The sequence below is a fragment of the Maritimibacter alexandrii genome, assembly GCF_005871115.1.
GTDB lineage: Bacteria > Pseudomonadota > Alphaproteobacteria > Rhodobacterales > Rhodobacteraceae > Maritimibacter > Maritimibacter alkaliphilus.
In genome coordinates, this window is the sequence record NZ_SWKQ01000014.1 from 83,254 (window position 1) to 140,322 (window position 57,069).

General features: G+C 65.4%; 49 protein-coding genes and 2 tRNA genes (1 of these 51 only partly in view). 29 read left to right on the forward strand and 22 right to left on the reverse strand.

What is annotated here, in order from left to right; genetic code table 11:
• Positions 1-51: 51 nt before the first annotated feature.
• On the forward strand, positions 52-783 hold the full coding sequence (locus FCT00_RS17080; protein ID WP_138423986.1) for a hypothetical protein: 732 nt from the start codon (positions 52-54) through the stop codon (positions 781-783).
• 146 nt (positions 784-929) lie between these two features.
• On the opposite strand, the gene FCT00_RS17085 is transcribed toward FCT00_RS17080, so the two are convergent.
• The gene (locus FCT00_RS17085) at positions 930-1,328 is read right to left on the reverse strand and encodes an NUDIX hydrolase (RefSeq protein ID WP_138423987.1); all 399 of its coding nucleotides are present in this window, start codon (positions 1,326-1,328) and stop codon (positions 930-932) included.
• Positions 1,325-4,183 (reverse strand): excinuclease ABC subunit UvrA, encoded by a 2,859-nt coding sequence (gene uvrA, locus FCT00_RS17090; protein ID WP_138423988.1) that lies wholly within the window; start codon positions 4,181-4,183, stop codon positions 1,325-1,327. Before uvrA ends, FCT00_RS17085 begins: the two co-directional genes overlap by 4 nt.
• Before the next feature lie 165 nt (positions 4,184-4,348).
• Between uvrA and FCT00_RS17095 the strand changes: the two genes are divergently transcribed.
• The 3 genes from FCT00_RS17095 (at position 4,349) to FCT00_RS17105 (ending at position 9,029) form a co-directional block, all read left to right on the forward strand.
• Positions 4,349-6,847, forward strand: coding sequence for a vWA domain-containing protein (locus FCT00_RS17095; protein ID WP_138423989.1), 2,499 nt, complete (start codon positions 4,349-4,351; stop codon positions 6,845-6,847).
• A 76-nt stretch (positions 6,848-6,923) separates the two neighbouring features.
• Positions 6,924-7,286, forward strand: coding sequence for a rhodanese-like domain-containing protein (locus FCT00_RS17100; RefSeq protein WP_008329202.1), 363 nt, complete (start codon positions 6,924-6,926; stop codon positions 7,284-7,286).
• 117 nt (positions 7,287-7,403) lie between these two features.
• Positions 7,404-9,029: a hypothetical protein gene (locus FCT00_RS17105; RefSeq protein WP_138423990.1), complete on the forward strand. Its 1,626-nt coding sequence runs from the start codon at positions 7,404-7,406 to the stop codon at positions 9,027-9,029.
• A 52-nt stretch (positions 9,030-9,081) separates the two neighbouring features.
• Here the strand turns inward: FCT00_RS17105 and lpdA are convergent, their stop codons facing one another.
• The 4 genes from lpdA to FCT00_RS17125 form a co-directional block, all read right to left on the reverse strand.
• Entirely contained in the window at positions 9,082-10,476 is a 1,395-nt protein-coding gene (gene lpdA / locus FCT00_RS17110; protein WP_138423991.1) for a dihydrolipoyl dehydrogenase, read from the reverse strand.
• A 140-nt stretch (positions 10,477-10,616) separates the two neighbouring features.
• Positions 10,617-11,189, reverse strand: a complete 573-nt coding sequence (locus tag FCT00_RS17115) for a DUF924 family protein (protein ID WP_138423992.1) — start codon at positions 11,187-11,189, stop codon at positions 10,617-10,619.
• A 74-nt stretch (positions 11,190-11,263) separates the two neighbouring features.
• Positions 11,264-12,550 carry an MFS transporter gene (locus FCT00_RS17120; protein WP_040884420.1) on the reverse strand — a complete coding sequence of 429 codons (1,287 nt, stop codon included), beginning with the start codon at positions 12,548-12,550 and terminating at the stop codon, positions 11,264-11,266.
• Between the two features lie 87 nt (positions 12,551-12,637).
• Positions 12,638-13,267, reverse strand: a complete 630-nt coding sequence (locus FCT00_RS17125) for a helix-turn-helix domain-containing protein (RefSeq protein ID WP_138423993.1) — start codon at positions 13,265-13,267, stop codon at positions 12,638-12,640.
• Positions 13,268-13,331: 64 nt separating this feature from the next.
• On the opposite strand from FCT00_RS17125, the gene FCT00_RS17130 reads away from it, so the two are divergent.
• The 3 genes from FCT00_RS17130 (at position 13,332) to FCT00_RS17140 (ending at position 16,919) form a co-directional block, all read left to right on the forward strand.
• Positions 13,332-14,879: a class I adenylate-forming enzyme family protein gene (locus FCT00_RS17130; RefSeq protein WP_138423994.1), complete on the forward strand. Its 1,548-nt coding sequence runs from the start codon at positions 13,332-13,334 to the stop codon at positions 14,877-14,879.
• A gap of 80 nt (positions 14,880-14,959) precedes the next feature.
• On the forward strand, positions 14,960-15,604 hold the full coding sequence (locus FCT00_RS17135) for a DsbA family oxidoreductase (protein WP_138423995.1): 645 nt from the start codon (positions 14,960-14,962) through the stop codon (positions 15,602-15,604).
• Between the two features lie 82 nt (positions 15,605-15,686).
• Entirely contained in the window at positions 15,687-16,919 is a 1,233-nt protein-coding gene (locus tag FCT00_RS17140; RefSeq protein ID WP_171043029.1) for a multidrug effflux MFS transporter, read from the forward strand.
• Positions 16,920-16,931: 12 nt separating this feature from the next.
• Here the strand turns inward: FCT00_RS17140 and mfd are convergent, their stop codons facing one another.
• Both mfd and FCT00_RS17150 read right to left on the reverse strand, forming a co-directional pair.
• Entirely contained in the window at positions 16,932-20,393 is a 3,462-nt protein-coding gene (mfd, locus tag FCT00_RS17145) for a transcription-repair coupling factor (RefSeq protein ID WP_138423997.1), read from the reverse strand.
• A gap of 50 nt (positions 20,394-20,443) precedes the next feature.
• Positions 20,444-21,013, reverse strand: a complete 570-nt coding sequence (locus tag FCT00_RS17150) for a hypothetical protein (protein ID WP_008329215.1) — start codon at positions 21,011-21,013, stop codon at positions 20,444-20,446.
• A gap of 81 nt (positions 21,014-21,094) precedes the next feature.
• On the opposite strand from FCT00_RS17150, the gene hemB reads away from it, so the two are divergent.
• Positions 21,095-22,093, forward strand: a complete 999-nt coding sequence (hemB, locus tag FCT00_RS17155; protein WP_138423998.1) for a porphobilinogen synthase — start codon at positions 21,095-21,097, stop codon at positions 22,091-22,093.
• Positions 22,094-22,185: 92 nt separating this feature from the next.
• Here the strand turns inward: hemB and FCT00_RS17160 are convergent, their stop codons facing one another.
• Genes FCT00_RS17160 through FCT00_RS17170 form a run of 3 tightly spaced genes read right to left on the reverse strand, consistent with a single transcriptional unit; the run spans position 22,186 to position 25,241 of the window.
• Positions 22,186-24,000 carry an ABC-F family ATP-binding cassette domain-containing protein gene (locus FCT00_RS17160; RefSeq protein ID WP_138423999.1) on the reverse strand — a complete coding sequence of 605 codons (1,815 nt, stop codon included), beginning with the start codon at positions 23,998-24,000 and terminating at the stop codon, positions 22,186-22,188.
• Positions 24,001-24,031: 31 nt separating this feature from the next.
• On the reverse strand, positions 24,032-24,760 hold the full coding sequence (locus FCT00_RS17165; RefSeq protein WP_138424000.1) for a GNAT family N-acetyltransferase: 729 nt from the start codon (positions 24,758-24,760) through the stop codon (positions 24,032-24,034).
• A gap of 13 nt (positions 24,761-24,773) precedes the next feature.
• Positions 24,774-25,241, reverse strand: a complete 468-nt coding sequence (locus tag FCT00_RS17170) for an outer membrane protein assembly factor BamE (RefSeq protein WP_040884422.1) — start codon at positions 25,239-25,241, stop codon at positions 24,774-24,776.
• A gap of 129 nt (positions 25,242-25,370) precedes the next feature.
• Between FCT00_RS17170 and FCT00_RS17175 the strand changes: the two genes are divergently transcribed.
• The 8 genes from FCT00_RS17175 (at position 25,371) to FCT00_RS17210 (ending at position 31,633) form a co-directional block, all read left to right on the forward strand.
• Positions 25,371-25,892: a YceD family protein gene (locus FCT00_RS17175; protein ID WP_235889151.1), complete on the forward strand. Its 522-nt coding sequence runs from the start codon at positions 25,371-25,373 to the stop codon at positions 25,890-25,892.
• Positions 25,893-26,165: 273 nt separating this feature from the next.
• On the forward strand, positions 26,166-26,375 hold the full coding sequence (gene rpmF, locus FCT00_RS17180; RefSeq protein WP_008329231.1) for a 50S ribosomal protein L32: 210 nt from the start codon (positions 26,166-26,168) through the stop codon (positions 26,373-26,375).
• 21 nt (positions 26,376-26,396) lie between these two features.
• Positions 26,397-27,524, forward strand: coding sequence for a phosphate acyltransferase PlsX (plsX, locus tag FCT00_RS17185; protein ID WP_008329232.1), 1,128 nt, complete (start codon positions 26,397-26,399; stop codon positions 27,522-27,524).
• Complete coding sequence (locus tag FCT00_RS17190; protein WP_138424002.1) at positions 27,521-28,495, forward strand: beta-ketoacyl-ACP synthase III; 975 nt, start codon at positions 27,521-27,523, stop codon at positions 28,493-28,495. Before plsX ends, FCT00_RS17190 begins: the two co-directional genes overlap by 4 nt.
• 106 nt (positions 28,496-28,601) lie before the next feature.
• The gene (gene ihfA / locus FCT00_RS17195; RefSeq protein ID WP_040885460.1) at positions 28,602-28,904 is read left to right on the forward strand and encodes an integration host factor subunit alpha; all 303 of its coding nucleotides are present in this window, start codon (positions 28,602-28,604) and stop codon (positions 28,902-28,904) included.
• Between the two features lie 35 nt (positions 28,905-28,939).
• Positions 28,940-30,340: a MerR family transcriptional regulator gene (locus FCT00_RS21695; RefSeq protein WP_235889153.1), complete on the forward strand. Its 1,401-nt coding sequence runs from the start codon at positions 28,940-28,942 to the stop codon at positions 30,338-30,340.
• Positions 30,341-30,403: 63 nt separating this feature from the next.
• Positions 30,404-30,480 (forward strand) — tRNA-Pro (locus tag FCT00_RS17205).
• Between the two features lie 58 nt (positions 30,481-30,538).
• The gene (locus tag FCT00_RS17210) at positions 30,539-31,633 is read left to right on the forward strand and encodes a 2'-deoxycytidine 5'-triphosphate deaminase (RefSeq protein ID WP_138424003.1); all 1,095 of its coding nucleotides are present in this window, start codon (positions 30,539-30,541) and stop codon (positions 31,631-31,633) included.
• Positions 31,634-31,792: 159 nt separating this feature from the next.
• Here FCT00_RS17210 and FCT00_RS17215 read toward each other — a convergent pair whose 3' ends face one another.
• The 7 genes from FCT00_RS17215 to FCT00_RS17245 all read right to left on the reverse strand — a co-directional run bounded on the left by FCT00_RS17215 (position 31,793) and on the right by FCT00_RS17245 (position 39,416).
• Entirely contained in the window at positions 31,793-32,002 is a 210-nt protein-coding gene (locus tag FCT00_RS17215; RefSeq protein WP_138424004.1) for a hypothetical protein, read from the reverse strand.
• A 54-nt stretch (positions 32,003-32,056) separates the two neighbouring features.
• Entirely contained in the window at positions 32,057-32,707 is a 651-nt protein-coding gene (gene scpB, locus FCT00_RS17220; RefSeq protein ID WP_138424005.1) for an SMC-Scp complex subunit ScpB, read from the reverse strand.
• A complete protein-coding gene (locus FCT00_RS17225; RefSeq protein ID WP_008329240.1) occupies positions 32,700-33,491 on the reverse strand; it encodes a segregation and condensation protein A in 792 nt (263 codons plus the stop codon). Before FCT00_RS17225 ends, scpB begins: the two co-directional genes overlap by 8 nt.
• A 10-nt stretch (positions 33,492-33,501) precedes the next feature.
• The gene (gene nagZ, locus FCT00_RS17230) at positions 33,502-34,506 is read right to left on the reverse strand and encodes a beta-N-acetylhexosaminidase (RefSeq protein ID WP_138424006.1); all 1,005 of its coding nucleotides are present in this window, start codon (positions 34,504-34,506) and stop codon (positions 33,502-33,504) included.
• 4 nt (positions 34,507-34,510) lie between these two features.
• Entirely contained in the window at positions 34,511-35,845 is a 1,335-nt protein-coding gene (locus FCT00_RS17235; protein WP_212748024.1) for an SPOR domain-containing protein, read from the reverse strand.
• A 376-nt stretch (positions 35,846-36,221) separates the two neighbouring features.
• Positions 36,222-37,940: an arginine--tRNA ligase gene (argS, locus tag FCT00_RS17240; protein ID WP_138424008.1), complete on the reverse strand. Its 1,719-nt coding sequence runs from the start codon at positions 37,938-37,940 to the stop codon at positions 36,222-36,224.
• A gap of 306 nt (positions 37,941-38,246) precedes the next feature.
• Positions 38,247-39,416 (reverse strand): deoxyguanosinetriphosphate triphosphohydrolase, encoded by a 1,170-nt coding sequence (locus FCT00_RS17245; protein WP_138424009.1) that lies wholly within the window; start codon positions 39,414-39,416, stop codon positions 38,247-38,249.
• Positions 39,417-39,504: 88 nt separating this feature from the next.
• Between FCT00_RS17245 and FCT00_RS17250 the strand changes: the two genes are divergently transcribed.
• The 4 genes from FCT00_RS17250 to FCT00_RS17265 all read left to right on the forward strand — a co-directional run bounded on the left by FCT00_RS17250 (position 39,505) and on the right by FCT00_RS17265 (position 42,653).
• Positions 39,505-39,834: a HesB/IscA family protein gene (locus tag FCT00_RS17250; RefSeq protein ID WP_008329247.1), complete on the forward strand. Its 330-nt coding sequence runs from the start codon at positions 39,505-39,507 to the stop codon at positions 39,832-39,834.
• A gap of 136 nt (positions 39,835-39,970) precedes the next feature.
• On the forward strand, positions 39,971-41,992 hold the full coding sequence (locus tag FCT00_RS17255; RefSeq protein ID WP_138424010.1) for an ASKHA domain-containing protein: 2,022 nt from the start codon (positions 39,971-39,973) through the stop codon (positions 41,990-41,992).
• Positions 41,993-42,052: 60 nt separating this feature from the next.
• Entirely contained in the window at positions 42,053-42,529 is a 477-nt protein-coding gene (locus tag FCT00_RS17260) for a pentapeptide repeat-containing protein (RefSeq protein WP_138424011.1), read from the forward strand.
• 50 nt (positions 42,530-42,579) lie between these two features.
• Positions 42,580-42,653: transfer RNA gene (locus FCT00_RS17265), tRNA-Gly, on the forward strand.
• Positions 42,654-42,723: 70 nt separating this feature from the next.
• On the opposite strand, the gene FCT00_RS17270 is transcribed toward FCT00_RS17265, so the two are convergent.
• The 3 genes from FCT00_RS17270 to FCT00_RS17280 all read right to left on the reverse strand — a co-directional run bounded on the left by FCT00_RS17270 (position 42,724) and on the right by FCT00_RS17280 (position 46,718).
• Positions 42,724-44,256: a catalase gene (locus FCT00_RS17270; protein ID WP_138424012.1), complete on the reverse strand. Its 1,533-nt coding sequence runs from the start codon at positions 44,254-44,256 to the stop codon at positions 42,724-42,726.
• A gap of 137 nt (positions 44,257-44,393) precedes the next feature.
• Positions 44,394-45,650 (reverse strand): vWA domain-containing protein, encoded by a 1,257-nt coding sequence (locus FCT00_RS17275; RefSeq protein ID WP_138424013.1) that lies wholly within the window; start codon positions 45,648-45,650, stop codon positions 44,394-44,396.
• A 156-nt stretch (positions 45,651-45,806) separates the two neighbouring features.
• On the reverse strand, positions 45,807-46,718 hold the full coding sequence (locus FCT00_RS17280; RefSeq protein ID WP_138424014.1) for an AAA family ATPase: 912 nt from the start codon (positions 46,716-46,718) through the stop codon (positions 45,807-45,809).
• A 265-nt stretch (positions 46,719-46,983) separates the two neighbouring features.
• Between FCT00_RS17280 and FCT00_RS17285 the strand changes: the two genes are divergently transcribed.
• The 9 genes from FCT00_RS17285 (at position 46,984) to FCT00_RS17325 (ending at position 57,026) form a co-directional block, all read left to right on the forward strand.
• Entirely contained in the window at positions 46,984-48,006 is a 1,023-nt protein-coding gene (locus tag FCT00_RS17285; RefSeq protein WP_138424015.1) for a glycosyltransferase family 2 protein, read from the forward strand.
• Complete coding sequence (locus tag FCT00_RS17290) at positions 48,003-48,668, forward strand: sulfotransferase (protein WP_138424016.1); 666 nt, start codon at positions 48,003-48,005, stop codon at positions 48,666-48,668. The genes FCT00_RS17285 and FCT00_RS17290 overlap by 4 nt, the downstream gene beginning before the upstream one ends.
• A complete protein-coding gene (locus tag FCT00_RS17295; protein WP_138424017.1) occupies positions 48,665-51,007 on the forward strand; it encodes a glycosyltransferase family 2 protein in 2,343 nt (780 codons plus the stop codon). Before FCT00_RS17290 ends, FCT00_RS17295 begins: the two co-directional genes overlap by 4 nt.
• A gap of 63 nt (positions 51,008-51,070) precedes the next feature.
• Positions 51,071-51,832 (forward strand): FkbM family methyltransferase, encoded by a 762-nt coding sequence (locus tag FCT00_RS17300; protein WP_235889155.1) that lies wholly within the window; start codon positions 51,071-51,073, stop codon positions 51,830-51,832.
• Complete coding sequence (locus FCT00_RS17305) at positions 51,832-52,881, forward strand: glycosyltransferase family 2 protein (RefSeq protein ID WP_138424018.1); 1,050 nt, start codon at positions 51,832-51,834, stop codon at positions 52,879-52,881. The genes FCT00_RS17300 and FCT00_RS17305 overlap by 1 nt, the downstream gene beginning before the upstream one ends.
• Positions 52,882-53,091: 210 nt before the next feature.
• Positions 53,092-54,129: a dihydroorotase gene (gene pyrC, locus FCT00_RS17310; protein ID WP_138424019.1), complete on the forward strand. Its 1,038-nt coding sequence runs from the start codon at positions 53,092-53,094 to the stop codon at positions 54,127-54,129.
• Positions 54,130-54,141: 12 nt separating this feature from the next.
• Positions 54,142-54,822, forward strand: coding sequence for an orotate phosphoribosyltransferase (locus FCT00_RS17315; protein ID WP_138424020.1), 681 nt, complete (start codon positions 54,142-54,144; stop codon positions 54,820-54,822).
• Positions 54,823-55,045: 223 nt separating this feature from the next.
• A complete protein-coding gene (locus tag FCT00_RS17320; RefSeq protein ID WP_138424021.1) occupies positions 55,046-56,548 on the forward strand; it encodes a replicative DNA helicase in 1,503 nt (500 codons plus the stop codon).
• Between the two features lie 4 nt (positions 56,549-56,552).
• Entirely contained in the window at positions 56,553-57,026 is a 474-nt protein-coding gene (locus tag FCT00_RS17325) for an NYN domain-containing protein (RefSeq protein ID WP_138424022.1), read from the forward strand.
• A 10-nt stretch (positions 57,027-57,036) separates the two neighbouring features.
• On the opposite strand, the gene FCT00_RS17330 is transcribed toward FCT00_RS17325, so the two are convergent.
• Positions 57,037-57,069, reverse strand: partial view of a DUF6314 family protein gene (locus tag FCT00_RS17330; RefSeq protein ID WP_138424023.1) — the 3' portion only. The gene runs 384 nt beyond the window's last position; 33 of the gene's 417 nt are visible here — the last part of the coding sequence; its start codon lies beyond the right edge, outside the window — the gene reads right to left on this strand; it ends in the stop codon at positions 57,037-57,039.

A 57,069-nucleotide genomic window follows, 5' to 3' on the forward strand; every position in this document is an offset into this window, starting at 1 on the left:
TGAACCGGAGAGCTGTCCGGCACGTTACCTCGACAAAACGAGGTGTCAGCCATGCGTGCCAAATCCATCCTTCTCTTCGTCGCGGCCGTCGCCTTTGCGCTCGGCCCCTTCCTCGTCCCGGGATTCGGCGGGTTCGATCCGAACCTCTACCCCAATCCGCAGGTCGATCCGCCGGTCCAGCCCGCCGGATATGCCTTCGCGATCTGGGGGCCGATCTACCTGTGGCTCGTGGCCTCGACCGGGTTCGGACTGCTCAAACGGCATGACGTTGCGGATTGGGATCCGATGCGCCTGCCCCTGCTCGTCTCGCTGGTGATCGGGGCGATCTGGCTGCCTGTCGCGATGGTGTCCCCGATCTGGGCGACGATCCTGATTTTCACCATGCTGATCTCCGCCGCCATTGCGATGCACCGCGCGCCGGATCGCGACCGCTGGTGGGCTGCCGCTCCGGTCGCGTTCTACACCGGCTGGCTTACGGCGGCTTCGTTCGCCTCGCTCGGGCTGACCGGCGCGGGGTTCGGGATCGTACTGGGCGAGGTCGGCTGGGCGCTGATCTGTATCGCGATGGCATTGGGCGTAGCCCTTTTCATCCATGCAGGCCGCCGCCACGAATGGGTGTATTTCCTGAGCGTGATCTGGGCGATCTTCGCCATCGCGGTCAAGAACTGGGGCGATGTCTGGATCGTGGTCGGGGCCGCGGCCGTGGGCGTCGTGGTGCTGGCCGTCGCCCTCGTCCGGTCCATCGTCGGGCGCGGGCGGCACGGGGTCGACGCCGCCGCTTGACGTGGCGGGCCAGTTCCGGTGGGGCGCGGCGGATACGGCATCCCGCCGGTACGGCACCAGTATTCTAGGATACTAGAATCCTAGTATTCTGGTAGCCTCAAGCCACTGACGCGAAAAGCATAAATTCTCGATTGTTAAGAAAGAGGTTAACCGAGCCGGTTCAGAGCCATCTCCAGAACCCGGCCCACATCCCGGCTCATCGGCCGCACACCCGCCTGAACATCGGGGAAAGAGACCCAGTCCGCATCGGTGACATCGTCGGCCGCACAGGGCCGCCCTGACAAATAACGGCAAGCGACCGCGTGCAGCGCGTAGTGGAACCCCTCACCCCTGGCCTCCAGCGTGACGAGCACCGCGCCGGCCTCCGCCCGCACGCCGGTTTCCTCGCGCAGTTCCCGCACCGCCGCCTGCTCCACGGTTTCGCCCGGCTCGACCTTGCCGCCCGGATAGCCCCAGAGGCCCGCGTCCGGCGGATTGGCCCGGCGCACCAGCAGCACGCGCTCTTCCCGCAGGACCACGGCAAGCGCAGCCTGCGTGGCCGTCATTCCGCTGCCGTGCGTTTCGGGTTCAGCATGTCCTTGAGGTAATGCCCGGTGTGCGACGCTTCGACCGCCGCCACGTCTTCGGGCGTGCCGGTCGCCACCAGAGTGCCGCCGCCGTCGCCGCCCTCCGGCCCGATGTCGAGAATCCAGTCCGCCGTTTTCACGACGTCGAGGTTGTGCTCGATCACGACCACGCTGTTTCCCTGATCGACCAGTTCGTGGAGCACTTCGAGCAGCTTCTTCACGTCCTCGAAATGCAGGCCCGTCGTCGGTTCGTCGAGGATGTAAAGCGTGCGCCCAGTGGACCGTTTCGAAAGCTCTTTCGACAGCTTCACCCGCTGCGCTTCGCCCCCCGAAAGCGTCGTCGCCTGTTGACCGACCTTGATATAACCAAGACCGACGCGCATCAGCGCGTCCATCTTTTCGCGGATGGTTGGTACGGCCTTGAAGAACTCCTGCCCTTCCTCGACCGTCATATCAAGAACGTCGGCTATGCTCTTGCCCTTGAACTGAATTTCCAGCGTCTCGCGGTTGTATCGCTTGCCCTTGCAGGTCTCGCACTCGACATAGACATCGGGGAGGAAGTGCATCTCGATCTTGATGACACCGTCGCCCTGACAGGCCTCGCAGCGCCCGCCTTTGACGTTGAACGAAAACCGCCCGGGCTTGTAGCCGCGCGCCTTGGCCTCCGGCAGCCCGGCGAACCAGTCGCGGATCGGGGTGAAGGCGCCCGTGTAGGTCGCGGGGTTCGAGCGTGGGGTGCGCCCGATGGGACGCTGGTCGATGTCGATCACCTTGTCGAGGTGCTCTAGCCCCTTGATCGTCTCGCAGGGCGCGGGCGTCTGGCGCGCGCCGTTCAGGCGCATCGAGGCGGTCTTGAAAAGCGTTTCGATGGTCAGGGTCGACTTGCCGCCGCCCGACACGCCGGTCACGCAGACGAACTTACCCAGCGGAAATTCCGCCGTCACCTTTTGCAGGTTGTTGCCCGTGGCCTTGACCACGGTCACAGACTTGCCGTTCCCCTTTCGCCGTTCCGCCGGGACACCGATTTCGCGCGTTCCGGCGAGGTATTGACCGGTGAGCGAGGCGGAGTCGGCGGCGATCTGGCCGGGCGTCCCCTTGGACACGACCTGACCGCCATGCACGCCCGCGCCGGGGCCGATGTCGAAGACGTAATCCGCCTCGCGGATCGCTTCCTCGTCATGCTCCACGACGATCACGGTATTCCCCTGATCGCGCAGGTTCTTCAGCGTGGTCAGAAGCCGCCCGTTGTCGCGCTGGTGCAGGCCGATGGACGGCTCGTCGAGCACGTAGAGCACCCCCGTCAGACCCGAGCCGATCTGACTGGCCAACCGGATGCGCTGGCTCTCGCCGCCCGACAGCGTGCCGGAGTTGCGGCTGAGGGTCAGGTATTCGAGGCCCACGTTGTTCAGAAAGCCCAGCCGCTCGCGGATTTCCTTCAGGATGGCGCGCGCGATCTCGTTCTTCTGCTTGGTCAGGTGCTCGGGCACCGTCTGGCACCAGTCGTAGGCTTCCTTGATCGACATCTCGACCACCTGCCCCACGTGAAGCTCGGCGATCTTGACCGCCAGTGCCTCTTCCCGCAGACGATAGCCGCCGCAGTCGCCGCAGGGGCGGTTGTTCTGATAGCGCTCGAATTCCTCGCGCACCCAGTTCGAATCCGTCTCGCGGTAGCGCCGCTCCATGTTCGGGATCACGCCTTCGAAGGGACGCGTAACCTCATAGACCCGGCCGCCCTCGTCGAAGCGAAACTTGATCTCTTCCTCGCCCGAGCCGTGCAGGAACACCTGCTGGACATGGGCCGGAAGGTCTTTCCACGGCGTCGCCATGTCGAATTCATAGTGGCGTGCGATGGATTCGATGGTTTGGCGGAAATAGGGCGACTTGCCCTTGCGCCACGGAGCGATGGCCCCGTCATAGACCTTGAGCGCGGCATCCGGCACGACGAGGCGTTCGTCGAAGAACAGCTCCTGGCCCAGACCGTCGCAGGTCGGACAGGCCCCGAAGGGCGCGTTGAAGGAAAACAGGCGCGGCTCGATTTCCGGGATGGTGAAACCCGAAACCGGACAGGCGAAGTTTTCCGAAAACGTCTGACGCTCAGGTTCGCCTTCTTTCGGCGCGGTCTCCAGAATGGCGATGCCGTCGGCGAGGTCGAGCGCGGTGCGCAAGCTATCCGCCAGCCGCGTTTCCAGCCCCTCGCGCACAACGATCCGGTCGACCACCACGTCGATGTTGTGGCGGAACTTCTTGTCCAGAACCGGGGGTTCCTCCAACTCGTAGAACGCGCCGTTTACCTTGACGCGCTGGAAACCCTGCTTGCGAAGCTCTTGAAATTCCTTGCGATATTCGCCCTTGCGGTCGCGCACGATGGGGGCCAGCAGATAGGCGCGCGTGCCCTCTTCCATCTCCATGATCCGGTCGACCATGTCCTGCACCTGCTGCGCCTCGATGGGCAGTCCGGTCGCGGGCGAAAACGGCGTCCCGGCACGCGCATAAAGCAGGCGCATGTAGTCGTAGATCTCGGTCACCGTGCCCACCGTGGAGCGCGGGTTCTTCGACGTCGTCTTCTGCTCGATGGAAATCGCGGGGCTGAGGCCCGAGATATGATCGACGTCCGGCTTTTCCATCATGTCGAGGAACTGGCGCGCATAGGCGGACAGCGACTCCACATAGCGGCGCTGCCCTTCGGCATAGATCGTATCGAAGGCGAGCGACGACTTGCCGGACCCCGACAGGCCGGTGATGACCACCAGCTCGTCGCGCGGAATATCCACGTCGATGGACTTGAGATTGTGCTCGCGCGCACCGCGCACTTCGATGAACTTCTGTTCGGGCATTTCACACCTCGGGAGGGACAGGCCCATTAGATAAGGCAATCAGACACAGGCGCAAACGGAAAATGAGAACGAAGTGTGAACTTTCGCTCTCAAATCCATTCTTCGCAAACACCCGCCTATGGGCTACGCTTCCTGTAATTCAAAAGATCATTTCCGGGGGACGTCATGTTGCGCGCCATTTTCACCGCTTTGCTTTTTCTCGCCACGACGGTCGCGGCCACGGCTCAGGACCGTCCGTCGGCCATCCTGGTGCTCGACGCGTCGGGGTCCATGTGGGGCCAGATCGAAGGGGTGAACAAGATCGTCATCGCGCGGGAGGTCGTGGGCGACCTTCTCGGCACGCTTCCCGAAGATCAGGCGCTGGGGCTTGTCGCCTATGGGCACCGGACCAAGGGCGACTGCGGCGACATCGAATTGCTATATGAACCCGGCACCGATCGCCAAGCCATTGCGGATGCGGTCAACGGGTTGAATCCAAAAGGCAAAACGCCGCTCTCCGCCGCCGTTCTGCAAGCCGCGGAAACCCTGAAATATACCGAGGAAGCCGCGACCGTGATCCTCGTCTCCGACGGGATCGAGACCTGCGATTTCGACCCCTGCGCGCTCGGTCGGCAGCTTGAGGAAACCGGCGTCGGCTTCACCGCCCATGTCATCGGTTTCGACGTGACCGAACCGGAGGCGCAGGCCCAGCTTCAGTGTCTGGCCGAAGAGACGGGCGGCATGTATCGCGCGGCCTCGAACGCGAGCGAATTGTCCGGTGCGCTGGAAGAGGTCGCCATCGCGGAACCCGAGCCGGAGCCGGAACCCGCCATCCACACGATCACCTTCCGCGCGACCGATGGCGAGAACGGGCCGATCATTCCCGAAGGTCTGGTCTGGACCATCGAAGGGGGCGAGCAGGTTTATGCCAACAAGGTCGAGGACGACAGCCTGAGCTATGGCATGGCGGCCGGAACGGCGGGCACCGCCGAGGTGCTGCGCCTGTCGGACGAAGCCACCGGAACCGCCAGCTTCACCATCGGGGGCGGCGACATGGTCATCACCATCGCCCTGCCCGCGTATGTTGAACCCCTGCCGGACGCGACCGTCGAAGCCCCCGCCTCGGCACCCGCCGGGTCGCTCGTGCCGGTGAGCTTCACCGGGCCGGACGCCGAGGGCGATTACATCGCCTCGGCCACCGCCGACAAGGACGACGGATATTACGACGCCTACGACTACACCCGGAATGCCGAGGATGGTGTCGTCATGGTGCGGATGCCGCCCGTCGCCGGCCCCGCCGAAATCCGCTACATGCTTGGCAGGGGCGGCGATGTGCTTGCCCGGACGGCCATCGAAGTGACGCCGCTCGACATCCAGATCACCGCGCCGGACGAGGCGGCGGTGGGGATGCGACCCGAGATCGAATGGGTCGGCCCGGATTACAGGGGCGACTACCTGACCGTCGCCGCGCTGGATCAGGGCGACGGGTATTACGAGACCTATGCCTACACCCGCGACGGTAATCCGCTTGCGGTTCCGATGCCGACCGAACCCGGCACGTACGAACTTCGCTATGTTCTGTCGGCCTCGCGTCACGTCGCGGGCCGGTCGGAACCATTCGAGGTGAACGAGACGATGGTCACGCTCGACGGCCCGGACGAAGCGGTCGCGGGCGCGGATGTCGAGATCGGCTGGACCGGGCCGGACGCCAAGAACGACTATATCGGGATCGGGCGTGTGGGGCGCGATGAACGGCCCTACCTGACCTATACCTACACCAACGCGGGCAACCCGCTGGTGGTGAAGGCACCGATCGAGCCGGGCGACTACGAGATCCGGTATTTCCTTGGGCAGGACCAGTCGGTGCTGCATTCCGAACCGATCACCCTGACCGCCGTCGGCGCGTCGATCACCGCCCCGCCCTCGGCTCTCGGCGGCTCGGAAGTGTCGGTGGAGTGGACCGGCCCTGACTACAAGTCGGACTACCTTGCCGTGGCCAAGGTCGGCGCGGATGGGGGCGATTACGTCACCTACACCTATACGAACGAAGGCAGCCCGCTCGACATCCTGATGCCGACCGACGCAGGCGATTACGAAATCCGCTATATCGCCAGTCAGGGCAGCAAGATTCTGGGAAGCACGCCGATCTCGGTCGAGGCGGCGACGGCCACCCTGTCGGCCGCTGCGTCGGCTCCCGCAGGCAGCGATATCTCGGTCACGTGGGAAGGCCCGGCCACCAAGGGCGACTATCTGACCGTGGCCGAGACCGGGTCGGACGCCGGGGATTACATCACCTACACCTATGCGCAGGAAGGCAGCCCGCTCGACATCCAGCTTCCGTCCGTGGCTGGCACCTATGAACTGCAATACGTTCAGGCCGGGCGACCGGCCAAGGTGCTGACCCGCACACCGATCACGGTGAGCGAAGTGACGGCCACGCTTGGCGGTGCCCTCGTCGGTGACAAGATCGAGGTGACATGGGACGGCCCCGGTCATCGCCGCGACTACGTGGCGATCGCGACCCCGGAGTCGAACCTGAGCACCTATGAGGATTATGCCTACACATCGAACGGCAATCCGGCGGTTCTGGACGTTCCCGAAGCCTCGGGCACCTATGAGTTGCGCTATATTCTGGACGGGACGACCGACCGCATCCTGGCCACCACGCCCTTCACCGTTCCGTGACGCGCATCGGAGACCCTTGACGTATTCATTTTTTGGAATATATTCGTCGTCAAATGCGAATGAAGGATGTGTTCCAATGCTGAAAGCCATGTTCGGAGGGCGCTCCATGCCCAGCCTGTCGCCGAAGGACGCGGTCGAAAAGGCCGCCGCCGGCGAAATCACCCTGGTCGACGTGCGCGACCACAACGAGCTTGCCATGACCGGCAAGGCCGAGGGCGCGGTTCATATCCCGCTCGCGGTCATCCGGATGCAGGCCGACCCGCGCAGCCCGGATTTCAACCCGGCGCTGGATACGAACAAGCCGGTGGCGGTGTACTGCGCCTCGGGCGCCCGCTCGTCGATGGCGGCTCAGGTGTTCTCGTCCTTCGGGTTCGACGTGTCGAACATCGGCGGGCTTGGTCACTGGCAGATGGCGGGCGGCAAGATCGTGCGGGCCTGACCCGTCCGTTCGAAATTGAAACAAAGGCGGACGATTCCACACCGGGATCGTCCGCTTTTTCTTAATCCCTTGGTCCGAGCATCACGGCGTTCACTTATTCGACGGACGCGCGTGACCATGAAACCTCTCACACTCAAAGCCTTTTCCAACCTGACTTCGGTCGTCTGTTTCGTTTGCGCGGTGGCGTTCGCCGCCGCCTCTCTCGGCCTGTACACACTCGTCGGCCAGTTGGACCGCCAGATCGACATGGTCGAACGGCAGTCCGACCCGAACGTGATCGCGATGAACGAGATCGTCGGAAACCTCGGCTTCGGCGGCATGATCCATGCCTTCAAGAACCACCTGTTGCGCGGCGGCGAAGAGATTCGGGTCTTCGACCAAAGCACAGGGGCGATCCTGTCGAACCTCGACAAGCTGGAACGGCAGCTCGGCGCCGCGCATGAGGCGGACATCGAAGCGGTCCGCGCGATGGTCGAAGACTATGCCGCTCAGATCGAAGTGGTGCGCAGGATCCGGGCGATGGACGATCAGGTCGAAGCCATCGACAGGGTGGTCCGCGTCGATGACAGCCACGCGGCCGCCGCGCTGGACAATCTGCGCAAGGCGGTGATCGAGGACGGTGAAAGCACCAAATGGAAAGTGCTGTTCGAGTTGCGCCGCGCGCTTGGCTACGACGGCATGATCCATCACTTCAAGAACTACGTGCTGCGCAAGTCGCCGGACTACCAGACCCAAGCGCGCGCGGCCATCGACAGGGCGCTGCTGGCACTCGAAGCCTATCGCTCCTTCGGGGTGAACGAGGCGGAAGCCGCCGCGCTTGATGATCTGGCCGGAGTCATCGTCGATTTCCGCGTCAATCTGGACATCGCCGCCGAGATGATCGCGGCGGGCGCGACCGCCGCCGAACTCGACGCCGCCGTCGGTGTGACCAAGGATGCCGCCTATGCCGCGTTCATCACGCTCGGCAAGCAGATCCAGTTGGAATACCGCGCCTGTCTGGCCGATCTCCACGCGCAGATGGCGCTGCTGAAACAAGGGGCCATCGCGATGGCGCTGGTCGTCTGTCTGGGCGTGATCGGCTTCAGCCTTGGCCTTCACTTCGTGATCGAACGCATCGTCGTTCGCCCCGCCGCCGCCATCGCGCAGGGTCTGGGCGCCCTTGCGGCGGGCGAAACCCATGTCGACCTGTCCGCCTACGCGAGCGACACCGAGATCGGGCGCATCGCCCGCGCGTCGCGCCGGTTTCGCGAGGCGCTGGTGGACAATATCCGCAAGTCCGAGGATCTGCGCGGCCTGTCCCTCGAACGCGACGACATGCTGCGCGAGCACGCCCGCATGGTGGCCGAGCGTGCGGAATACACGACCAAGCGCGCGGCGTTGGAACGGCTGCGGGCCGACGAGCAGGAAGACCTTCAGAACCTGCGCGATGCCATCGGGACGGTGATCGAGAACCTTGAGAACGGCATTTTCAACTACCGGATCGACGAGGTTTATGAGGCGACCCATCTTGGCGGGCTGGCCCGTGACATCAACCGAATGCTGTCACGCATGGACGAGGCGTTTCGCGCGCTGGCGAAGGCCGTGGTGGCGGGGGATCAGGCGCTGCCCGTCGGACCCGATCCGGAAGATGTCCGGGCCGCGACGCTCATGCGCGAATCGATGACCCATGCGCTCCAGACTCTGAACGACGCCATCGAAGAGGTGCAGCGCGGGGCCGAGATGCTGCGCTACGCAAAGCCCTGAAACGCGAACGGGGGCGTCGCCGCCCCCGCCTGCATCGCCGATCCGGCCCGGATCAGAAGTGGATCGCCCGGCCGTAGGCGTCGAGCACCGACTCGTGCATCATTTCGCTCAAGGTCGGATGCGGGAAGACGGTCGCCATCAGATCCTCTTCCGTGGTTTCAAGCTGGCGCCCGACCACGTAGCCTTGGATGAGCTCGGTCACTTCGGCCCCGACCATATGCGCGCCCAGCAATTCGCCGGTCTTGGCGTCGAACACCGTCTTAATCATCCCCTCCGGTTCACCCAGCGCGATGGCCTTGCCGTTGCCGATGAAGGGAAACTTGCCGACCTTGACGTCGTAGCCCAGATCTTTCGCCTTGGCTTCGGTGTAGCCGACGCTTGCCACCTGCGGGTTGCAATAGGTGCAGCCCGCGATGCTTTCCGGTTTCACCGGATGCGCGTGCTGGCCCGCGATCAGTTCGGCGACCATGACGCCCTCGTGGCTGGCCTTGTGCGCCAGCCAGGGCGCGCCCGCGATGTCGCCGATGGCATAAAGCCCGTCCACGCCCGTGCGGCAGTATTCGTCGGTCACGACATGGGTGCGGTCGACCTTGACCCCAATTTCGTCGAGCCCGAGACCTTCGACATTGCCGACGATCCCGACCGCGGAAATGACCGTGTCGAACTCTTCCGTCTCGGTCTTGCCGCCCTTCTCGATGTGGGCCGTGACCTTGCCCTTGCCGCGGTCCAGCTTGGTCACCGTCGATTTCTCGCGGATCTTCATGCCCTGCTTTTCGAACTGCTTCTTGGCGAAGGCCGAAATCTCGGCATCCTCGACCGGCAGCACGCGGTCCATGACCTCGACCACCGTCGTGTCGGCCCCGAGCGTGTTGAAGAAACTCGCGAATTCGATGCCGATCGCCCCCGACCCGATGACCAGAAGCTTTTTCGGCATCCGAGGGGGCTGGAGCGCGTGCTTGTAGGTCCAGACCAGATCCCCGTCGGCTTCGAGCCCCGGAAGGGTGCGCGCCCGCGCGCCCGTGGCGAGGATGGTGTTCTTCGCCGTCAGCGTCTCGGTCCCCTTGTCGGTCTTGACCGCGACCTTACCCTTGGCGGGGATCGACCCGTCGCCCATGACGACCGTCACCTTGTTCTTCTTGAGAAGGTGCGCCACGCCGCCGGAAAGCTGCTTGGCCACGCCCCGCGACCGCTGCACGACCGCGTCCAGATCGTAGCCCGCCTTTTCGACCGACAGGCCGAAATCCTTGGCCCGGTGCATGAGGTGATAGACCTCGGCCGACCGCAGGAGCGCCTTGGTCGGAATGCAGCCCCAGTTGAGGCAGATACCGCCCAGATGCTCACGCTCCACCACCGCGACCTTCAGGCCCAGTTGCGCCGCCCGGATCGCGGCCACGTAGCCCCCCGGACCGGAGCCGACCACGATCACGTCAAAGCTGGTCTCAGCCATCGATATCTCCCTCGCGAAAAAGTAGTTTACCCTTAAACTATTTCTGCGGGACGATCAATCGCCACAGAAAACCCAGCAAAAACAAGGTCCGCCAGCGAAACCGGCGGACCCGTATAGTCTAGACGATTCGGTGAGTTGGGTCAGGCGGACATTTCGCGCAGCATGGCGCCGTAACCGCCCTGTTCGACGAAGGCCGCCTCGGCCCCGGTCGTCGTGCGCGCAAGTGCGTCGTTGCGATACGGGAACCGCCCGAAGCGGCGGATGACTTCGCGGTGGACCTTCGCATGAAGAAGGTTGCCCGCCCCGGTCTCGGGCATCCGCGTCAGCATCAGCCGCACACAGCGATCCTGATCGATCAGGTTCTCGGAATGCATGAGCGGCATGTAGAAGAACTGGCGCGCCGGTTCGTCGATCTTCATGTCCCAATTCTTGTCGATGGCGCATTTCGCCGCCGCAAGCGCCACCTTGTCGGTCGAAAACGCCTTGCCCGACCCCCGGAACATATTACGCGGGAACTGGTCGAGCAGGATGATGTAGGCGAGCGTTCCACTGGGATAGGTCAGCCAGAGCGAATATGCGCCCCGCGTCGCCTCGCGCCAGGCATCGCCGAACCGCTCGACCACAAGGGCGTCCAGATCGTCCGTTCCCTCGTACCAGCCTTTCGGGCCGATCTCATCCAGCCAGAAGCTGAGTATCTCCTCGGGGTTGGCCATGACACCCTCCTCGCCCTCGCCTGTCCCTAGCCCGACGTTACAAAGTTTTTACGTTCGGACAAGGGGACTTAGGCTCAACGCATGTCGCTTTCTGCATGTGTGGCATCTTCGCTTGCCTCCGCAGCCTCCTCGACGGCGTCCGCATAGAATTCCTGCGCCACCTCCATCGCGACGGGCGAGGCCTGCGGCGACAGGGCCGCATAGCTGACGGTCGAGTCCACCGAAGCCGACGGGCGACGGGTCGTGCGCCAGAGGCCGTAGAGGACGACGAGCGCCAGAAGGAAGCCGATGACGAAGAAAAAGCCCTCGGCCCCCATCGGCCCCATGATCCACCCGACCGCGAGCGGCCCGGCAATCGCGCCGACGCCGTTGACGAACATCAGCCCGGCCGAGGCCGCCGACATATCCTCGTGATCCAGAAAATCATTCGTATGCGCGATGAGGAGCGCGTAGAGCGGCCCGAGCATCCCGCCGATGAAGAACGCCGCGACCAGCAGGATGGCATAGACCGGGAACAGGTATCCCGCGACCGATGCCGCCACGGCCACGCCCGCCGTGATGATGATAAGCAGCCGGCGGTCGACCCGATCCGAAATGAACCCGATGGGATATTGCAGGACCATGCCGCCGACATAGAACATCGCCACGAACAGCGAGAGCTGCTCGACCGTCAGCCCCGCCTCGGTGCCATAGACCGCCGCCATGCCGAACATGGCCGCATAGGCGCCGCCGACCAGCAGCATCCCCATGACGCCGAGCGGCGAGTTGTTGAAAAGCTCGCGCAGGGTCATGCGCCGGGCGGTGTCGAAGGCGGGTGTCGGCGAGATCGACAGAAGGATCGGCGCGAACGAGATCGACACCAGCACCGAGGGCAGGATGAACAGCACGAAACCGGAGGGATCGCCCAGCACGACAAGGCCCTGCGCGGCGATGACCCCGATCATTTGCACGATGAGGTAGAGGGCAAGCGACTGGCCACGCGTCTCGTTCGTCGCCTGATTGTTGAGCCAGCTTTCCGCCGTGACGTATACGCCCGAGAAGCAGAACCCGATGAACAGGCGCAGGAGCGACCACGCGATCGGGTTGGTCAGCGTCGGATAAAGGATGAGCACGGCGGAAATGAAACTGCATAGCGCCGCGAAGACGCGGACATGGCCCACGCGGCGGATCAGTTCGGGGGCGGCCCGCGACCCGAACAGGAAGCCTGCGAAGTAGCTCGACATCACCACGGACATCTCGAAGGTCGAAAACCCTTCGAGCCCGCCGCGAATACCCAGGAGCGTGCCCTGAATGCCGTTGCCGACCATCAGGAACATGATGCCCAATAGCAGGGCCCAAGAACTGGATAGAACCTGAATCATCGCACGCTCCTTGCCGGTGGTGCCCCCCGACTAACAGCCATCACGCTGGGGTGCGAGCCTTGCGCGACCCTTCGGCGGCGTTTCGCGTCAGAGCGACGTGACCCAGAGGATCAGGGCATCCTCCGGCGAGATCGAAATGACGTTGTGACCCATGGAGGCGTCGTAATAGGCGCTGTCGCCGCGCCGCATGTCGACCGGCTCGTAGAATTCCGTAATCAGGCGGATTTCACCCGTGAGGACGTAAAGAAATTCTTCGCCGTCGTGGCGCACCCATCCGTCGAATTCATCGAAGCTGCGGGCGCGCACACGGGCGCGGTAGGGCAGCATCGCCTTCTTGGTCAGGGCACCGGCGAGCAATTCGTGCTCGTACGTGGCGGTCGGATGCGCCTGCCCCTCGCCGGTCTTGGTCACCGTCATCCGGCCGGACACCCGCGCGTCCTGCGGCGGGGTGAAAAGCTGGGGCACCGAGATCTCGAGCCCCACCGCCAGTTTCTTGAGCGCCTCGAAGGTGGGCGACATCTGGCCGTTCTCGATCTTGGACAGGGTCGAGCGTGCGAGCCCCGCCTGATTGGCGGCCTGTTCCAGCGTCCAGCCGCGCGACTTGCGCAGGTCGCGCACCCGTTCGCCCAGATCCAGCGGTTGCGGATCGGGCGCGGACCCGCCGCTTTCGCGGGCGAGACGGATCAGGCTGGGCATGGTTGGGTTGTTTTCGGCCATGCGCCGTTTTATGCCGGAAGGTCAGGCTATTGCAACTGGCCTGCGGGCTGACATAGCTGTGCGCATGGACGCGATCTACCATTCACAGCCCGACCTTCCGCCGCCGCCCGACGCCTTCAACATGGCGGCCTATGTTCTGTCCGGCGGGTCCGGGACGCCCGACAAGCTGGCGCTGTCGGTTCTGGGCGAAGCCCGCGACGACTGGACCTATGCGCGTCTGACCCGCGCGGTGCGCGCCATCGCGGGCGGCCTTCTCACACAGGGGCTGGTTCCGGGCGACCGGGTGCTGCTGCGTCTGGGAAACACCGTGGAATTTCCTTTGGCCTTTCTCGGCGCCATTGCCGCCGGGCTGGTTCCGGTCCCGACCTCGTCGCAACTGACGGCCCGCGAGATCACGGGGATGGCCGCGCAGATCGACCCCGCTTTGATCGTGGCGGGTGCGGGGGTGGCCCTGCCCGATCCCCTGCCCTGCCCGGTCCTGACGGAGGCGGCGCTTCACGACCTTGCCACGGGTCCAGAGGCTGCGTTCGCGATGGGCGACCCGAACCGCCCGGCCTATGCGATTTTCACCTCCGGCACTTCCGGCAAACCGCGCGCCGTGCTGCACGCCCATCGCGCGATCTGGGCGCGGCGGATGATGTGGGAGGGTTGGTATGGTCTGACGCCGGAGGACCGGCTGATGCATGCGGGCGCGTTCAACTGGACCTATACGCTGGGCACCGGGCTGATGGACCCGTGGTCGCGCGGCGCGACGGCCTTGATTCCGGCACCCGGCACGAACTCAAAGGCCCTGCCCGACCTCATCGCGGCGGAGCGGGTGACGATCTTCGCCGCTGCGCCGGGGGTTTATCGGCAGATGCTGCGCGGCGAGATGCCGGACGCGCCGGACCTGCGCCACGGTCTGACGGCGGGCGAGAAGCTCGCCGACCCGATCCGCGCGGCGTGGGAGGCGGCGACCGGCACCACGCTTCACGAAGCGTTCGGCATGTCGGAATGCTCCACCTTCGTCTCCGGCGCCCCCACCCGGCCCGCGCCGGCGGGATGCCTGGGCTACCCGCAGCCGGGCCGCAGGGTCGCGGTTCTGGGCGCCGACGGGCCGGTGGCCCGAGACGTGCCGGGCGTGCTGGCGATCCACCGCGACGATCCGGGGCTGATGCTGGGCTACGTGGGTGCCGAGGACGAGACCCGCGCGCGTTATCAGGGTGAGTGGTTTCTCACCGGGGATTCGGTCCTGATGACGGAAGACGGCGCGATCCGGTATCTCGGGCGCGACGACGACATGATGAACGCGGGCGGTTTCCGCGTCTCTCCGGTCGAGGTCGAAAGCGCCATGGTCCTCTATCCCGACGTGCACGAGGCGGCGGCGGTCGAGCTGTCCGTCTCGGCCACGGCCAAGGTGATCGCCTGCTTTTACGTGCCGGAACCGGGGGCCGCGCCGGATGAAGCGGCACTTACGGCCCATGCCCGCGACACCCTTGCCCATTACAAATGCCCACGAGTGTTCATCGCCGTCGATGCACTTCCCAAGGGCGCGAACAACAAGCTGCTCAGGCGCGCCTTGAGAGCACAGGCCGAGGCGGGAGAGTTCGGGGCCGTCGGTCGCAAAGGCTGATGGGTCCGGTTTTTCGGGACCACAAAAGCCGGACCGCACGTGCAGGTGACAATTGGGCGCGGGCGGCGTAGGAGTCGTACATGCTGAAACTTTACATCTTCTCCGACCCGGTCTGCCCGTGGTGCTACATCGGCAAGGCGCGGCTCGACCGTGCGCTCGAACAGCGCCCGAACCATCCGTTCGACATCGAATGGCATCCGTTCATGCTGAACCCCGACATGCCGGCGGGCGGGATGGACCGGCGCGCCTATCTCGAGGCCAAGTTCGGGGGCAAGGAGGGCGCGGTTCAAGCCTATATGCCGGTGGTCCGTGAGGCCGAGGCGAGCGGGCTGAACATCAATTTCGACGCGATCGCCCATCAGCCCAACACGCTGGACGCGCACCGTCTGATCCATTGGGCCGGGCTGGAACAGCGGCAGACCGCGATCGTGTCACGGCTGTTCAAGGCCTATTTCGTCGAAGGGCGCGACATCGGCGACCGCGGCGTTCTGGCCGACATCGCCGAGGGTGCGGAGATGGATCGTGAGATGATCCTGCGGCTTCTGGAAAGCGGCGCCGATGCGGACGACATCCGGGCGCGCGACATCGATGCGCGGGAAAAGGGCGTGAACGCGGTGCCGACCTTCGTGATCGCGAACCAGCATGTCGTGCCGGGGGCGCAGCCCACCGATCTGTGGCTCAAGGTGATCGACGAAATCGCGGCGCAGGTTCAGGGCACGGCCTGAGCGCACAACGCGCGTGCATCGGCGGGGCTGGCATTCGCGCGCTCGCGGATATATGCCGATAGCACACAAATTCCGAAGGCACATGTCCTACACCTCCGCCCCCACCAAACGTATCGGCACGCTGGAGCTTGTCGCGATCCTCGCGGGTCTCATGTCCCTCATGGCGTTCACCACGGATTCCATGTTGCCCGCGATGACCGATATCGCCGCCGAGATGGCGCGTGACGACAAGTCGCGCACGCAATACCTCGTGAGTATCTTCCTGCTCGGCGGCGCGGCCGGGATGCTGCTGTTCGGACCCTTGGCTGACAGCATCGGACGGCGCGGCGCCCTTGCAGCCGGGATCGGGACATACGTGGTGGCCGCCATCGCCGGCGTGTTCGCCCCATCGCTCGAACTTCTCATTCTGTCCCGGTTCTTCATGGGGTTCGGGGCCGCCGCCGCCCGCATCGTCTCCCAGACCGTGACACGCGACCTTTTTTCGGGGGCCGAGCAGGCGCGGATCGCCTCGCTCATATTCATGTTCTTCGTCGTCGTCCCGGCGGCCGCCCCCCTCTTGGGGCAGCAGATCATCTTTTTCGTGGGCTGGCGGGGCCTGTTCGGTGTCTATGTCCTGTTCGGGCTGCTCGTCCTTGGCTGGTTCCTTCTGCGCCAGCCGGAGACGCTTGACCCCGCGCACCGCCGCGCCTTTCGGATCAAGCCCATTCTGGCCGCCGCACGCGAAGTCCTGACGACGCCTGTCTCGCGCCGCTATCTTGCCGTGCAGGTCCTGATGTATGGTCAGTTCATCGCCTATCTGAGTGCGGCAGAGCAGCTTTGGGTCGATGCGCTTGGCGTGGGCGACATGTTCCCGGTCTACTTCGCGATCATCGCCCTGTTGTCCGCCGGCGCCGGCTTCATCAACAGCCGGCTGGTCATGAAGGTCGGAATGCGGCGTATGCTCATCGCCGCCTTCGGATCTCAGACCGTCTTCGCCACTCTTGCGTTCGGCTTGTGGACGCTGGGCGGGCTGGAAACCGCAAGCGATCCGGTTCGGATCGGCGTCTTCATGGCTTGGACGCTTTCGCTGTTCTTCATCAATGGTCTGACGCTGGGCAATGTAACGGCGCTCGCGATGGAGCCGCTGCCGCATGTCGCGGGCACCGCCTCGGCCGTGATCGGGGCCTTCGGTATGGGTCTGGGTATGCCCATCGCCGCCGCCATCGGTCAGGCCTTCGACGGAACGCCCCGGCCGATCATGCTGGGCGCGGTGGGATGCTCGTTTCTTGCACTGTCACTGGTGCTGACCGACATGGGGCGCGAGCGGAAAGCCTGACCCGGGCGTGGCTCAGGCTTTCGCCTTTTTCTTCTCGGCCACGACCTTTTCGGCCAGATCGCGGGCGATGGCGAAGGCGCCTTTGATCTTGTCCGAGTCCTTCTTCCAGTCGCGCCGCACGATGATCTTGTTGTCCTTGACCTTGGCCAGCCCGTTCTGCGCCTGCATGAACTCGACCAGCCCGGTGGGCGAGGCGAACTTGTCGTTGTGGAACTGGATCGTCGCGCCCTTCGGCCCACCATCCAGCCGCGCGATCCCCGCCCGTTTGCACATCGCTTTGATGCGCACGATCAGAAGCAGCGTGTTCACCTCTTTCGGGAGCTTCCCGAACCGGTCGATCAACTCGGCGGCGAAGCCTTCAAGCTCGACCTTGGTGGTCAGGTCCGACAGGCGGCGATACAGGCCCAGCCGCACGTCCAGATCGGGCACGTAACCCTCGGGGATCATGACGGGGACGCCAAGGTTGATCTGCGGCGCCCAGGTTTCTTCGTAGTCGGTAAGGCCTTCGAGTTCGCCGGAGCGGATCTTGGCAATCGCCTCCTCCAGCATGTGCTGGTAAAGCTCATAGCCGACCTCGTTCATGTTGCCGGACTGCTCCTCGCCCAAGAGGTTGCCAGCCCCGCGAATATCAAGGTCTTGGCTCGCGAGCGCAAAGCCCGCGCCAAGACTGTCGAGCGAGCCCAGCACCTTGAGCCGCTTTTCGGCCCCCGGCGTCAGCGGCACACGCGGCTTGGTGGTGAGGTAGCAATAGGCACGGGTCTTTGACCGGCCCACCCTTCCCCGGATCTGGTAAAGCTGGGCCAGCCCGAACATATCGGCGCGCCAGACGACCATCGTGTTGGCGGTCGGAATGTCGAGTCCGCTTTCCACGATGGTGGTCGCGACCAGCACATCGAACTTGCCGTCGTAAAAGGCGTTCATCCGGTCGTCGAGCTCGCCCGCCGCCATCTGCCCGTTGGCGGTGACGAAGCTGACCTCGGGCACCTGCGTTTCGAGGAATTCTTCGATCTCGCGCAGGTCTTTCACGCGCGGGACCACGACGAAACTCTGCCCGCCGCGGTAGTGCTCACGCAACAGCGCCTCGCGCACCGTCACGGTGTCGAACTCGGATACGTAGGTGCGGATCGACAACCGATCCACTGGCGGCGTGCCGATGATCGACAAGTCGCGCACGCCCGTGAGGCTCATCTGAAGCGTGCGCGGGATCGGCGTGGCGGACAGGGTCAGCACATGCACGTCCGAGCGCAACTCCTTCAGCCGCTCCTTGTGGCTCACGCCGAACCGCTGTTCCTCGTCGATGACCAGCAGGCCCAGATCCTTGAACCGTGTGCCTTTGGCCAGCAGCGCATGGGTGCCGACGACGATATCGACGGTCCCGTCCTTCATCCCCTCGCGGGTGCGGTTCGCCTCGCCTTGGCTCACGAAACGGCTGAGTTGGCTCACCTGTATGGGAAAGCCCCGGAAGCGTTCCGCGAAACTCTTGTAGTGCTGACGCGCCAGCAGCGTGGTCGGCGCGATCACCGCGACCTGTTTGCCGCTCAGCGCCGCGACGAAGGCCGCGCGCATCGCCACCTCGGTCTTGCCGAAGCCCACATCGCCGCAGATCAGGCGATCCATCGGGCTGCCCGCCGACATATCCTCGATCACGTCCGCGATGGCCGAAAGCTGATCGTCCGTCTCGGTATAGGGGAAGCGCGCCGCGAATTCCTCCCACGCGTGATGCGGGGCCTCCATCACCGGGGCCTTGCGCAGGCTCCGTTCGGCGGCAAGCCGGATCAGCTTGTCGGCAACCTCGCGAATACGCTCTTTCAGCCGCGCCTTCTTGGCCTGCCACGCGCCACCGCCCAGCTTGTCGAGAAGCCCCTGTTCATGCCCGTATTTCGACAGAAGCTCGATGTTCTCGACGGGTAGATACAGCCGATCCCCGCCCGCGTATTCCAGAAGCACGCAGTCATGCGGCGCCCCAAGCGCCGTAATCGTCTCGAGCCCGCGATAGATACCGACGCCATGATCGACGTGAACGATCAACTCGCCGGGACTGAGGCTTTGATGCTCGGTCAGGAAGTTCTCGGCCCGCCGCTTGCGCTTGGGCGCACGGATCAGGCGGTCGCCCAAAACGTCCTGCTCGGATATGACCGTCAGGCCCGGCGCTTCGAACCCATGCTCCAGCGGCCACACGGCGAGGTAGAGCCCGCCCTTTCCCGCCGCCACGTCGCGGAAATCGGTGATCTCGGTCTGCGCCGTCAGATCCTCGTCCGATAGAAGCCCGCCGAGACGTTCGCGCGCGCCTTCGGAATAGGAAGCGACGACAACCGGCCCCTCGTCCCGCCGCGCCCGGATATGGGCGGCCAGCACTTCGAACAGATTGATCTTTTCCTGCTGCCGTTCCGGCGCGAAATTCCGGCCGATCCGCCCGCCGCCGTCCACGACCCCCGGCCCGGTCTGGCGCGGCAGTTCGGTCAATTGAATGGCGCGCATCTGGGCCAAGGCCGCGGTCCATGCGTCCTCGTCCAGATAAAGCAGGTCCGGCGGGCACGGCTTATAGACCGTGTCCAAGCGGTTCTTGTCGCGCATCGCGGCGCGGCGCGTGTCGTACTGGTCCGCGATCCCTTCCCACCGCGCGATGCGGGCGGGGCCGGTCTGATCGTCGAGCATCACGCTCGCCCCCGGCAAATAGTCGAACAGGGTTTCGAGCTTTTCGTGGAAGAAGGGCAGCCAGTGCTCCATCCCAGAATGCTTGCGCCCCGCGCTCACCGCCTCGTAAAGCGGGTCGTCCGATCCGCCCGCGCCGAATTCCACGCGGTAGTTCTGCCGAAACCGCGCGATCGCGGCCTCGTCCATGATGATCTCGGACACCGGCGCCAGTTCGATGGCCGACAGCGTCTCGGTCGTCATCTGGCTGACGGGATCGAACCGCCGCGCACCGTCCAGCACATCCCCAAAGAGGTCGAGCCGCACCGGACCCGCCTCGCCCGGCGGGAAAATGTCGATGATCCCGCCGCGCACCGCGAAATCGCCCGGCTCGGTCACCGTCGGGGCCTGCGCGAAGCCCATGCGCACAAGGAACGCGCGCAGCCCGTCCACGTCGATCCGGCTGTCGACGGTGGCCGACCAGCTCGCTTCCGCCAAAACCTCGCGCGCCGGAACGCGCTGCGAGGCGGCATTCAGGGTGGTGAGCAGAATGAAAGGCCCCGGCATCCCGTGGGCCAGCGCCGCCAGCGTCGCCATGCGCGCGGCGGACACGTCGGCATTGGGCGACACCCGGTCGAACGGCAGGCAATCCCAACCCGGAAAGGTCAGCGCCGTGACATCCGGTGCGAAGAACCCCAGCGCCGCCTGCATCGCCGCCAGCCGTTTGTCGTCGCGGGCGACATGCACCACGGGGCCGCCGGTCTTTTCCAGTTCTCTGGATACAAGGAGGGCGTCGAATCCCTCGGGCGCGCCCGATAGCGTGATGTGATCCCGGCTGGCCATGTGGGTGGGAGGTAAACCGCCCGGCAGCGGTGTCAATGCCCGATTGGCCGCTACTGCCCCAGCGCTCCGTAGGTCATGTTCTGATACATGCCCCAAAGCGCGGTCACGAAGATCGCGATCATGCCGACGAACTGCGTCATGATCCGGTGGCGATGCATGAACTTGCGTAGCGGCTGGCCCGACAGGGCGGTGTCGCGAATGACGCGCGCCGAATTCACCGACAGCGCCCCCACGACGATCATCGGCGCGCCAAGCAGGAACACCGCCTGCGCGAACTCCACGTCATAGTAAAAGCCGAGCATCGCCAGCCCGGTCATCAGCATCGCGCCGAACCCGACGATCCAGAGGCCGGACACCCCCGCCACGTAAAGCAGCCGGTTGCAATTAATGCGCACCATGTCCTCGAGGTCGATCTCGGCCTCGCCGCCATGACGGCCCGCCCGCTGGATCATGTCGTAAGGCACGCCCAGCACGTAACGCGAGGTCTGGGACCAGACTGCCGCCAGCGCGATCCAGTACCAGAGGTTGGAAAAGCTCCTCATGTCGATGAGCTCGAAAACGGCTGAATACCAGTCCACCGTGCTGCCTGTCCCGTCTTGGCGGTTGTTTTGCGCGACCATACGCGCGTGATCCGCGCGGCGCCACCCCTTGAGGGCCGGGTTTTGCCGTGGCAAGGAAAGCGAACCCAGAAGGATGCAGACATGACACGCACAACCGCCCCCTTCCCGACCACCCGCCTGCGCCGCAACCGCCGCTCGCCCGCCCTGCGCGCGCTTGTGCGCGAGACGACGCTGACGGTGGACGACCTGATCTGGCCCGTGTTCCTGATGGAGGGCGAGAACGAGACCTACGACATTCCCTCCATGCCCGGCGTGAAACGGATGACGACCGACCTCGTGGTCAAAGCTGCGCGCGAGGCGCATGATCTGGGCATCCCGGCGATCTGCCTGTTTCCCTATATCGAGCAGTCGGTGAAAACCGAAGATTGCGCGGGCGCGTGGGATGCGGACAACCTGTCTAACCGCACCACCCGCGCGATCAAGGACGCGGTGCCCGACATCGCGATCATGACCGACATCGCGCTCGACCCCTACAACATCAACGGCCACGACGGCTTCGTGGTAGACGGTGAAATCGTGAACGACCGCACGGTCGAGGCGCTCGTGAAGATGGCGCTGGCGCAGGCCGAGGCGGGCGCAGACATCCTCGGCCCCTCCGACATGATGGACGGGCGCATCGGCGCGATGCGCGCGGCGCTCGAAGCCGAAGGGCACCAGAACGTCTCGATCATGTCCTATTCTGCCAAATACGCCTCGGCCTTCTACGGCCCCTTCCGCGACGCGGTCGGCGCGTCCGGTGCGCTGAAAGGCGACAAGAAGACCTACCAGATGGACCCCGCCAATTCGGACGAGGCGCTGCGCCTCGTCGAACGCGACCTGATGGAAGGCGCGGACATGGTCATGGTGAAACCGGGTATGCCCTATCTCGACGTCTGCCGCCGGGTGAAAGACAGCTTCGGCGTGCCGACCTACGCCTATCAGGTGTCGGGCGAATACGCGATGTTGCAGGCGGCGATCCAGAACGGCTGGCTCGACAGCGAAAAGGTCATGATGGAAAGCCTCGCGGGCTTCAAACGCGCGGGCTGCGACGGCATTCTCACCTATTTCGCCCCCGAAGCCGCGAAGCTCCTGAACGGATAAGCGAAAACCGCGCCCCCTTCTCTGTTTCACAAATACTTCGGGAGGTCTGGAGGGCAGCGCCCTCCAGAGCCGCCACAGGCGGCTTGTGGCGGCTACGCTTCGGCCTTTTCCGCCAGCGCCAGCCATTCCTCTTCCGAGGCCGCCAGCTTTTCCTGCCGCTCCACCAGCGCCTCGGTCGCCTTCTTGAACTTGACCGGCTCGCGCGTGAACAACTCCGGGTCCGACAACAGCCCTTCGAGCTTGCCGATCTCGGCCTCCAGCCGTTCCATCTCCGCCGGAAGCGCCTCCAGACGGTGCTTTTCGGTGAAAGACAACCCGGCCTTCTGTGGCTTGGCCGCGGGCTTCGGCTCGGCCGGTTTGGCCGCGGGTTTCGCCTTCTCGACCGGGGCCGATGCGCCCTCGGTGCGCTGCGACAGGTAATCCGACCAGCCGCCCGCATAGACCGTGGCCCGCCCGTCGCCCTCCATCGCGATGGTGGTCGACACGGTCCGGTCGAGGAAGTCACGGTCGTGGCTGACGAGAAGCACGGTGCCGTCGTAGTCCATGATGAGTTCCTGAAGCAGGTCCAGCGTCTCGACGTCCAGATCGTTGGTCGGTTCGTCGAGGACCAACACGTTCGACCTCTTCGCCATGATCCGGGCGAGGATCAGCCGCGCCTTCTCACCCCCCGACAGCGAACGCACGGGCGCACGCGCCTGCCGTTCGTCGAACAGGAACTCCTTCAGATAGCCGACCACGTGCTTGGGCTGCCCTCGCACGAGGATCTGATCGGCCTTGCCCGAGACGCGCATTTCGGGATCGCCCGCAAGGTTCTCCCACAGGCTCGCGTCGTCGTCCAAAGTCGCGCGGTTCTGGTCGAACACCGCCATTTCGATGCCCGTCCCAAGCGCAACGGTGCCGCTGTCCGGTGCTTCTTCCCCAATCAGCATTTTCAGAAGCGTGGTCTTGCCCACGCCGTTCGGGCCGACCAAGGCCACGCGGTCGCCCCGGTTCACGAGGATCGAGAAATCCTTGAGGATCACCTTCCCGTCGTAAGCCTTTGAAATGCCTTTCGCGTCGATCACCTTGCGGCCCGATTTGGGCCCCGCCTGCAACTCCATCGCCGCAGCGCCCTGCCGCTTGATCTGTGCGGCCCGCTCGGCCCTGAGATCGCCAAGCGCGCGCACCCGGCCCATGTTGCGCTTACGCCGGGCCGAGATGCCTTCGACCGCCCAACGCGCTTCGGCCTTGATCTTGCGATCGAGCTTATGGCGCTGCATGTCCTCGTCTTCCCAGACCTTGTCGCGCCAGGTCTCGAACTTGGCGAACCCTTCCTCCTGCCGCCTGACCTGCCCCCGGTCGATCCACAACGTCGCGCGGGTGAGCGCGTTCAGGAACGCCCGGTCGTGCGAGATCAGGACGAACCCGGCCCGCGTCGTGGACAGTTCGTCTTCGAGCCACTGGATCGCCTGAATGTCGAGGTGGTTGGTCGGCTCGTCCAGAAGCATCAGCTCCGGCGCTTCGGCCAAGAGTTTCGCCAAGGCCGCGCGCCGCCGTTCCCCGCCCGATGCGGTCGCCACGGCCACATCCGGGTTGAATTTCAGCCCCTCGGCCACACGCTCGACCCGGTAGTCCTCTCCCGCGTCCAGCCCGCTCGCGGCGAAGTCGCCCAGCGTGGCGAAGGCCGACATATCCGGGTGCTGCTCCATATAGCCCACGCTGATCCCCGGCGGCAGGATGCGTTCGCCGTGATCGGGTTCGACCATCCCGGCCATGACCTTCATCAGCGTGGATTTTCCCGACCCGTTGCGGCCGACGAGGGCCACCCGGTCGCCGGGCTGGACCACCAGCGAAAGGTCGTGAAAGACGGGATCGCCGCCGAAGGTCAGCGAGATGTCGTTGAGTTGAAGAAGCGGTGCGCGTGCCATGCCGCTCACCTAGTCCCGGCCCGTGCCCTCGTCAATCGCCCGCCAGCAGCCGGAGCGCACGCGCCCGACCCGGCGGCACCTTGGCGATCTCGACGCCCGTGAAAACGTGCAGCGTGTTCATGGCGCGATCGACGACCAGATGGTCCGACACCCATCCCCCCATGATGAGATAGGTTCTGAGCAAGGGCGGCATCTGACGTTGCGCCTGCCCCGCGTCCCAATTGCCGTGGGGCAAGGCGACCGTCTCGCCCGCTTGCGCGGCGAGGTTCAGATGCGCGGGCGCAAGGTGCCGGTCGCGCAGCAGGCCGAGCGCGTCGGCGTAGGGTGCGGGGTCATTGCCATGAAACGACGAACACCCGAACAGGAGCGCGGCCGAGGCCCCGTCCACGATCCGGGTCATGGCGGCCCATGCGATGCGCACGACGTCGGGATCGTGTTCCTCGGGCGCAAGGCAGAATCGCCCCATCTCGATCATCGGGCCGTCGATGGTGGCGAGGCCCGCAAGGTCGTAGAACTGGCCCGAATAGCCCGACCGGGCCGCCGTGCCATCCGCGAAGCTCTGGAAGCGATAGGTCGCGACGAGCGCCCCGTCGCGCTCTACGAGCACATGGTCGCAATCCGCGTCGAACGGGTCGATGTCGCGCGTGTCCGTGGCACCGCCGCGAAAGGCACGCTGGCGCAGGTGTTGCGCCTCGGCGACCTCGGACTCGTTCTCCGCCAGCCGGACCGTGAGACCCGCACGGGACAGGATCGCGCCCATGACGCGGGCCCCGTCAGCCGCCGACGATATCGTCGAGGTTGATCTTGCCGATGTTGCCCAGAAGCTGCCGCAGGAAGCCGATGCCGCGGGTGTTCGACGTGGTCACACGACGTGACAGCACGACGACGTTGCCCTCTTCCAGCCCGAAGCGTTCGATGTTCTCGACGACGCCCGCCTCGGTGAAGGTGATGCGCAGAACCTCGCGGTCGATCTCTTCCTTCTCGCGGTAGCCGACCTGCTCGAACCGAGACTGGACGTAATACCACGCCTCTTCGGTGAGCAGACCCGCAGCCCCCGGCTTGCCGACGATGGCCGCCACGGTTTCGCGCGTGTCGAGGCCAACCATGATCTCTTCCACGTCCTGATCGGTCGGAAGATACCCGTGGTTGGAATAGATCGGAGTGCAGGCCGAAACGGCCACAGTGATGGCCAGGGCAGCCATAAGGCGCAGGATCCCCGCCTTCGTACCGGTCGCGGTCATACTGCCCCCCTTGCCTTGCCGCTTATTCTCTTGCACCAAGTTCATATTGAATGATTGCGCGGCGTTCAAGGAACGAAAAGGCAAATGACGGCATCTGACGGCAAGATAGAGTATGGACCGGTCCTTCGCGTGGCAGATTTGGACAAATCCCGCCCGCGTGAGATCGAAGTGAGCCTGAACGAGCGGCAGTTGAAGGCTCTGGCGGACGAGTTGGGAATCGACGATCTGCGCAAGGTCCGGTTCACCGGAACGCTGAAACCGCTGTCCAAACGCGACTGGCGCTTCACGGGTCACATCGGCGCCACGGTGGACCAGATGAGCGTCATTTCCCTCGATCCCGTCACGACCCGGATCGAGGAAGACGTCGAGCGGACATGGATCGCGGGGCTCGAACCGACGACCGCCGACGAAAGCGAAACGCCCGAGGACGTGGATCAGGAACCGCTCGGCACCGAGATCGACATGGGCACGGTGCTGGCCGAGGCGCTCGCCCTTGCCCTGCCAGACTATCCGCGCGGCGACGAGGAAGAGATCGGCGAGCAGGTCTTCACCGAACCGGGGAAAGAGGCGATGACCGACGAGGATGCAAAGCCCTTCGCCGGGCTTGCGGCCCTGCGCGACAAGCTGACCGGAGAAGGCGGCGACGACTGAGGTTTCGCAGGTCTTTGCGCCCGCGTTTGAAACGCGCGCGCCCCATGCATATCTCCGGTTTGTCCGAGGCCCAGCCGCCCCCCGCGAAAACCCTTGCAAAACAGGAGAATCGCAGTATGTTCCGGCCCTCTTTCAAAAGATGGGTTGGAACCGTGCGTTTAAGCGCGTAAGAGGCGGTCAGACTCGCGAAAGATGAGACTGGAACAACGGGCTTCGGCCCCTGACGAAACAGGGCAACGACACCGAAGCCCCCGCAAACATCGAGGTTGAGACATGGCTGTCCCTCAGAACAAAGTCACCAAGTCGCGCCGCAACATGCGCCGCTCGCACGACTCGCTCGTGGCTGACAACCCCAACGAATGCCCGTCCTGTGGCGAGCTGAAGCGTCCGCACCACGTGTGCCCGTCCTGCGGCCATTACGCCGACCGTGAAGTGGTCGCGATGGCCGACGAGGTGGACTTCGACGACGAAGACGCGGCGTAAGCCTGACACGAGGCCTGCCCCATGACGGAAACGACGGACCCCGGTTCCCGGACGTCGGCCTCCGCACAGGGGCTGCAACGCATTATCATTTCGGTCGACGCGATGGGCGGCGACCGCGGGCCGGCGGCTGTTGTCGCCGGTCTTGGTAAATCCGCGCGCAAGAACAAGCACATCGGGTTCATCCTGCACGGCGACAAGGATGAGATCGAACCGCTTGTGGCCAAGCGCCCGGAGCTCAAGGGCATCTGCGAGGTGCGCCATGCCGAAGGCGTGGTGACGATGACCGACAAGCCGACGCAGATTCTGCGCACCGGCAAGAACACCTCGATGTGGTCCGCCATCGACAGCGTGAAGAACGGCGAGGCCGAGGTCTGCGTGTCCTGCGGCAACACCGGCGCGCTGATGGCCCTGTCGATGATGCGCCTGCGCAAGCTGCCGGGCGTGTCGCGCCCCGCGATCGCGGTGTTCTGGCCCTCGCGCAACCCCATCGGCTTCAACATCATGCTCGACGGCGGCGCCGACATCCGCGCCGACGAAATGGACCTGCTGCAATACGCCCTGATGGGCGCGTCCTATGCCCGCAACGGCCACGGCATTCAGCGCCCGCGTGTCGGCCTGCTCAACGTCGGGACCGAGGAGCACAAGGGCCGGGCCGAGATCAAGGCCGCCGCCGACCTCATCACCGACGCGGCCCCGGTGGCGAATTTCGACTACATCGGATTCGTCGAAGGGGGCGATCTGCTGTCCGACCGTGTGGACGTGATCGTAACCGACGGGTTCACCGGAAACGTGGCGCTGAAGACCGGCGAAGGCACCGCTAAGATGGTGAACGAGGCGCTGAAAGACGCGTTCCTCGCCACGCCCCTGTCCCGCATCGCGGCATTGCTCGCGACCACGTCGTTACGCCGCCTGAAAAAGCGGATGGACCCGCGCCGCTCGAACGGCGGCGTGTTCCTCGGCCTGAACGGGACGGTGGTGAAAAGCCACGGTTCGGCTGACGCAACCAGCTTTTCCGCCGCAATCAAGCTCGCCTTCGACCTCGCGCAGTCGGGCTTCAACGAGAAGCTTGCGGCACGGGTTGCATATACCCCCGGAGACACCCAAGATGCGCCAGCGTTGATCGAGAAGAAGGCGAGCGCAGAAGAATGACAACACGCGCTGTGGTCCGCGGAGTCGGGCACTACCTGCCCGAACGGATCGTCCCGAATAGCTGGTTCGAAGAACGGATCGACACGTCGGACGACTGGATTCGGTCGCGAAGCGGCATCGAACGGCGCCACTTCGCAGCCGAGGGCGAAACCACGTCCCAGATGGCCATCGCCGCCGCCAAAGAGGCGCTGCGCGACGCGGGCATGGGCGTCGATCAGGTCGATACGGTGATCGTCGCGACCTCGACCCCCGACCTGACATTCCCCTCCTGCGCCACGATGGTTCAGGCCGGCCTCGGCATGACCAAGGGCTTCGCCTTCGACGTTCAGGCGGTCTGCGCCGGGTTCGTCTTCGCGCTGGCCAACGCCAATGCGCTGATCGTATCCGGTCAGTCCAAATGCGTGCTGGTGATCGGGGCGGAAACCTTTTCGCGTATCCTCGACATGGAAGACCGTTCGACCTGCGTTCTCTTCGGCGACGGGGCCGGCGCCCTGCTGATCGAGGCCGCGACCGGCACGGGCGAGAACACCGACCGGGGCATCCTGTCCTCGGACCTGAACTCGGACGGGCGTTACCGCGAGATGCTGTATGTCGATGGCGGCGTCTCGACCACCGGGACGGCGGGCAAACTGCGGATGCAGGGTAATCCCCTGTTCCGGCAGGCCGTCGAAAAGCTCGCCGCGACCGCCGATGCGGCCTTGGGCAAGGCCGGGTTCACCCATGCCGACGTCGACTGGATCGTGCCGCATCAGGCCAATATCCGGATCATTCAGGGCACGGCCAAGAAGCTCGACATGAGCATGGACAACGTGGTGGTGACGGTTCAGGACCACGGCAACACCTCGGCCGCCTCGATCCCGCTTGCACTCTACGAGGGCAAGAAACGCGGCCAGATCCGCGAAAACGACGTGGTCGTGACCGAGGCCATCGGTGGCGGTCTTGCCTGGGGCGCCGTCGTTCTGCGCTGGTAATCGGCGCTTTCGCGCCAGATCGGCGTGAAACCCTTCTGCCAAGCCATTGATCTTGACTTGAAAATCGAACCGCCCCATGCTGCCCGAAACCATCTCGGGGGACGGTATGAGTGAAAAGACGCTGACGCGCATGGACCTGAGCGAAGCCGTGTTTCGCGAAGTGGGCCTGTCGCGCAACGAAAGTGCCCAGCTTGTCGAAAGCGTGCTGGGCCATGTTTCGGACGCCCTCGTGAAGGGGGAGACGGTCAAGATCTCGTCGTTCGGCACCTTTTCGGTGCGCGACAAGGCGGCGCGCGTGGGTCGCAATCCCAAGACCGGGCAAGAGGTTCCGATCTCGCCGCGCCGTGTCCTGACCTTCCGTCCGTCCCAGATCATGAAAGAACGGGTTGCAGCCGGTAACAAGAGCTGAGCCCGACCAAGAGCAGTCAATGAACGGGCATCGACATGGAACAGAAGTCACCTGACGCCTTCCGCACGATCAGCGAGGTGGCCGAGTGGCTCGGCGTCCCCACCCACGTCCTGAGGTTCTGGGAAAGCCGCTTCACACAGGTCAAACCGGTGAAACGCGCGGGCGGGCGGCGCTACTATCGCCCCAGCGACATGGAACTGCTCGGCGGTATCCGCAAACTCCTCCACGAAGACGGCATGACGATCCGCGGGGTACAGAAGCTTCTGCGCGAAGAGGGCGTGAAACACGTCGCCGCCATGTCGCCCGCGCTCGATCTGGACGCCGAGGGCGACGAGGCGAGCAACGTGGTCTCGCTTTCGGCCCGCAGCCGCGCCAATGAAGCGGATGTCGAGGATGCGGAGGTCGTGGCCGAGGACGAAGGCACCCTGCCCGTCGACGAAGCGATGGAAGACGGCGCCGTCACGCCCGTCGACCCCGAAGAAGACCGGCCCGTGAGCTTCGGAACCGACGCAGATGCCGGACCGGCCGAGGTGGAAACCGATGCGCCGACCCTGTCCGACGAGGTGATCGCGCAAGCCGACGAACCCCAGCCCGAAGACGAAACCGAAGACGATTCCGCAGACGCCAACCTGTTCGCCGACCCGCTGGAAACCGCGCAGCCCGTGGACGCGGTGAACGGCGACGCGCTAGTCGACGAGACCACGCAGGACGACGACTGGTCCGAGGATGAAACCGCTGACGCGGCCATGGGCGAAGAGGACGACGCGCCGCAGGTCGAAATGGTCACCGCCGGCGCATTGCCCGGCGACGACGACCCTTGGGCGCTGTCCTCCGACGAACCCGTCACTTCCGCGTCCGACCCGTCGGACGAGGCCGAAGACGACACGCCCGCATGGAACCCGGCGGTCGAGGTCTCCGGCGCGGACGACAGCGACATCGTGGCCCCGACCGTGGATACGCCGCCCCACACCGAAGACCCGCATATCTCGCGCGCCGATCCCGAGCCCGAGGAACATGGGCAAGAGGTGGAAACGGCACCGCAGGACGACGACGACCTCGCGCCCGACGCGCCGACCTATACGGACATGGAAGACCCCGCAGCCGCCCCCACCGGGGCGGAACCCGCCGGGGACGACCCGGCACGCGATGTCGCAGCAGAGGCCGACGACATCCCGTCCGACCCCGCGCCGACATGGTCCGAGGACACCGACATCCCCGTGGATGCGGGATATTCCGACTACGCGCCGGTTCTGGTGATGCCCGATATCGACGACGATCCGGCGGACGGCACGTTGCCCCCGGATATCGCGCCCGTCGGCCCGCGGCTCAGGCGTTTGCGGGCCCGCGGCCTCACCTTGCCGCCCGCCCATCTCAGCGCGCTGTCGGACCGGCTGAAAACGCTTGGAAGCGACCCGTCGGACGGCACGTTGCGATAAGCGAAACCGAATGCCAATCCGGTCTTGCCCAGCCTGCGAAAACTGGTATGTAGCACCCCACGTCGGGCTATGGCGCAGTCTGGTAGCGCGTCCGTCTGGGGGACGGAAGGTCGCAGGTTCAAGTCCTGCTAGCCCGACCAATCACCGGACCGCCCGCCCTCGCAAGGGGCGGGCGTTCGTGTATCCGGGGGATGGAACATGACGATGACCAGAACGGGTGTCCTGCCCTCGCAGGCGCTGCGGCAGATGATCGACGCGGGCACGCTCGCCGCCGATCCCGCGATCATCCCCGAACAGATCCAGCCCGCCTCGCTCGACCTGCGGCTCGGCACCGTGGCCTACCGCGTGCGCGCGTCTTTCCTCGCAGGCGAAGGGCGCACGGTGGCGGACCGTCTGGACGAGTTCGAAATGCACCGCATCGACCTCACCCACGGCGCGGTGCTGGAAAAGGGCGCGGTCTACGTCGTCCCGCTGATGGAGCGCCTCGCCCTGCCGGACGGTATTCAGGCGGTCGCGAACGCGAAAAGCTCCACCGGGCGTCTCGACCTTCTGACCCGCACGATCACCGATGGCGGGGTCGAGTTCGACCGCATCGCGCCGGGCTACACCGGCCCGCTCTATGCCGAGATTTGCCCCCGCTCCTTCTCGGTCCTCGTGCGTCCCGGCATGCGCCTCAACCAGATTCGCTTCCGTCACGGTCAGGCCGTGCTGTCCGACGCCGACCTGCGCGCCCGTCACGCCGCCGACCCGCTCGTCGATGGGGCCCCGGTCATCGACAACGGCTTGGGCTTTTCGGTCGACCTCAAACCTGCGAAGGACGACCTCGTCGGCTACCGCGCCAAACCCCACACCGGCGTCATCGACCTCGACAAGATCGGCCATTACGACCCGGCCGAGTTCTGGGAGCCGATTCACACAACCGAAGGCCGCATCATCCTCGACCCCGGCGCGTTCTACATCCTCGTCAGCCGCGAAGCCGTGACGATCCCGCCCGACTGCGCCGCCGAAATGGCCCCCTACCTCGCCATGGTCGGTGAATTCCGCGTGCATTACGCAGGCTTCTTCGATCCGGGCTTCGGCCATGACACGGCAGGCGGCACAGGCTCGCGCGGCGTGCTCGAAGTGCGCTGCCACGAAGCGCCCTTCGTCCTCGAACACGGTCAGGTCGTGGGCCGCCTCGTCTACGAAAAGATGTCGGAAACCCCGGAAACCCTCTACGGCGCCGACCTGAAGTCGAACTACCAGGGCCAAGGCCTCAAGCTCTCCAAGCACTTCCGCGCCCCGAAGGCCTGACCCCGCGTCCCCTTATCTGTTTCACAAATACTTTGGGAGGTCTGGAGGGCTAGCCCTCCAGAGGCGGCGCCAGCCGCCTGCCACCGCGACGACCTGCCGAAGGCAGGACGGCGCAAAACCTGCGCGGGCGCACGCCCGCACCACTTGAAAACGGGGATGTCAGCGGATGCGCCGCACCAGTTTCGACGCTTGCTTCGCCCGGCGCGCGGTCTGGTTCGCGGCCTTGGCGCGCTGCCGGTCCTCGGCTGTCATCTCGCCCTGCGGCTTGCCGCGCCGGGACGCATAGTCAATGCCCGCATCCACGCCCTTGTGGACGAGCCGCCCCAATACCATGCGCACCACCATCGTGATCATTCGTTCGATATTCATCGGCCTGCCTCTGCCTGTTTTGGCCAGATTAACAGAACCGTTCAAAAAAAGGAATCACTCTTCGAAAAGCTCGGACTGGCCCTCGTCGTCGTCATCCTCGTCCTCGTCGCCGCCCATCGCGGGCGGCGGGCGGCTTTCCAGAAGACCGGCGGCGCGCAATTCTTTCAGCCCCGGAAGATCACGCGCGCTTTCCAGCCCGAAGTGATCCAGAAAGCCTTGCGTCACGACGAAGGTCACCGGGCGGCCCGGCGACATGCGGCGGCGGCCGAAGCGGATCCACTCCATCTCGATCAACTGGTCGATGGTGCCACGGCTGACCGAAACACCGCGGATTTCCTCGATCTCGGCGCGGGTGACCGGCTGGTGATAGGCGATGATCGCCAGCGTCTCGATCGCCGCGCGGCTCAACTTGCGCGTCTCGACCGTTTCCTTCTGCATGAGGTAGCCAAGGTCCGGCGCCGTGCGGATCGCCCAGGCGTCACCCACCCGGACCACGCGCACACCGCGCCCCTCGTAGCGCTTGCGCAGATGCACCAGCGCCTCGGCGGGGTCCGAGCCATGCGGCATCCGCGCGGTCAGTTCGGCCACGGTCACGGGTTCGGCGCTGGCGAACAGGATCGCCTCGACCATCCGCTCCTGCTCGCCCATCGGAGGGGCTTCGAACAGGCTTTCCTCCTGCTCCACCGCGTCGTGTTCTTCAGTCATTCGGTTTCCTGCGGATCTGGATGGGCGAGAACGTCTCGCCCTGCCGGATTTCGATTGCGCCCGCCTTGGCAAGCTCAAGCGAGGCCGCGAAATTCGCGGCCGTGGCCGAGCGGCGGCGCACGGGATCGTTGCCCCAGCCTTCGGGCATGTAAGACATGATGTCGGTCCACTCGCCGGCGAAGCCGATCAGGTGGCGCATCCGGTCCAGCGCCTCCTCCATCGTCATGACGCTTTCGCGGTCCATGACGAAGGGACGGAATTCGTCGCGGGTGCGGATGCGGGCATAGCCCTGCATGAGATCGAGCAGCGTGGCGGTGTAGCTGATCGTCTTTCGCCGCTCGACCACCTCGACCTGTCCACGCACGAAAAAGTCGCGCCCCTTCTGGTCCCGTGCCATAAGCCGCGCCGACACGTCGCGCATCGCTTGCAGGCGTTCCAGCTGGAAGGCGAGATGCGCCGCCAGTTCCTCGCCCGACGGTCCTTCTTCGGTCGGATCGGGCGGCAAGAGCAGGCGCGACTTGAGAAAGGCGAGCCAGGCGGCCATGACCAGATAGTCCGCCGCCAGTTCGATGCGCAGATGTCGGGCCTTTTCGACGAAGGCCAGATACTGTTCGGCCAGCGCCAGCACGGAAATCTTGCGCAGGTCCACCTTTTGCGTGCGCGACAGCGTCAGCAAAAGGTCGAGCGGCCCCTCGAACCCGTCCACGTCCACGATCAGGGCTTCTGCGGCCATCCTCTCGGAGACCGACAGGACGTCTGCCTGAAACTCGTCGTCGTCTGACATTGAAAAGGGGTTACCCGGCCCGGTGCGTCATCAGGCTATGAAACTCAGCGTCCAGCGCCGCAATGTCAATATCGTCGGGGGCCTTGCGCCATGTCAGCGCGGCCTCGGCGCGCACGGCGGCCTGCCCGGCCAACCGCCCGGTGGCGGCCACCACGGCCTGCATCTCGTCCCGCTCGCCGTTGCAGTGCAGGATCAGATCGCACCCGGCCCCAAGCGCGTCATGGCACCGATCTTCGAAGCTGCCCGCGAGCGCCTTCATCGAAATGTCGTCGGACATGAGCAGCCCGCCGAACTTGATCCGGTCGCGGATGATCGAAATCATCTTGTGCGAGGTGGTGGCGGGCGCGTCGGGGTCGATATCGGCATAGACCACATGCGCCGTCATCGCGATGGGCAGGCCCGCCACGGACTGAAACGCCAGGAAATCCGACACGTTCAGCGCCTTTTCCTTGGTCTTCACGACCGGCAGTTCCAGATGGCTGTCCGCCGTCGCGCGGCCATGACCCGGAATGTGCTTGATGACCGGCAGAACGCCGCCGTCCACCAACCCGGTGGCCGCAGCCCCCGCGATGTCGGCGACCCGCACCACGTCATCGCCGTAGCAGCGGTTCGCGAGGATCTCATGCGTGTCGGGGCGCACGAGGTCCAGCACCGGGGCGCAGTTCCCGTCGATCCCGACGGCGCGCAGTTCGTGCGCGATGATCCGGTAGCGCAGATACATCGCCTCGGCGGCCTTGCGCTTGGTCAGTTTCACCTGTTCCAGCGGTGGCAGCCAGTCGCGCCAATGCGGCGGTCGCATCCGGGCGACGCGGCCCCCTTCCTGATCGACGAAGATCGGGGCGTCGCGGCCCACGGCTTCGCGCAGTTCGGTGGTCAGCCACGCGACCTGCTCCGGGTCTTCGATATTGCGCGCGAACAGGATGAAACCCCACGGGTCCGCATCGCGAAAGAAGTCGCGTTCCCAACGGGTTAGACGCGGGCCCTCACACCCGAGGATGTAGGCACCCGCCCCCATTGGATCAGCGCGTCACGACGGGAATGCAGGAGGCTTTGGCGGCCGTCAGGGCCGAGCACAGGCGCCGCGCTTCCGACAGGTCGTCGAAGCCCATGGCCCGCAGGCGGTAGAACGTCTTGCCGCCCGATTGGGCCTGTTCGATCACGCGCGACTTGCCTTCGAGGTATTCCGCGAAGCGCCCGTTCAGAGTGTCCCACTCCGCGCGCGCGACGTCCTCGGTGTCGAAGGCCCCAAGCTGGACGAGCCGCGTGCCCGCCGGAATGTCGGACGGCGCGACCTCCCGCGTGGCTTCGCGCGTGGCGGCCAAAAGCGCGTCCGACGACGGGCTCGCAGCGGCACGGGTGACAAGGTCGGTGGGGCGCGCACGCGGGCGCGGCGAGGCGGCGACGCCCGGCACGCTCGGCTGCACGATGTCGCCCGACCGCGCGGCGGCGAGCGCTCGCTCCTCGGCCTCGGGCGTCATGGAAAGGTCGGCCTCATCGCCCGACAAGGGCGCGGACCCGGCCGCGATCTGCTCGGCCATCGCACGTGCGGCGGCTTCCGCGTCATCGGCGGACGCCGCAGCATCCAGAGGTTCGGTCCCAAGCTTGGGCTGGCTGTCGCCGGCTTCGGCGGTCGGCGTCGCTTCGATGGTCGACGAGGACACGGCAGGGGCATCGTGCTCTTCGAGCCGTTCGGCAGGCGGCGCGAGGACAAGCTGACGCGCAGGCCCTTCCGCCGCGCCTTCCGCGGTGACGTTATTCACGGCCAGACCCTGATGTTCGGCATCCTCGCCGCCGGGATTGTCGGGCTGAATGCGCATCGGCCCCTCGAGCGCGGCGATCACCGGCACTTCTGTCACGTCGCGCATGGCAAGCTGGTAACCCCAGACGGCAAGACCGCCCACCAGCGCGATCGACAGGATCGCGCCGACGCCGTTCATGAACCCCGCCACGCGCCCGCGATCGGCCACGCCTTCGTCGGGCGCGGCATAATAGGCGGCCTCGTGATACTGCGGCGCGGGATCGTAGTGCGGCTGACCATAGGCCTCATGCGAGGCGGCATAGCCGTGCTGCGGCTGGGCCTGCGCCTGCTGATAGGGATTGGCGTATTGCTCGGGGGCCGCCCGATACGGTTGAGCCTGCGGCTGGGGCGCGGGCTGCGCCGGGCCCTGCCGACGCACCTGCGGCTGCGCCTGCATCTGACGCGGCTGAGGCTGAGGTTGCGGCTGACGCTGCTGCGGCTGCTGCTGGCGTGGCCGCGGTTGCGCCTGCATCTGCGGTTGCGGCGCGCGGCCCTGCCCCGCCTGCGCCTGCTGAGGCTGGCGCGCGGGCTGCGTCGGCTGTGCGGGCCGCTGCATGGCCGGCTGAGGCGACCGCTGCGGCTGGGGCTGCGTCACCCGCTGTTGGGTCTGCTGAGGCATCGGCGCCGATTGCGGCGCCGCCGGTCGCTGTGCCTGAAGCCGTGGCTCCTGCCGCGTCACGGGCGGCTGGCCGTGCCATGCCGGATCCTGCGCATGCGGGTGATGAGAGTGGCCCTGTTGGCCCTGCTGCGGATAGCCGGATTGTCCCGCGCGGGGACCACCCCAATTCGCGTTCGTCATTGCCTGCCTCACTCCGGGAGCGCCGATCTTTCCGACCGATCACCCCTCGTCTCGTGCCTCGCCCGCCCCTTGTTTTTCTGGGTTTTTCACCCGGGATCTGGGCTTTTCCTGACCGCTCGGCGGCGCTTGTTCGTCAGCGCATTTCTTCGAGCGGCGTCACGCCAAGAATACCAAGACCCGCTGAAATCACAACGGAAACGGCTTTCGGCAGGGCAATTTTCGCCGCTGTTGCTTGGGAGTCACTCTCGGCAAGGAAACGCAGTTCGGGGTGATCATTCCCCTTGTTCCAGAGCGCGTGAAATTCACTGGCCAGTTCATACAGGTAGAACGCGATCCGGTGCGGCTCATGCGTGCGCGCGGCGATCTCGACCAGACGCGGCCACTCGGCCAGCTTCTGCGCCACCTTGATCTCGGCCTCGTCGGTCAGCGACGGCTTGCCCGGCTCGACCCCCATGTCGGCGGCCTTGCGCAGCACCGAATGGACCCGCGCATTGGCGTATTGCACGTAGAACACCGGGTTGTCCTTGGACTGCTCAAGCGCCTTGTCGAAATCGAAATCGAGCGGCGCGTCGTTCTTGCGGGTCAGCATGATGAACCGGGTCACATCGGGCCCGACCTCGTCCACCACGTCGCGGAGCGTCACGAAAGTCCCTGCCCGCTTGGACATCTTGAACGGCTCGCCGTTCTTGTAGAGCTTCACGAGCTGCGTGAGCTTGATGTCGAGCGGCACCTTGTTGTCCGACAGCGCCGCGACGGCGGCCTTCATACGCTTGACGTAACCGCCGTGATCGGCCCCGAACACGTCGATCAACTGATCGAAGCCGCGCGTCACCTTGTCGTAATGATAGGCGATGTCGGGCGCGAAATAGGTCCAGGCCCCGTCCGATTTCATGATAGGGCGGTCCACATCGTCGCCGTAGTCGGTCGACTTGAACAGGGTCTGCTCGCGCGGTTCCCAATCCTCGGGCAACTTGCCCTTCGGCGGCTCCAACGTGCCTTTGTAGATCAGGCCCTTGCCCCTGAGATCCTCGATCGCGGCCTCGATCCGGCCCGTGCCGTAAAGGCTCTTTTCCGAAAAGAACACGTCCATCTCGACGCCGAGCGCCTTCAGGTCCGCACGGATCAGGTCGAGCATCGCATCGGTCGCGAAATCGCGCACGTCTTCCAGCCAGAACTGCTCGCCCTTGCCGACGAACGCGTCGCCAACCTTGGCCTTCAACGCCTCGCCCACCTCGATCAGGTAGTCGCCGGGATAGGTGCCGTCCTCGAACGCGACCTCCTGCCCGTGGGCTTCCAGATAGCGCAGGTACACCGACCGCGCGAGAACATCGACCTGTGCGCCGCCGTCGTTGATGTAGTATTCGCGGGTGACGTCATGGCCCGCATAGGCCAGAAGGCTCGCCAGCGCATCACCGAACACCGCACCCCGCGTATGGCCGACATGCAGCGGCCCGGTCGGGTTGGCCGACACGTATTCGACATTGACCTTCTGCCCCTGCCCCATGTCGGACGTGCCGTAATCGGGATCGGCCAGAACGCCCTCGACCAATGCGGCCCAGACGCCCGGTTCGAGCCGCAGGTTCAGAAACCCCGGCCCCGCGACGTCGGCGGAGGCGATCCGGTCGTCGGCGGCCAGTTTGGCGGACAGCGCGTCAGCGATGTCGCGCGGCTTAGCGCCCGCTGGCTTGGCCAGCACCATCGCCGCATTGGTCGCCATATCCCCATGCGCCGCATCGCGCGGCGGCTCGACCGCGACGTTCGCGAAATCGAGCCCGGCGGGCAGCGCCCCCTCGGCCACGAGCGCATCGAGCGAGGCAATCACGAGAGACCGGATATCGGCGAAAAGGTTCATGTCACACCTGTCTGAGAAACCCCGCGCGGTCTACCACGCCCCGCGCAGAGGTCAACGCCCGCGAGTCGTCTGCGGGTCAAGGATGCCGCAGGCACGGCGGCCTTGCCGCCGCTTGTCCTTGAGGCGCAGGCGACTCGCATCACGCTGGATCTGGCGCCTTGAGGGGCGGATCGCCCCCTCAAGCGCCTCCCCAGCAAAGGCGCCACCACCCACGATCCCGCAATGCCCAAGGGCAAGGGCGCCCATCGCGCGTGCCTGCCGCAGGCGGGGACGCGCAAGACAAGCGCGGGCGCCAGCCCGCACCGCTTACTTGGACAAAAGCCGCGAGCGGGTGTCGGTGCCGCCGATGAAGCGCGAATGGGTTTCGATGGCGAAGCGGTCGGTCATTCCGGCGATGTAATCCGCAACGATCCGCGCCAGCGCCCGCTCGTCCGCGGCCTCCGCCACGTCCTCGCGCCATTCCGAGGGCAGGTAATCGGGGTGATCCATGAACAGCGGGAACAACTCGTCGATGATCGTCGTCACCTCTTCACGCATTTTCACCACGGAGGGCGCGCGATAGACCTTGCGGAACAGGAACCCGCGCAATTGCTTGAGTTCCTCCCAGATTTCATCCGAGAACCGGATGATCTGACGCCCGGCCATGCGCACGTCGGTGGCGGTCTTGGGGTCCACTTCGGCGATCGCGGCGCGCGAGGCCGCCAGAACGTCTTCGACCATCACGCCGAAGACGCGGCGCAGCGCCTCGTGCCGACGGCGCTTCATGTCGAGGGTCGGATAGGCCTGATCGACCGCCGCATAGGACCGCCGGATCATCGGCACCACGAGGATTTCCTCCTCGTCGATCAGCTTGGCGCGGATCGCATCGTGCAGGTCGTGGTTGTTATAGGCGATGTCGTCGGCCAGTGCCGCGATCTGCGCCTCGGCGCTCGCGTGCGTATGCAGCTCAAGGTCCTGAACCGCATTGTATTCGGCCAGTGCGACGGGCAACTCGCCCGTGACCGGACCGTTGTGTTTCGCAATGCCTTCAAGGGTTTCCCAGGTGAGGTTCAGCCCGTCGAACTCGGCATAATGCCGTTCGAGCGAGGTGACGATCCGCAAAGCCTGTGCGTTGTGGTCGAAGCCGCCATAGGGCTGCATCAGCGCGTCCAGCGCATCCTCGCCCGTATGACCGAACGGCGTATGTCCAAGGTCATGGGCCAGCGCCACGGCTTCGGTCAGCTGGCCGGACATGCCCAGAGTGCCCGCGATGGTGCGCGCGACCTGCGCCACTTCGATGGAATGGGTCAGCCGCGTGCGGTAATAGTCGCCCTCATGCTCCAGAAACACCTGTGTCTTGTGTTTCAGCCGCCGGAACGCAGACGAATGGATGATCCGGTCGCGGTCGCGCTGGAAACACGAGCGAAACTGGCTTTCTTCTTCGGGGTATAGCCTGCCCCGGCTTTGCGCCGGATCACACGCGAATGTGGCCTTCATGGTGCCGCCGCGCCTTTCTCGTCTCTTGTTGCCCTGTCCCAAGGCTCATATATTCCAACTGTTACGGACTTGAAACATCGGGTGAAACATGGACCTCAACCTGCCCCCCAAAGTGACCGACCGCGCCTTCGCCCGGCTGGGCGAAATCGGTGCGGGCAAGGACGGCAAGGCGCTGCGCGTGGCCGTCGAGGGCGGTGGCTGCTCGGGCTTTCAATACGACATCGCGCTGGACGCGCCCGATGACGGCGACCTCGTGCTCGAAGGCGCGGGCGAGAAGGTCGTGATCGACGAAGTGTCCCTGCCGTTCCTGACCGGGGCCACCATCGACTTCACCGAGGAATTGATCGGCGCGCGCTTCGTGATCGACAATCCGAACGCGTCAAGCTCCTGCGGCTGCGGCACCTCGTTCTCGATGTAGCCGTTTTGCGCCGCGAGGCGTCGCAATCGGGGGCTCTGCCCCGTCGCCATTGTCTCTCGGACCAATGGCGTGACAATTGCGACCCCCGAGGTAATTTCAGACCGAAGAAGAAGACCTCGGGAGCGAGACAGGCGCCATGTCGGACCAAGACCCCCTCATCATTTTCACCCCGTCGGGCAAGCGCGGAAGGGTGCCGGAAGGCACGCCCGTGCTGGACGCCGCGCGCAGGTTGGGGGTCGACCTCGATTCGGTCTGCGGCGGGCGCGGCAAGTGCTCCAAATGTCAGGTGGCGCCGGGCTATGGCGAGTTCGCCAAGCACGGGGTGACGGTCGCCCGCGACGCGCTGTCGGCATGGAACGAGGTCGAAGCGCGCTATGATCGTATCCGGGGCCTGAAGGACGGGCGGCGGCTGGGCTGTCAGGCGCGCGTCATGAAGGACGTCGTGATCGACGTGCCGCCGGAAAGCCAGGTTCACAAGCAGGTGGTGCGCAAGCGGGCCGAGCTGCGCGACATCGTGCTCTCGTCGCCCCTGAGCCTTGCCTATGTCGAAGTGGCCGCGCCGGACATGCATCAACCGTCGAGCGACCTCGACCGGCTGCTGTACGCGCTCAAGGCGCAGGTGGGGCTGGAGCGGCTCGGGATCGACCGTCACCTCCTCCCCGCCCTGCAACCCACGTTGCGCAAGGGCAAATGGGCGTTGACGGCGGCGATCCACGACGACGGCGACCCGCGTGTCGTCGCGCTCTGGCCCGATTTCTTCGAGGGGCCGCTTCATGGCGTGGCCGTCGACCTTGGCTCGACCACCATCGCGGGGCATCTGGTGAACCTCGTCACGGGCGAGGTTCTGGCCTCGTCCGGCCTGATGAACCCGCAGATCCGGTTCGGCGAAGACCTGATGAGCCGGGTGTCCTATTCGATGATGAACCCGGGCGGCGCGGCCGAAATGACGCGCGTGGTGCGCGAAGGCGTGGACCGGCTGATCGGCGAATTGGTGGCAGAGGCCGGGATCGGGGCCGAGACGCTGCTCGACGCGAGTTTCGTGATGAACCCGGTGATGCATCACCTGTTTCTGGGTCTCGACCCATACGAGCTGGGACAGGCGCCCTTCGCGCTTGCCGTGGGGACCGCCCAGCGGATGATGGCCAGCGACCTTGGCCTGACCATCGCGCCCGGCACCCGCGCCTATGTTCTGCCGCTGATCGCGGGCCATGTCGGGGCGGACGCCGCCGCCGTGGCGCTGTCGGAAGCCCCGCATCGGTCCGATGATCTCGTGCTGGTCGTGGACGTGGGCACGAATGCGGAAATCCTGCTCGGCGACAAGACCGGCGTCCTCGCCTGTTCCTCGCCCACGGGCCCCGCCTTCGAGGGCGCGCAGATCAGCGCGGGCCAGCGGGCAGCCCCCGGTGCGATCGAGCGGGTCGAGATCGACCCCGTGACCAAGGAGCCGCGCTTCAAGGTCATCGGCTGCGACCTGTGGTCGACCGAGGACGGGTTCCGGACCGCCGTCGCGGCGAGCGGGATCACCGGCATCTGCGGATCGGGCATCATCGAAGTGGTGGCCGAGATGCGCATGGCGGGCATCGTGGACCCCGGCGGGCTGATCGGCGCGCCCGAGGCCACGGGCACCCCGCGCTGCATCCCCGAGGGGCGGACCTATTCCTACCTGTTGTGGGAGGATGGCGACCGCCGGATCACCGTGACCAATGGCGACATCCGCGCGATCCAGATGGCCAAGGCCGCGCTTTATGCGGGCGCGCGTCTGCTCATGGACAAGCGCGGCGTGGACCGCGTGGACCGGGTGGTGCTGGCCGGCGCGTTCGGGGCGCATATCTCGCCCAAACACGCGATGGTTCTGGGCATGATCCCGGACTGTCCGCTGGACAGGGTGACGAGCGCGGGCAACGCGGCCGGCACCGGGGCGCGGATCGCGCTTCTGAACCGTGAGGCGCGGGGCGAGGTCGAGGCGCTCGTGCGCCGGATCGAAAAGATCGAAACCGCCGTCGAACCGCGATTTCAGGAGCATTTCGTCGCGGCCACCGCCATGCCGAACGCCGCCGATCCTTTTCCGATCCTGCGTTCGGTCGTCGATCTGCCGGAGGTCGATTTCAACACCGGCGGCACCGGCGACGGCGGGCGGCGGCGCAGGCGGCGGGGTTGAGGGTTGCCGTAAAGGCGAAATCCCGAAAGACTGGCCCTGCCGCCGCCGAAAGGACCCCTGATGCTCCGCGCCATGCTCGCCCTTGCCCTGTTCACCCAAACCGCCACCGCCGAGGATTTTTCCAGCGCCATGCTCAAAGGCGCGGACCTGTCCGGACAGGACCTGGCCGGCAGCGACTTTTCCGGGGCCTTTCTGGGCGAGGCGAACCTGACCGGCGCGACGGTGGACGGCGCGACATTCGACGGTGCGCTGCTGACCGGCGCGACGATGACGGGCTGTTCGGCCAAGGGCGCGATCTTCACCGGCGCGGTGCTGAAGGACGCCGATCTTTCGGGCTGCGCTCTGGCGGGCGCGGATTTCACGGGTGCCCTTCTCGAAGGCGCGTCGCTTGCCGGTGCCGACCTGACGGGCGCCAGCCTCAGAAGCACCCTCATGGCAGACGCCGACCTGACCGGGGCGACGGTGACGGAGGTGGATTTCACCGATGCCCGTCTTTGCGACGCGCTCATGCCCGATGGAACGCGCGGGGCCTGCTAGGCGCAGAGCCTCTTGACGGACCCCGCACTCAATCGTATCTCAGCCGTCACGCGGGTGTAGCTCAATGGTAGAGCAGGAGCTTCCCAAGCTTAAGACGAGGGTTCGATTCCCTTCACCCGCTCCAATCCCCGACAGGCACGAAAACGCCGCCACCCCTGCGGGCGACGGCGTATCCATGGTGATCCAAGGGGGGCTTATTCAGCCGCGTCGCGGGTGTGGGCGATGCTTTCCGCCGAGGCGAGGCCTTCGGCGTCGGATTCGCCGCCCAGCTCGTCGCGCACCGCCTTTTCGATCCGGTTTCCGACCTCTTCGTCGATGTTGCGCCAGTAGTCGAAGGCGCGTTTCAGAACCTTTTCGCTGACCCCGTCGAGCAGATGGCCCGAGACGTTCGACACCAGACGCTCGCGCGCCGCGTCGTCCATCACGTCGCGCACGAGGGCATGAGCCTGTGACCAGTCGTCATCGTCGGGGCGCAGCTTGTAGGCTTCGCGCACCATCTCGCCGTCGGCCTCCCACAGCCCCGCTTCGTGCTTTTGCGGCTGGGCGGCGGGGCCGCCGTAGGAATTGGGGGCATAAACCGGGTCCGACACGTTCACGGTGCGCCCCTCGCCATCCTTGGAATAGCTGTGAACCGGACTTTTCGCCGCGTTCACCGGGATCTGCTTGTAGTTCACGCCAAGCCGGGCGCGGTGCGCATCGGCATAGGAAAACCCGCGCGCGAGCAGCATCTTGTCCGGCGACAGCCCCACGCCCGGCACCATGTTGTTGGGCTCGAACGCCGCCTGTTCGATCTCGGTATGGAAATCGGTCGGGTTCCGGTCCAGCACCAGCTTGCCGACTTCGATCAGCGGATAGTCGGCATGGGGCCAGACCTTTGTCAGGTCGAAGGGGTTGATGCGATAGGTCTTGGCGTCCTCGTAAGGCATGATCTGCCAGCTCAGGGTCCAGCTCGGATGGTTCCCGTCACGGATCGCGTTGAACAGGTCGCGGCGGTGGTAATCGCCATCGGTGCCCGCCAGCTTGTCGGCCTCGTCCTGCGAGAGATAGGCGTTGCCGTCGCCTTGATCGGTGTGGAAGTGGAACTTGACCCAGAACTTCTCACCCGCGTCGTTCACCAGCGAATAGGTGTGCGAGGAATAGCCGTTCATCTCGCGCCAGGTGCGCGGGATGCCCCGGTCGCCCATGAGATAGGCGACCTGATGCGCGCTCTCGGGGCTGAGGGTCCAGAAATCCCACTGCATGTCGTGATCGCGCACGTCGTTGTCGGCGCGGCGTTTCTGGCTGCGGATGAAATGCTGGAACTTCATCGGGTCGCGGATGAAGAAGACGGGCGTGTTGTTGCCCACCATGTCGAAGTTGCCCTCTTCGGTATACATCTTGACCGAAAAGCCGCGCGGGTCGCGCCAGGTGTCGGGGCTGCCACGCTCGCCCGCAACGGTCGAGAACCGCACCAGCGTGTCGACCTTGGCCCCCGGCTGGAACACCTTGGCCTTCGTGTATTTCGAAACGTCGTTCGTAACCTCGAAATAGCCGAAGGCCCCGCCGCCCTTGGCATGGGGCTGGCGTTCAGGAATGCGCTCGCGGTTGAAATTGGCCATCTGCTCAAGAAGATAATGATCGTTCAGAACGATGGGACCGTCGGAGCCGATGGTAAGCGAATGTTCGTCGCTTTGCACCGGGATGCCGGCATCGGTGGTGGTCGGGGGGACGGATTTGTCCTTGGTCATGGAAACGCCTTCCTGTTGCGAGGTGGATCGTCTCGGAAACAGGTGGGCTGGCGCTTATGTTCCATCGCGCCCGACTTCGTCGCGGGCCGCGGGTCTGGCGGCGTTGATCCACGCGCGCCATCGCGGCGATGCGCCCGTCAGAGAGCGGACATCAACCGGGCCTTCTCGCCCGCGTCGTCGGGGTGGGACAAGGCCTGCGCCAGCGCCTCCAGCGAGGCGATGTTGTGCCCCGCGCGGAAGGTGTCGACATGGGGCAGCATCGCGCGGATGCCGGCCGCCTTGGGCGCGAAACCTTCCCACCTGAGAAGCGGGTTGAGCCAGATCACGCGCTTGGCCGACAGGTGCAGACGCTCCATTTCCTTCGCCAGCCGGTCCGGGTCGTCACGGTCCAGACCATCGGTGATGATGAGCACGACCGCCCCCTGCCCCATCACCCGCCGCGACCAGTCGCGGTTGAAGGCATGAAGGCTTTCGCCGATCCGGGTGCCGCCTTCCCAGTCCTGCGCCTCGGCCCCGGCGGCGGCGAGGGCTGCGTCCACGTCGCGGGTGGCCAGATGACGGGTGATATTGGTGAGCCGCGTGCCGAAGGTGAAGCCATGCACCTTGGCCCAGCCCGCGCCTTTCTGGTTGGCGACGGTGTGGAGGAAATGCAGGACCATCCGGCTGTAGGACGACATCGACCCGGAAATATCGCAAAGCACCACCAGATTAGGCCAGCGAATGCGCCGTTCCTTCTTGGCCAGATCGCGGATTTCGCCCCCCTGCCGCATCGCGTCGCGCATCGTGCGCCGCCAGTCCGGCAGCCGCCCGTCGAGCGCGGCCTTGGTCCGGCGCGACTGAAGCGGTTTCACTGGGAGCGTGAGGCGCGCGAGCAGGCGTTTTGCCTCGGCCACTTCCGAGGTCGACATCTGTTCGAAATCGAGCGTGCGCAGCCGTTCCTCAGCGGACATGGTGAGCGAAGCATCGACCTCGATCTGGGTCTCGTCGGTCTCCTCCTCGCCCTGGCCTTCGGGCCTTTCGGGTTCGATCCCGTCGAGAAGCGATTCCGCCGCGCGTTTCTCGGCTGGTTTCGCCGCGCGATCCTCCTGAACCCCGCGCACGGCGGGCAACATGAGCGACATCATGTGTTCGAGGTAGCGCGGATCGCGCCAGTAGAGCCGGAACACCTGATGGAACACGCGCCGTTCTTCGGGCCGGGACACGAAAACGGCGTGGAGCGTCCAGTAGAAATCGGTCTTGGAGGTGAAGCCAACGGCGGCGACCGCCCGCGTCGCCTCCAGCACCTTGCCCGGTCCGGCCTTCAGCCCCGACTTGCGAAGCGCGCGGGCGAAATGGGTGATGTTCGCCGTGAGCTTGGGGTTTTCCGGCAGGTCGAGGTCGGGAAGGCCCTCCATGTCAGGTTTCGAACCGGCTTGCGCCGGTCCGACCCGCTTGGGGGGCCAGCCCCCCAAACCACGCGACAAATTGGGGGGCCAGCCCCCCAAACCGCACGTTGAATTGGGGGGCCAGCCCCCCAAACCCCCCGGGATATTTCGAGACCGGAAAGAGCATCAGGCGGTCTCGAGGGCCTGACGGGATTCTTCGAGCAGGCGCGTTGCCTCGGAGCCTGCGAGGCGTTGGATGTCGTCCTGGTATTTCAGGATCGCGCCCAGCGTGTCGGCGATGACCGCGGGCGAGAGGTCGATGACATCGAGGGCGAGCAGGCATTTGGCCCAGTCGATCGTCTCGGCCACACCCGGTTTCTTGAACAGATCTTCCGTGCGCAGACGCTGGACGAAGGCGATGATTTCGCGCGACAGGCGCTCGGAGGCTTCGGGGGCGCGGGCGGTGAGGATTTCCATTTCGCGGTCGAAGGACGGGTAGTCGACCCAGTGATAGAGGCAGCGACGTTTGAGCGCGTCATGAACCTCACGCGTACGGTTGGAGGTCAGGATCACGATGGGCGGTTCGGGCGCCTTGATCGTGCCGAGTTCCGGGATCGTCACCTGAAAATCGCTGAGGGCTTCCAGCAAGAACGCCTCGAACGGCTCGTCGGTGCGGTCGAGCTCGTCGATCAGGAGCACCGGCGCGCCGCCGGGTTGGGGCGACATGGCTTCGAGCAGCGGGCGGCGGATCAGGTAGCGGTCGGAGAACAGCTCCTCCGTCAGCGTCTCGCGGTCGGTGCCCTCGGTCACTTCGGCGGTGCGGATCGCGACCATCTGGGCCGGGAAGTTCCATTCGTAGACCGCCGAGGCGGCGTCGAGGCCTTCGTAGCACTGAAGCCGGATCAGGCGGCGGCCCAGTGCGGCGGCCAGCGCCTTGGCGAGTTCCGTCTTGCCCACCCCCGCCTCGCCCTCGAGAAAGAGCGGGCGCCCCAGCTTGAGGGCGAGAAAGGTCACGGTGGCGAGCGCCCGGCCCACCACGTAGTTCTCGCCCGACAGCATCTCTTCGACCCCGTCGATATCCTCGGGTACCTGCGTCATCCGCTCCTCCTCAAACTCGGCTCATGGAATATGTCTCGCACGAAAGGGTCAAGGGCGGCACGCCCCCTGACCTCGTCAATTGGTCGTAGGCGCTGTCACGGATTCGCGACGCCCGAATGGACCGTCTTGTGAAAAAGTTGACGATTTTGGCGCAGTTTGCGCATACTACGGGCAACGACAACGCGGGGCAGACCGGATCAATCCGGCACGAGCGAGCAGGCGGACAGATGGCACAGCTTCCCGAAATCCGGTCGGAGGCGCGGTGATGCGGATCACCGCCGTCACCTGCGTGAAGAACGAAGGTCCGTTCCTGATCGAATGGATCGCCTTCAACCGCGTGATCGGGGTGACGGATCACCTGTTCTACTCGAACGATTGCGACGACGGCACCGATGCGATGCTGGATGCGCTGGCCGCGCGCGGGATCGTGGCGCACCTTCCGAACCCCGCCCAAGGGCGCAATTACCAGATGGAAGCCCTGAAACACGCCGCACGCCAGCCCGTCGTGACCGGGGCCGATTGGATCTGGATCGCGGATGTGGACGAGTTTCTGAACATCCATGTGGGCGATGGGACCATCCCGGAATTGATCGAGGCCTGCGGCGACCCCCATGCGATTTCTGTGACGTTTCAATTCATGGCGAACGGCGGGATCGAGACCTATGAGGATCGCCCGGTGATCGAACAGTTCACCTATACCCACAACCCCGACATCTGGTGCGACGAGCTGGCGCAAGAGGTCAAGACCCTGACGCGCCACGATTTTCCGGTGCAATACTTCGGCGCGCACCGTCCCTTTATGAAGGGCGGGATCAAGAAAGCGACGCGCCCGGGCTGGACCGATGGATCGGGTCGCGACGTGCCGTGGAAGTTCCGCACGGCGGCCAACAAGAACCGCAAACGCAAGTTCCCGGCCAAGGGGGCGCGGGCGTTCGCGACGCTTAATCACTACGCGCTTCGCTCGCTGGACAGTTACCTCGTCAAGAACGACCGGGGCGACGTGAACCGGGAAAACCGGGAATTCGACGACAGCTACTGGCGCGAACGCAACGATGCGGCGTGGGAGGAACGCTCGATCCTGCGCTATCTGCCGCGCCTCAAGGCCGAGATGGCCGCGCTGATGTCGGACCCCGAGATCGCCGATCTGCACGCCGCCGCCTGCGCCGCGCACCGGGCCAAGCGCGACAAGCTGATCGCGCAGCCCGGCTATCAGGACCTGCGCGCGCGTCTTCTGGCGGCCCCGCAGGAAAGCCCGGCGGAAATCGCGTTGATGGAGCTGATCGCGTGAGTGTGCCCAAGATCATCAACCTCGGGCTGCCCAAATCGGGCACCACGACGCTCGCCACCGCCTTTGCCGAGGCTGGGCTACGCGTCGCGGACTGGATGGCGCGGGACGAAAAGGGCGACAAGATGGGGTTCGTCGGTCGGCTCATGTATCTGGGCTATTTCGAGACCGGCGATCCCCTGTCCGCCATGCCAGATTTCGACGCCTATACCGAGATTTCCGTGGTCCGCCGGGGCCGGAACTTCTGGCCCCAGACCGACTGGGCGATCATCTCCGGCATCCGCGCGCATCATCCCGGCGCGAGGTTCCTGCTCTCGGCCCGCGACCCCGAGAAACATGCCGACAGCATCCGGCGCTGGTCGAACCTCGGCAAGACGCGGTTGCCCGCGAACCATGTGCCGGGGCTGCCGCAGTTCCACGGCCAGAATCCCGGCGAGATCGAACGCTGGATCGAAAGCCACATCAAGTTCTGCCGCCATGTCTTCGACGGGGCCGACGATTTTCTGGAGTTCGACATCGAAGACCCCGAGGCCGCCGACAAGATCGCCCGGTTCACCGGCGTCGATCTGCCGTGGTGGGGCAAGGCGAACGAGAACGAAAACCACAGGCCGCGCGACGAGGACGATGAAGACAGCGACCTCGAATCCGAGGACGGCGTGTCATGAGGATCGTCCTTCATATCGGCCTGCCGGTCTGCGGCGCGGACCGGCTTCAGTCGGTGCTCGACGACAAGCGCGGCGCGCTGGCCAAGGCGGGGGTGCACTATTCCGGTCTCGGGCGGCTCAACCACACCAAGCTCTACATGGCCGTCAGCGACCCCGGCCATATCGACCCGCTGCGCTTTGCCCGTGGCTTTGCCTCGTCCAGAACGCAGGAGGCGCTGCGCAATCGTGTGGCCGAAGACCTCGCCGCCGAGGTGAAGCGGGCGGCGCCGGATGTGCTGGTCCTGTCCGCGCTGCAACTGTCGACCCTGCCCAATGCAGGCGAATTGCGCCGTCTGCGCGCCCTGCTCGCCCCGCTGTCGGACGAGATCGAGGTGGTCGCCCATGTGGACGAACAGGCCCGGATGCTCGTGCGCCATTACGAGGCTGCGGTGCTGGACGGGCGGCGCGCGGATCTGGGTCAGGAACTGGGCCTGATCGGCACGCCCGACTGGCGCAAGGCCGCGCTGGCCGATTGGGGCAAGATCGACCCGATGCAGAACGGCTTTCCCGAGGTGCAGGCGGCGCCCCACTGGCTCGACCTGCCCGCGCTCACGTCGCATTGGGAGGGCGTTTTCGGCCCCGGCCGGATGCGGCTGCGCCCCTATGACGAAGACCTCTTCGCCTCGGACCGCGTGACCGAAGAACTCGCGGCCATGATCGGCGTCGACCTGCCGCTGGGCAAGGCGGACCCGGCCCCCGTGCCGCCACGGCCCTCGGCCGAAACCATCGCCAGAGGGCGCGCTTTGAACCTCGTCTTTGAAAAGCTGATGGCCAAGGGGCGGATCATCCCGCGCCAGCTTCAATCCCGGTTCATGGAAGAGGTGTCGATCGACGGATCACCCATCGGCGCCGGCGCGCTCGCCGCGCTGTCCGAACATTTCGCGCCGGCCAATGCCGCGCTGGCAGACGCCCGGCCCGAAATCGAAGCGGCCCTTCGCCCGGAGATGCCCGGCGAACCCTGGAGCGAGGCCGAGGTCACGCATGGCTTCCGCGCGACCCAATACGCCGCCGCTGCGCTGCCCCGGATCGACATGGTGACGGCCGAGTTGCGCCGCCGCCAGCAGGACGCGCAGAAGGCCCACATCAACGGCACCGAGATGTCGCAGCCCGACAAGTTGTCGGCCACCGCCGAGAAACTCATGTCGCCCCGCGCCAAGGAGAATTTCCACCATCTGCGCACGGGCCGCTTCGCCCCGCACAACCGGCTCGGCCGCGTGAACGAAGAAGAAATCGCGGCGGCGTTTACCGAGGTCGCCCCCCGCACCCTGCCCGAAGGCCGCTCCGGCAACGTCATCGTGGGCTGCATGAAAAACGAAGCGCCCTATATCCTCGAATGGGTCGCCTATCACCGTATGATCGGCGTCGACAACTTCCTGATCTACACCAACGACTGCACCGACGGGACCGACGCGCTTCTCGACCGGTTGCAGGAGATGGGCGTGCTCCAGCACCGCGACAATACCGGATGGAAGGGCAACTCCCCCCAGCAATACGCGCTGAACAAATCGCTCAAGGAACCGGTCATCAAGAACGCCGACTGGGTGATCCACATCGACGTGGACGAGTTCATCAACATCCGCTGCGGCAACGGGCGGCTGGAGGATTTCTTCGAACGCGTCCCCGACGCCACCAACGTCGCGATGACCTGGCGGCTGTTCGGCCACAACGGCGTGACGGAACTGAACCGCGATCTGGTGATCGAACAGTTCGACGACGCCGCCCCGAAATACTGCCCCAAGCCCCACACGGCCTGGGGGTTCAAGACGATGACCAAGAACATCGGGGCTTATGAGAAGTTTTCCTGCCACCGCCCCAACAAGCTGGACGAAACGCTGCGCGACCGGGTGCAGTGGGTGAACGGCTCCGGTCAGGTGATGACCGACAAGTACAAGGACAACGGCTGGCGCTCGGACCTCAAGACCATCGGCTACGACCTTTTGCAGCTCAATCACTACGCGCTCAGATCCGCCGAAAGCTTCCTCATCAAACGCCAGCGCGGGCGCGCGCTGCACGTCGACCGCTCCATCGGCATCAACTACTGGGTTCGGATGGACTGGGGCGGCAACCGGGATGTCACGATCAAGCGCAACGTGCCGCGTGTCCGGGCCGAGATGGAGCGGCTTCTGGCCGACCCCACGCTCAGGCGCATACATGACGAAGGATATGCCTGGCACCGCGCCAAGGCCGACGAATTGCACGAGACGCCGGAGTTTCAGGAGCTTTACGCGCAGGCTCTCGAAACCAAACTCACCGAGATGGAGCGTGTGGCCTTCGCCCTCGCTTTGGATATGGAAAGCTGAGGTGCCGCAAGAGCACCCCCCGACGAAAGCGGGAGAGACCGCAGTCAGATCAGGAGCAGTCACATGGCGCTTGCACAGGACCGGGCCTTTCAGATGAAGGTCAAACCCAAGACACCGACACCGATGCCGGAGGCGGAGGACGGCGGCGAGGACATGATCCGCTGCCGGGGCCTGAGGTTTCCCGACCGCCCCGAAATCCTCGCCCCCCGCCTGCGCCGTGCGCTGAGGCGCAACAACTACGAGCGGACCGAAGCGGATGCCGCCCGCAGTCAGGTCACCGCCGACGACGTGGTGCTGGAACTGGGCGGCGGCATCGGCTTCATGTCCTCGGTCATGGCCCGTAACTGCAAGGCAAGCCACGTCCACGTGTTCGAGCCGAACCCGGATGCCGTCGCCTATATGCGCGACGTCCACGCGCTGAACGGGATCACGAACGCGACCGTCATGAACGCCGTTGTCGGCCCGAAAAAGGGCAAGGCCACGTTCTACCAGCGCGAGAACCTTCTGACCTCGTCGCTTGAGGAAAACCCGGCGAAACTCGACGTGCCGGTGGTGGCCGAGCACGACATCGAGGTGCTGAACATCAACACGGTATGGAAGGATCTGAAGCCCACCGTTCTGGTCTGCGACATCGAAGGTGCCGAAGCGGACCTGTTCGACAAGGCGACGCTCTCCGGCATCCGTCTCGCCATCATCGAGGTGCATCCGCAGTGGATCGGGGAAACGGGCGTGCGCGCCGTGTTCGACGCGATGCACCGCAACGGGCTGACCTATTTCCCGAAAGCCTCGGTCGCCAAGGTTCTGGTCTTCAAGAAAGATTTCTGATGCGCTTCACCGCCGTCCTGACGGTCCGAAACGAAGCCGCGTTCCTGATCGAATGGGTCGCGCATCATCTGGGCATCGGGTTCACCGACCTCGTGGTGCTGTCCAACGACTGCGAAGACGGCACCGACACGATGCTCGACCGGCTGGCCGAGGTCGCCCCCGTCCACCATGTGCGCAACGACGGTCCGCACGAAGGCGGCATCCAGTTCGCCGCGCTGAAACTCGCCGACAAGCACCCCGCCGTCACCGGCGCCGACTGGCTCTGCGCGCTGGACGTGGATGAATTCGTCAACATCCACACCGGCGATCACACCCTCGCCGCCCTCCTCGCCGCCCTCCCGGACGCCGACGCGATCACGCTCACCTGGCGGCTCTTCGGCAATGGTGGCGTCGTGCGGTTCGAAGACCTGCCGATCACCGCCCAATTCACCCGCGCCGCCCCCGAAATCATGTACTGGCCGTGGCGGGCGAGCATGTTCAAGACGCTCTACCGTAACGACGGCGCTTACGCCAAACTCGGCGTCCACCGCCCCCGCGCCCCCGGCCCCAAGGCGGACACGGCGCGCTGGTTCGACGGCGAGGGCCGCGACCTGGGCCCGCGCTTTCGCAAGGGCCCGATTTTCTCGCCCTATGGCCGCCCGAACTACGGCCTCGTCCAATTGAACCACTACCCCTTGGGCGCGATGGAGAGCTACATCCTCAAACGCGACCGGGGCCGCGCGGTCCATGAGGGCGACGCGCTCGGCCTCGACTACTGGACCGAGCGCAACTGGGTCTCCGAAGACGACACCTCGATCCGCCAGTCCGACGCCCTGCGCGATGCGTGGCTCGACCGCCTCATGGGCGACGCGCGACTGGCCGAGTTGCACGCCGAGGCGGTGCTCTGGCGACGCCAACGGTTCGACGCCCTCATGCTCGAAGAACCGAACCGCGCCCTCATGGGCCGCCTGATGATGACCCCGCCAGCCCGCCCGCTTTCGATGGAGGCCGCGCGTTTCCTCATCACCTACGGCCAGCGCGACGCCCAACGGACCACCAACACCGCCTGATCTTCTCTGTTTCAAAAAACCTTCGGGGGTGGGACGTGTTTGCCCGCAAACACGTCCAAGGGGGCAGACAGCCCCCTTTCCGCCCTCGCCGCCCCGCACCACGCCCCGAGGTCCGCACCCCAAAGCGCGGCGAAGCCGCGCCCGCCGCGACCTGCGCAGCAGGGCGCAAAACCTCTGGCGAAGCCAGCGCCGACAGGCTAATCCCCCCGCATGACCCAGAGCCTGACGATCCGCCGCCCCGACGACTGGCACCTGCACCTGCGCGACGGCGCGATGCTCGCAGCCGTCCTGCCCGAAACCGCCCGCCATTTCGGCCGCGCCATCGTGATGCCCAACCTCGTGCCCCCCGTCGTGACCGGCAACGATGCCGCCGCCTACCGCGAGCGGATCATGGCCGCCCTACCCGCAGGCATGACCTTCGAGCCTCTGATGACGCTTTACATGACCGAAGACACCGATGCCGAGGACGTGCGCCGCGCCGCCGCCTCAGGCCTCGTCACGGCGGTCAAGCTTTATCCCGCTGGCGCGACCACCAATTCCGCCTCGGGCGTGCGTGATTTCGACAAGGTGCGCGGCGTGCTGGACGTGATGGCCGAGATCGGCCTGCCGCTTTGCGTCCACGGCGAAGTCACCGATGCCGAGATCGACATCTTCGACCGCGAAGCGGTGTTCATCGACCGCGTGCTCGACCCGATCCGCCGCGCCACCCCCGGTCTCAAGGTGGTGATGGAGCACATCACGACCGCGCAGGCCGCGCAATATGTACAGGCGGGGGACGACAGCCTCGCCGCAACGATCACCGTCCAGCACCTCATGCTCGACCGCAACGACATGCTGGTGGGCGGGATGCGCCCCCATTACTATTGCCTGCCGATCCTCAAACGCCGCGACCACCGCGTGGCGCTGGTGAAACTCGCCACTTCCGGCTGCTCCCGCACCTTCCTCGGCACTGACAGCGCGCCGCATCCGACCCACAGGAAAGAGGCCGAGTGCTGCGCGGCGGGCGCCTTCACCGCGCCGATCGCGCTGTCCTGCATTGCCGAAGTATTCGAAGCTCACGGCGCGCTCAATCGTTTCGAAGCCTTCGTCTCGCTCAACGGCCCCGCCTTCTACGGCCTGCCGGTATCGGACGATACGCTGACCCTCACCAAGGGCGATCCCCTTGATCTTCCGACCAAAATCACCGCTGGCCCCGACACCGTGACGGTGTTCGATCCGGGCCGGCCGCTGCATTGGTCCGTGGCATAACAGGAGCATCCGATGATCCCCACCTCGTTTCCCGACAAGGCCGAAATCGCCCGCCTGACCGCCCGGATGCTGCTGGAAATCGGCGCGGTGAACTTCCGCCCCGAGGATCCGTTCATCCTCGCCTCCGGGCTGCCCAGCCCGACCTATATCGACTGCCGCAAGCTGATCTCCTACCCGCGCATCCGCTCGACGCTGATGGATTTTCTCGCCGTCACGGTGATGCGCGATGCAGGCTTCGAGGCGTTCGACAACATCGCGGGCGGTGAGACCGCGGGCATCCCCTTCGCCGCGCTGGTGGCCGAACGCCTCGCCCTGCCGATGACCTATGTGCGCAAAAAGCCAAAAGGCTACGGCAGGAACGCCCGGATCGAAGGCGCGATGAGCGAGGGCGAGCGGGTGCTGCTGGTCGAAGACCTCACCACCGACGGCGGCTCGAAGCTGTCCTTCGTCGACGCGATCCGCGCAACCGGGGCCACCTGCGGCCACACGGCGGTCATTTTCTACTACGGCATCTTCCCCGACACGGAAAAGACGCTGGGCGATCACGGTGTGCAACTGCACCACCTGTGCACCTGGTGGGACGTTCTGGCCGAGGCCAAATCCTCCGGCAGCTTCGCACCCGAGACGCTGACCGAGGTCGAAGCCTTCCTGAACGCGCCGCGCGACTGGCAGGAGAAAAATAAGCGGGGATAGAACTGTGGATCGTTTCGTCGGGCTTGTGGACGACTCCGTGTTCGTCCGCTTACCGTGAAACAAGATATAGCTATCGCGGTGCGGCGTGCTACACTGGGCGGTATGCGGTCGGGCGATTTGGCCGGTGGTCGCGGATATGCACAGGGTTATCCGCAGACTTCTTAAGGCCTAGCCTCAAGAACCGCTCTTAAGCTATTCCCACTGAACGCTTTTGGGGGAAATCATGAATCAGGTGTCACCGTTCCGGCCGGGCGAGCCGGCGGACGGAAAAGACGATGCGACGGACAGCGTCCCGCACAATATCGAGGCCGAACAGCAGCTTCTCGGCGCGATTCTGACGAACAACGAGGTCTATGACCGCGTGGCGCAGATCGTGCGGCCCGAGCACTTCTACGAACCCGTGCATCGGCGCATCTACGACATCGCAGAACAGCGCATCTCGAAGAACGCGCTCGCCTCGCCGGTGACGATCAAGGCGTTCATGGAGGATGACGAGGGGCTCAAAGAACTGGGCGGCCCCGCCTATCTCGCGCGCCTCGCCGGTGCCGCGATCTCGTCCTTCGCCGCGCGCGACTATGCGCAGCTGATCTACGAAATGCACCAACGCCGCGAGCTGATCCGCCTCGGCGCTGACATCGCCGCGCGGGCGGTGCGGTTCGAGAAGGACAACGAGCCGGGCGAGCAGATCGTCGCCGCCGAACAGTCGCTTTATAAACTGGCCGAGACCGGCAAGACCTCATCCGGGTTCGTCAGCTTCCTGTCCGCCGTCACCGATGCGGTGCAGGTCGCCAACGCCGCCTACCAGCGCGACGGGGGCCTTGCGGGTATCTCGACGGGCCTCACCGACATGGACAAGAAGCTGGGCGGGCTGCACCCCTCGGACCTTCTGATCCTCGCCGGCCGTCCGTCGATGGGGAAAACCTCGCTCGCCACCAACATCGCGTTCAACATCGCCAAGGCCTATAAGAAGGGCAAGAAACCGGACGGGTCCGAAGGCGCGGTGTCCGGCGGCGTCGTGGGCTTCTACTCCCTCGAAATGAGCGCCGAACAACTTGCCGCGCGTATTCTGTCCGAGGCCTCCGAAGTGCCGTCCGAACAGATCCGGCGGGGGGACATGACCGAGGCCGAGTTCCGGCGCTTCGTCGATGCCGCCAAGGCACTCGAAAGCTGCCCTCTCTACATCGACGACACGCCCGCCCTCCCCATCGCACAATTGGCCGCCCGTGCCCGGCGCCTGAAACGCGAGCACGGGCTCGACGTGCTGATGGTCGACTACCTCCAGCTTGTGCGCGGCACCGCCGAGAACCGGGTGAACGAGATCGCGGAAATCTCGATGGGCCTCAAGGCCATCGCCAAAGAACTCAATATCCCGGTCATCGCGCTGTCTCAGCTGTCGCGTCAGGTCGAAAGCCGCGACGACAAGCGTCCGCAGCTTTCAGACCTTCGCGAATCCGGCTCGATCGAGCAGGACGCCGACGTCGTCATGTTCGTGTTCCGCGAGGAATATTATGCCGAACGCGAAAAACCCTCTGACGACCGGCTCGACGAAATGGCCGCCTGGCAGGAACGGATGGAGCGTCTGCACGGCAAGGCCGAGGTCATCATCGGCAAGCAGCGCCACGGCCCGATCGGCACGGTCGAGCTGAGCTTCGAGGGCCGCTTCACCCGCTTCGGCAACCTCGTGCAGCCGTGGCAACAGGGCGGCGGCGGGCCGGACGGCTACTAAGCCCATGTCGCCCCTCGCCATTGGGGTCTTCGTCCTCGGACTTCTCATCGGCGCACTCGTGCTGCGGGTGCGCCGTTCGCGTCGCCCGGCCGTCTTGGTCGACGGATCGAACGTCATGTATTGGCGCGGCGAGACGCCGGACATCCGCACCGTTCGGCAGGTCGTCAAGCGGCTCGAAGCGGACGGGTTTCGCCCCGGCGTGATGTTCGATGCCAACGCAGGCTATCTGCTGTTCGGGCACTACACGCTTGATCGCGCCTTCGCCAAGCATCTGAATTTGCCTGAGAAACGTGTGATGGTGGTTCCGAAAGGCACGCAGGCCGACGGTCATTTGCTGCGCGCGGCCGCCGATATGAACGCCCGGATCGTGACGAACGACCGGTTCCGCGATTGGGGCGACCGCTATCCCCTCGTCACCGAAAAGGGCCGGCTCATCCGGGGCGGTTACCGGGGCAACCGGCTGCATCTCAAGACCTGAAGCCTCTGCCTCAGGGCGCTATCCGGAAGTAGTCGCTGACCAT

Excerpts from the sequence above, each read along its gene's own strand:
- FCT00_RS17080 (WP_138423986.1), top strand. The coding sequence starts at position 52 with ATGCGTGCCAAATCCATCCTTCTCTTCGTCGCGGCCGTCGCCTTTGCG.
- FCT00_RS17085 (WP_138423987.1), bottom strand. The coding sequence starts at position 1,328 with ATGACGGCCACGCAGGCTGCGCTTGCCGTGGTCCTGCGGGAAGAGCGC.
- uvrA (WP_138423988.1), bottom strand. The coding sequence starts at position 4,183 with ATGCCCGAACAGAAGTTCATCGAAGTGCGCGGTGCGCGCGAGCACAAT.
- FCT00_RS17095 (WP_138423989.1), top strand. The coding sequence starts at position 4,349 with ATGTTGCGCGCCATTTTCACCGCTTTGCTTTTTCTCGCCACGACGGTC.
- FCT00_RS17100 (WP_008329202.1), top strand. The coding sequence starts at position 6,924 with ATGCTGAAAGCCATGTTCGGAGGGCGCTCCATGCCCAGCCTGTCGCCG.
- FCT00_RS17105 (WP_138423990.1), top strand. The coding sequence starts at position 7,404 with ATGAAACCTCTCACACTCAAAGCCTTTTCCAACCTGACTTCGGTCGTC.
- lpdA (WP_138423991.1), bottom strand. The coding sequence starts at position 10,476 with ATGGCTGAGACCAGCTTTGACGTGATCGTGGTCGGCTCCGGTCCGGGG.
- FCT00_RS17115 (WP_138423992.1), bottom strand. The coding sequence starts at position 11,189 with ATGGCCAACCCCGAGGAGATACTCAGCTTCTGGCTGGATGAGATCGGC.
- FCT00_RS17120 (WP_040884420.1), bottom strand. The coding sequence starts at position 12,550 with ATGATTCAGGTTCTATCCAGTTCTTGGGCCCTGCTATTGGGCATCATG.
- FCT00_RS17125 (WP_138423993.1), bottom strand. The coding sequence starts at position 13,267 with ATGGCCGAAAACAACCCAACCATGCCCAGCCTGATCCGTCTCGCCCGC.
- FCT00_RS17130 (WP_138423994.1), top strand. The coding sequence starts at position 13,332 with ATGGACGCGATCTACCATTCACAGCCCGACCTTCCGCCGCCGCCCGAC.
- FCT00_RS17135 (WP_138423995.1), top strand. The coding sequence starts at position 14,960 with ATGCTGAAACTTTACATCTTCTCCGACCCGGTCTGCCCGTGGTGCTAC.
- FCT00_RS17140 (WP_171043029.1), top strand. The coding sequence starts at position 15,687 with ATGTCCTACACCTCCGCCCCCACCAAACGTATCGGCACGCTGGAGCTT.
- mfd (WP_138423997.1), bottom strand. The coding sequence starts at position 20,393 with ATGGCCAGCCGGGATCACATCACGCTATCGGGCGCGCCCGAGGGATTC.
- FCT00_RS17150 (WP_008329215.1), bottom strand. The coding sequence starts at position 21,013 with ATGGTCGCGCAAAACAACCGCCAAGACGGGACAGGCAGCACGGTGGAC.
- hemB (WP_138423998.1), top strand. The coding sequence starts at position 21,095 with ATGACACGCACAACCGCCCCCTTCCCGACCACCCGCCTGCGCCGCAAC.
- FCT00_RS17160 (WP_138423999.1), bottom strand. The coding sequence starts at position 24,000 with ATGGCACGCGCACCGCTTCTTCAACTCAACGACATCTCGCTGACCTTC.
- FCT00_RS17165 (WP_138424000.1), bottom strand. The coding sequence starts at position 24,760 with ATGGGCGCGATCCTGTCCCGTGCGGGTCTCACGGTCCGGCTGGCGGAG.
- FCT00_RS17170 (WP_040884422.1), bottom strand. The coding sequence starts at position 25,241 with ATGACCGCGACCGGTACGAAGGCGGGGATCCTGCGCCTTATGGCTGCC.
- rpmF (WP_008329231.1), top strand. The coding sequence starts at position 26,166 with ATGGCTGTCCCTCAGAACAAAGTCACCAAGTCGCGCCGCAACATGCGC.
- plsX (WP_008329232.1), top strand. The coding sequence starts at position 26,397 with ATGACGGAAACGACGGACCCCGGTTCCCGGACGTCGGCCTCCGCACAG.
- FCT00_RS17190 (WP_138424002.1), top strand. The coding sequence starts at position 27,521 with ATGACAACACGCGCTGTGGTCCGCGGAGTCGGGCACTACCTGCCCGAA.
- ihfA (WP_040885460.1), top strand. The coding sequence starts at position 28,602 with ATGAGTGAAAAGACGCTGACGCGCATGGACCTGAGCGAAGCCGTGTTT.
- FCT00_RS21695 (WP_235889153.1), top strand. The coding sequence starts at position 28,940 with ATGGAACAGAAGTCACCTGACGCCTTCCGCACGATCAGCGAGGTGGCC.
- FCT00_RS17210 (WP_138424003.1), top strand. The coding sequence starts at position 30,539 with ATGACGATGACCAGAACGGGTGTCCTGCCCTCGCAGGCGCTGCGGCAG.
- FCT00_RS17215 (WP_138424004.1), bottom strand. The coding sequence starts at position 32,002 with ATGAATATCGAACGAATGATCACGATGGTGGTGCGCATGGTATTGGGG.
- scpB (WP_138424005.1), bottom strand. The coding sequence starts at position 32,707 with ATGACTGAAGAACACGACGCGGTGGAGCAGGAGGAAAGCCTGTTCGAA.
- FCT00_RS17225 (WP_008329240.1), bottom strand. The coding sequence starts at position 33,491 with ATGTCAGACGACGACGAGTTTCAGGCAGACGTCCTGTCGGTCTCCGAG.
- nagZ (WP_138424006.1), bottom strand. The coding sequence starts at position 34,506 with ATGGGGGCGGGTGCCTACATCCTCGGGTGTGAGGGCCCGCGTCTAACC.
- FCT00_RS17235 (WP_212748024.1), bottom strand. The coding sequence starts at position 35,845 with ATGCAGCGGCCCGCACAGCCGACGCAGCCCGCGCGCCAGCCTCAGCAG.
- argS (WP_138424008.1), bottom strand. The coding sequence starts at position 37,940 with ATGAACCTTTTCGCCGATATCCGGTCTCTCGTGATTGCCTCGCTCGAT.
- FCT00_RS17245 (WP_138424009.1), bottom strand. The coding sequence starts at position 39,416 with ATGAAGGCCACATTCGCGTGTGATCCGGCGCAAAGCCGGGGCAGGCTA.
- FCT00_RS17250 (WP_008329247.1), top strand. The coding sequence starts at position 39,505 with ATGGACCTCAACCTGCCCCCCAAAGTGACCGACCGCGCCTTCGCCCGG.
- FCT00_RS17255 (WP_138424010.1), top strand. The coding sequence starts at position 39,971 with ATGTCGGACCAAGACCCCCTCATCATTTTCACCCCGTCGGGCAAGCGC.
- FCT00_RS17260 (WP_138424011.1), top strand. The coding sequence starts at position 42,053 with ATGCTCCGCGCCATGCTCGCCCTTGCCCTGTTCACCCAAACCGCCACC.
- FCT00_RS17270 (WP_138424012.1), bottom strand. The coding sequence starts at position 44,256 with ATGACCAAGGACAAATCCGTCCCCCCGACCACCACCGATGCCGGCATC.
- FCT00_RS17275 (WP_138424013.1), bottom strand. The coding sequence starts at position 45,650 with ATGGAGGGCCTTCCCGACCTCGACCTGCCGGAAAACCCCAAGCTCACG.
- FCT00_RS17280 (WP_138424014.1), bottom strand. The coding sequence starts at position 46,718 with ATGACGCAGGTACCCGAGGATATCGACGGGGTCGAAGAGATGCTGTCG.
- FCT00_RS17285 (WP_138424015.1), top strand. The coding sequence starts at position 46,984 with ATGCGGATCACCGCCGTCACCTGCGTGAAGAACGAAGGTCCGTTCCTG.
- FCT00_RS17295 (WP_138424017.1), top strand. The coding sequence starts at position 48,665 with ATGAGGATCGTCCTTCATATCGGCCTGCCGGTCTGCGGCGCGGACCGG.
- FCT00_RS17300 (WP_235889155.1), top strand. The coding sequence starts at position 51,071 with ATGGCGCTTGCACAGGACCGGGCCTTTCAGATGAAGGTCAAACCCAAG.
- FCT00_RS17305 (WP_138424018.1), top strand. The coding sequence starts at position 51,832 with ATGCGCTTCACCGCCGTCCTGACGGTCCGAAACGAAGCCGCGTTCCTG.
- pyrC (WP_138424019.1), top strand. The coding sequence starts at position 53,092 with ATGACCCAGAGCCTGACGATCCGCCGCCCCGACGACTGGCACCTGCAC.
- FCT00_RS17315 (WP_138424020.1), top strand. The coding sequence starts at position 54,142 with ATGATCCCCACCTCGTTTCCCGACAAGGCCGAAATCGCCCGCCTGACC.
- FCT00_RS17320 (WP_138424021.1), top strand. The coding sequence starts at position 55,046 with ATGAATCAGGTGTCACCGTTCCGGCCGGGCGAGCCGGCGGACGGAAAA.
- FCT00_RS17325 (WP_138424022.1), top strand. The coding sequence starts at position 56,553 with ATGTCGCCCCTCGCCATTGGGGTCTTCGTCCTCGGACTTCTCATCGGC.